Origin of the sequence: Alloalcanivorax gelatiniphagus, assembly GCF_005938655.1 — a bacterium.
Classification (GTDB): Bacteria; Pseudomonadota; Gammaproteobacteria; order Pseudomonadales; family Alcanivoracaceae; genus Alloalcanivorax; species Alloalcanivorax gelatiniphagus.
This window is the reverse complement of record NZ_VCQT01000044.1, coordinates 1-57,245: the sequence shown is the minus strand read 5'-3', so window position 1 is coordinate 57,245 and position 57,245 is coordinate 1. Positions and strand designations below refer to the sequence as shown.

Genomic DNA, 57,245 nt, shown 5'->3' with positions numbered 1-57,245 from the left:
CTGATCGAGCTGCGCGACATTCGTAAACGCTTCCCCGGCGGTGACGAGGATGTGGAGGTGCTGCACGGCATTTCGCTGACCATCGAAGCCGGCGAATGCGTGGCGATCATGGGCAGCTCCGGCTCCGGCAAATCCACCCTGATGCATCTGCTCGGCTGTCTGGACCGGGCGAGTGACGGCGAATACCGCTTCGCCGGCCAGGACGTCAACGCCATGGACCACCAGGAACTGGCCTGGCTGCGCCGGGAGATGTTCGGGTTCGTGTTCCAGAGCTATCACCTGATCGGCACCGCCAGTGCCTGGGAAAACGTGGCGTTGCCGGCGATCTACGCGGGTATGCATCGCGACGAGCGTAAGGCCCGCGCCCGCGCGCTGCTCACCGACCTGGGGCTGGGCGAGCGCCTGGACCATCGACCCAATCAGTTGTCCGGCGGGCAGCAGCAGCGGGTGTCCATTGCCCGGGCATTGATGAACGGCGGCCGCGTGATTCTCGCCGATGAGCCCACCGGCGCCCTCGACAGTCAGAGCGGCGAGGCCGTGATGGCGCACCTCACCGGGCTGGCCGACCAGGGCCACACGGTGATTCTGATTACCCACGATCGGGAAGTGGCCGCCCACGCCGACCGCATCATCGAGCTGCACGACGGCGAAATTGTCGCCGACACCCGCCACCGGCCCGCACGCGCCACCGCCGAGACGCCCACCGCGCTGGCGCCGCCGGCGGAATCCGGCCTGCCGGAGCCCGGCGAAATCCCCGAGGCGGTGACCATGGCGCTGCGCTCGCTGCGCGCCAACTGGCTGCGCACCCTGCTGACGCTGCTCGGCATCGTCATCGGCGTGGGCGCCGTGGTGGTGATGCTGGCCATCGGACAGGGCGCCAAGCAGGATGTGGTAGCGCGCATCGGCGACATGGGCACCAACCTGCTGGTGATCCGCCCGGACCGGGGCCAGCAGCGCACCGCTGACGGCGTGGTGGCGACCCTGGTGCCGGCCGACGCGGAAGCACTGGAAAGCCTGCCCAATGTGCGGGTGGCGGTGCCGGAGATTTCCGGGTCGGCCACCGCCCGCGCCCTGGGCCGCGATGTCAGCACCTCGGTGAAGGCGGTGTCCTCGGCGTATCCGACGCTGCGTGACTGGGAACGCTCCGCGGGCATCTTTTTCAACACCGACGACGAAGCCCGCTACGCGCCTGTGGCGGTGATCGGCGAAACCGTGCGGGCGAATCTGTTCCCGGACACCGACCCGTTGGGGCAGTTCGTGTTGCTCAACAGTATTCCGTTCCAGGTGATCGGTGTGATGAGCGAGCAGGGCGCCACCAATTGGGGCGACGACCAGGACGATGTGGTGTTCGTGCCGCTCTCCACCGGTACGCTGCGCCTGTTCGGCCAGAATTATCTGCGCTCGATTACCCTGGCGGTGGAAGACATGGCCGCCATCGACGCCACCGAGCAGGCGGCGGTGGACCTGCTGGTGGAGCGCCACGGCACCAAGGACGTGCGGGTGTTCAACATGGCGTCCCTGCTGGACATGATTTCCGACACCCAGAACACCCTCACCATGCTGCTCGGCTCGATCGCGGCGATTTCGCTGTTGGTGGGCGGCATCGGCGTGATGAACATCATGCTGGTGAGCGTCACCGAACGTATCCACGAAATCGGCATCCGCATGGCCACCGGTGCCCGCCAGCGCAATATTCTCCAGCAGTTCCTCACCGAGGCGGTGGTGGTCTCCGCCCTCGGCGGCATCATCGGCGTGCTCGGCGGCGTGGCGGTGGGCCTGCTGCTGAAGGTGTTCGGTCTGCCGATTCTGTTTTCCGCCACGGTGGCCGCGGCCGCCTTCCTGTGCGCCGCGGTGATCGGCCTGGTGTTCGGGTTCGCGCCGGCCCTGAAAGCGGCGCGACTGAATCCGGTGGAGGCGCTCAGCAATGAATAAACCCGGCCTCAAGTTTCAAGCCGCAAGCGGCAAGCGGGCGCTGGTCATGGTGGCGTTCTTCCTGCTGGCGTCCGGGTGCGCCATGCGCTCCGGATTGGAAACGCCGGAGCCGGTGGCGCCGGCCCGGTGGGAGAATCAAATCGCCGATAGCCGGGCGGCGGTGGCGAACCCGGCCTGGTGGCGGGATTTCGGCAACGATGAACTGAACCGGTTGGTGGACCGCGCGCTCGCCGACAACACCGATCTGCGCGCCGCCGCCGCCCGGGTGTTGCAGGCGGAAGGCCGGCTGCAGCAGGCCGGCGCGTCCCTGTTCCCCAGCCTGTCGTTGGGCGGCGGCGCCTCCACCTCCGGTATCTTCGGCGGCGGTGACGGCGCCGACCGCTACCAGCTCAACGCCAATGCCAGCTACGAGCTGGACCTGTGGGGGCGCCTGCGCAACACCCGGGCCATCGCCGAGGCCAACCTGGAGGCCAGCCGTTTTGACCGGGACACGGTGCGGCTCACGGTCCTGGCCAGCGTCGCCAGCACCTGGCTGCAATGGCGTTACCTGGAGGACCGGCTGGCCCTGGCGGAGGACAGCCTGGCCTTGTCCGAGCGGGTTTTGGAAGTGGTGGAGGCCAAGGTGCGCTACGGCGCCGTCTCCCCCCTGGACCTGGCCCAGCAACGCACCCTGGTGGCCAATCAGCGGGCGGCCCTGCCGGCGCTGCGCCAGCAGGCCCGGGAGACCCGCTACGCCCTGGCGGTGCTGGTGGGCGAGTCGCCCCAGGGCTTCGCGCTGGCCGGCGGCGGGTTGGCGGCCCTGAACCTGCCCGCCGTGCAGCCGGACCTGCCGGCGCGGGTGCTGGCGCAACGCCCGGACGTGGGCGCCGCCCTGGCCGGGGTGATGGCCGCCGACCACGGCGTGGCGGTGGCGAGGAGTGCCTGGTGGCCGTCGCTGAGCCTCACCGGTAGCAGCGGCTACGCCAGCGCCTCCCTGGGCGATCTGTTCGCCGGCAACGCCGCCTACAGCCTGGCCGCGTCGCTGAACCAGTTGCTGTTCGACGGTGGCCGCACCCGGGGTGAGAACACCGTGGCCCGGGCCGCCTGGGCGGAGCAGGTGGCCAACTACCAGGGCGTGCTGCTCACCGCGCTGTCCGAGGTGGACCAGAGCCTGGGCAACATCAATGCCCTGGACCGGCAGGGCGAGCACCGCCGGGAGGCCCTGGCCCAGGCCCGGCGCGCCTTTTCCATCGCCGAGGTCCGCTATCGTGAGGGCGACATCGAACTGACCTCGGTGCTGGACGCGCAAAGCAGTCTTAACGGCGCCCGGGAGAATGTGCTGGAGTTGCGTTACAACGCCCTGGTGGCGCGGGTCACCCTGTACCGGGTGCTGGGCCAGGGCCTGGCGGCGGTGGACACGCCCTGACCCGGCCGGCTCCGTTATACTGCCGCCATGTCGATACCGCTGGTTTACCATCCGTCCTACAGTTTTCCGTTCCCCGGGCGCCACCGGTTCCCGATGGAAAAGTTCCGACTGCTGCATGAGCATCTGACCGGCGCCGGCATCGCCACGCCCGCCAACCTGCACCGGCCGGGCCGGGCGCGACCGGCTCTGCTGGCCCGGGCCCACTGCCCGCACTATCTGGACCGGTTTCTGCACAACCGCCTGGAACAGAAGGAAGCCAAACGGCTGGGGCTGCCCTGGAGCGAGGCGCTGGCGCGGCGTACCTGCATTGCGCCCATGGGCACCCTGGTCACCGCCCGGCTGGCGCTGGCCCATGGCATCGCCTGCCACCTGGCCGGCGGCACCCACCACGCCCATTACGACTTCGGCTCCGGTTTCTGCGTGCTCAATGATCTGGCGGTCACCGCCCGGGTGCTGCTGGAGAGCGGCCGGGTGCGGCGGCTGCTGATCTTTGACTGCGATGTGCATCAGGGCGATGGCACCGCGGCCATGCTGGCCGATGAACCGCGCGCCTTTACCTGCTCGATCCATTGCGAGAAAAATTTCCCCACCCGCAAAATGCACAGTGACCTGGATGTGGGCCTGCCGGTGGGACTCGGCGACGACGACTACCTGGAGACGGTGACCGGCACGCTCAGCGATCTGCTGGAACGGGTACGCCCCGATCTGGTGCTGTACGATGCCGGCGTCGATGTGTACGCCGGCGATCCCCTCGGGCGTCTGTCCGTGAGCCTTGCCGGCCTGGCGGAGCGGGAGCGCCGGGTGCTGACGCTTTGCCGCGACCGTGACGTGCCGGTGGCCACCGTGATCGGCGGTGGTTATGACGACGACCGGCCGGCCCTGGCCCGCCGCCACGGGCTGGTGATCGAAGCGGCCCACGCCCTGTGGCGTTAGCCGCACTATTGGAGGTATTCGTGAAGAAAGCTTTGTTGATCATGGCCCATGGCAGCCGCGCCGAGGCCGCCAACCGGGAATTCGAGGCGTTGGTGGAAACCGTGGCCCAGGCGTCCCGGGACTATGTGGCGGTGCTGCCCTGTTTTCTGGAACTGGCCCGGCCTTCGCTGCAGGAAGCGCTGCAGCAGCTGGAGCATCAGCCGGTGGAGACGGTGTACGTCTACCCGCTGTTCTTCAACCAGGGCAAACACGTCGCCGTGGACATTCCCGAGCAGGTGCGCGAAGCCCGCCAGCGCCACCCGCACCTGAGCATCCAGCTGCTCGACTATTTCGGCAGCGCCGACGCCCTGCCGGCCCTGGTGGGCGAGCACATCGCGGGGCAGGTTCCGAGCTAAAACGTCTTCGCCACGATCACGCCGCCCCACAGCACGTTGCGGTCGGCGATGCCGTCGCGCACCTCGGAGGTGTGGCCGCGCAGCACATAGCTGAGCCGCCAGCCGTTATCGAAGGCGTGGGTATAGCCGAGCCAGGCTTCCAGAATCATATGATTCAGTTCATCGGAGTCGTAGGTGACTTCGCTGTCGCGGAACTGCCCCTGCAGAAAGGCGTTGTAGCCCCGCGCCACCACGGCGGCGCCGCCCCACAGATAGCTCTCGGTGGGGGCCGCGCCGCCGTTGTCACGGGCGGCGCCGTCGCCGTAGCTGGTCAGTTCCGGATTGAACCGCCACCAGGGATCGGCGATGCGCCCGCCGCGAAAGCTCAGGCTCCAGCGCGCCTCGGTGATATAGCCGGCGGAGGCCTGCAGGGTGCTTTTCAGCTCCAGGTTGTCGCTTACCTCGAAATACTTCTGGCGCGCCACCGTGTAGCGGGCGGTGGGTTCGCCGCCGTCGCTGACCTGGTGATCCCAGCCTTCCGCCCGCTCGCTGCCGATCACCTTGTGCACCGCGTTCTGACCGTTGCCGACAATGGCCAGCCCCAGGGCGCCCACCGTCAGGCTGCTGTACCAGGCCACGTTGTTTTGCCGGTCGACCTGGGTGCGTGACTGGGACAGGTAGATCAGGCTGGCGTAGGGCCGGTCGTTGTAAAGCGGCGCGGACTCTTCCTTGGCCTCCGGCGTGAAGCCGAACAGGCCGAACTCGATGCTGTGGCCGTCGATGTTCTCCGGTGCCCGACCGTCCACCCCGAACAGGCGGTCCAGACCGGTCAGCAGCGGATTCATGGAATACCAGGCGTCACGGGCCTCGCGGCCGGTGTAGGAGAAACTGAGCCCGTAGGTGTAGTCCTGGTCGCGGCCGGTGGGCACCAGGGCGTCGTTGTCGAACGCGAAGGACCAGCTCTCCCGCTCCGGCTCCTGGCGCGGTGTCCGCCGGGGCCGGCGCGGGGTGCGTTCGTCGCGGTCCAGCTGCGCCAGCTGCACGCCGTCGGCGGACCAGGTGGCGGAATCACCGGGCAGTGCCGGCGCGGTTTGCGCCAGGGCGCCGCCGGCGCTGAACAACAGGGCGGCGGTCAATCCCAGGCCGTACTTGTGAGGAGCACGCCGTGGTGTGGCGGCGTTGGCGGAGTCAGTGTCCATCGTTGTCCGTTCCACAGAAATCACGTTGCCGAATCCCGACCGCCGGATCCGGCGATCACCGCTATACGGCGCTACCCTAAGGGCGTGGCCGCGCGCGGCGGTAGGTCAAAGCTGGGCTTTTCTTGCCTGATTCTGTGTAACGTTGTTGTTGGTAGCCTTCCTGGCCCGCGGTCGGGTCCTTTCCTGGCGGCGTCGCTACCCGAGCGCGCCGCCAACCGGGTTACAGCATTAGCGATTCCGGAGCGGCGCGCGAGAGCCGGCATGTAAAAGCTTGTGCAAAGACGTGCGCCCGTGACGGCGTTGTCATGGAAGGCGGGAAGGCGCCGCCATCAGCGCGGCGCGTGGTAGGTGTGTATGCGATATCCGGGTTTGGAGAACACCCACTGCCAAAGCTGGGTGCTGCGCGCCCGGAAGGTGCCGGCGCACAGGTTCAGGTAGTAATGCCACATGCGGTAAAAGCGCTCGTCGTACTGGTCGCGCAGCTCGCTCCAGTGGGCCTGGAAGTTGGCGTCCCAGGCCTGCAGGGTGCGCGCGTAGTCGGGTCCGAAATTGTGCAGGTCCTCGACCACGAAGCGGTGCTCCGCATGGCGGGCGATCTGCTTGATGGAGGGCAGCTCGCCATTGGGGAAGATGTACTTGTTGATCCAGGCGTCGTGGCCGTTGCTGCTCTCATTGTTGCCAATGGTGTGCAGCAGCATCAGCCCCCGGTCCTTGAGCAGGCGCCGGCTGGTTTCCATGAAGGTGCGGTAATTGCGCCGGCCCACGTGCTCGAACATGCCCACCGACACCACCCGGTCGAATTGCCCGCTCACCGCCCGGTAATCCTTGAGCAGCACTTCCACCGGCAGATCCCGGCACCGTTGCCGGGCAAACCGGGCCTGCTCCGAGGACACGGTGACCCCCTGGGCGCGCACGCCGTAATGCCGGGCGGCGAATTCCAGCAGGCTGCCCCAGCCGCAGCCGATGTCCAGCAGGGTCATGCCCGGTTCCAGTTCCAGCTTGCGGCAGATCAGATCCAGCTTGGCCTCCTGGGCCTGGTGCAGGGTCTCCGCGTCTTTCCAGTAGCCGCAGCTGTAGGCCATGGTCGGGTCCAGCATTCTGGCGAACAGCTCGTTGCCCAGATCGTAATGCTGTTCCGCCACCTGCCCGGCGCGGCGCCGGCTCTGTCGATTGCGCAGGGTATGGCCGAGCAGTTGCAGGGCCAGCATCCATCGGCTTTTGCCCAGGTCGTCGCCGCCGGCGCGCAGGATACGGAAGATGAACTCGTCCAGGGCCTGGCAGTCCCACCAGCCGTCCATATAGGATTCGCCCAGCCCCAGGGAGCGCTGCGCGGCAATGCGTGAAAGAGTTTCGGGATGATGGATCTGAAGATCCCAGGGTCGCCGGCCGTTGATCTGCACATCGGCATTGGAAAGCACCGTGGCGATCAGGTCGTCGATGGCGCGCGACCCGGTACGGTGCGCGTCTTCCTGGCTGCGTGAGTCGAGCATACGGCATCTCCTGGGCAAAAGGTGAAGACGGTATGAAGCTGTCAGCATGGCCGGCATTGACGACCATTCTTTGACGCTCCGCTCACGGACGCAAGCGCCGAACCCTTGAAATGTTCGCGCAAGTTTTCCTGGTGGCTGGATTTTTACAATATTATTCAAGCGCTTGGCTTGTTTGGCGGCGAAGGTATGGATGCCTTCTATGGGCGCGATTCGCCACCTCTATTATTCCCGGTTTTCCTTTGGAGCACGGCATGGACTCTTTAACGCAGGCGGCGCTGGGTGGCGCCCTGGGGGGCGCGATACTGGGGCGGCGCTGGGGCCGTGGCGCGGTGCTGGCCGGGGCGGCCCTGGCCACCCTGCCGGATCTGGACGTGCTGATCGATTACGGTGACGCGGTGGCCAACTTTTCCGAGCATCGCGGCTTTAGCCATTCGCTGCTGGTGCTGACGCCGCTGGCCTTGCTGCTGGCGTTTCTGCTCAGCCGTTGGAAAACCTCGGTGAGTTTCGGACGCGCCCTGGCATTCACCGGCCTGGTGCTGATCACCCATCCGTTATTGGACGCCTTCACCACCTACGGCACCCAGCTGTGGTGGCCGCTGGGCCCGCCGGTGGCCTTGAACAGCATCTTTATTATCGACCCGCTTTATACCCTGCCGCTGCTGGTGGCGGTGGTGATCGCCCTGATCCGGCCGCCGGCCACCACCGCCCTGGTGGTGGGTCTCTCGCTGTCCAGCGCCTACTTGCTGTGGAGCCTGGCGGCGCAGCAATGGATGACGCACAGGGTGGCCCGCACCCTGGCGGATCAGGGCATCGAGGACGCGCCCATGATGGTGCAGCCGATGCCGTTCTCCACCTTCCTGTGGCGGGCCACGGTGATGGCGCCGTCGGCGCGTCTGGAGATCGTCACCGGGGTGTTCGATGGCGACGGGCCGCTCCATGTGGAGCGCTTTCCGCGCCGCCCGGAACTGGAGCAGGCGGCCGCCGGGCTGGCGGACGGCCAGCGGCTGATCTGGTTCACCGATGGCTTTCTCGATTACCGGCGCAACGGCGACCGGATGGTGGTCACCGATGTGCGCCTGGGGGTGCCCGGTGCCCACCCGTTCCAGTTCGTGATTGCCCAGCGGGCACCGGACGGCTGGGCGCCGATGGTCAGCACCCGTCTGCCCCGCCCGATGATCAATGAACAGGTGTGGCCGATGCTCTGGCGGCGCACCTTCGCCCTGGCGCCGGTGCTGTGCCTGCACAATCTGCAGCTGGGGGAGTCGCCGGCGGCCTGCGGGCAGCCCTGACGCGGAGCCGTCCGCCATTAGCGATCGGCTGCCGCCGGCCGAGGCCCCACGGTGCCCCGGCCGGTGTTCGGGGGTAAATTGACAGTAAGTCACAACTGCAGGAGGCTTATCCGGGGATTGGGGAAGAGACGTCACGGAAACCATGGCACATATCACGTTTTCCACCACGGATTATCCGCCGGCGGAGCGCCTTGAGGCCTCCCAGGATATCTATGCGGCCATGGCCAATATTGATGTCTCGCTGCCCCATGGCAAAGCCCCTGACATCGACACTCGCATCCGCCTGCTACCCGGCATTTCCATCGCACTGATAAAAACGTCGCCGCTTATCGTTAAGCGCCGTTCCCGGCATATTCAGGACGGCAACGATGACGTTGCCCTGTTGCTGAACCCAACCGGACGCGCCGCCTGGCGCTCCGAGCTGGGCGGCGTTGGCGAAGTGGAATGCAGCCCTGGTGCCGGCTGCTTTGGTTTCAATGATCGCCCGGGCACCATCGAGTTTCAGGGCAGCCGGACCTACATGCTCAATATCTGCTTCTCGCGCTCCCTGCTCGGGCCATTGGTTGGCGATATCGAACGTCCCGGCAAATCACCGCGGCTTGCCCAGGAGACATTCGCTCATCTGACCCGGTGCGCCATCGACCTGGTCCAGGCGCCGGAGCCGGAAGATGGCGATCTGCTTGCCGATACCAACAGGCTGCTGGATCTCGCCGCGCTCTCGGTGGGCGCGCCCCGCGATATTGAAATCACCGCGCGGCACCGGGGCCTCAAGCAGGCGCGCCTGCGGGCGGTCAAGGCGGACCTGCGCATCAGTGCCTGGCGCGGCGACACCTCCCTTGGCTGGCTGGCAAAACGGCACGGCGTATCGCCCGGGTACATTCGCGCCATGTTCGAGCAGGAAGGCCAGAGCTACACCGACTACGTACTGGAGCTGCGCCTGGAGCGGGTTTTCCAATGTCTCAAAAGCCCCGCCCATGGCCACAAGAAAGTCGCGGACATCATCTATGAGGCCGGCTTCAACAACCCGTCCTGGTTCTACCGCGCCTTCAAGCGCCGCTTTGGTCAGACGCCGGGGGAAGTCCGTGAACTGGCCAGTACCCGGCAACCCGCCGGGGCCTCCCTCTGAACACAAGTCCGCATCTGTCATCAACGTTGTGGCGCTGAGTGGAAGCCGGTGCCATAGCGGCTTGCTAAGCTCCTCGTCCTTGAACAATGCATAGCGACCTTGGGGGGGAGCTGGCACTGTGAAAGGCTGGTGGCAGTATCTCCAGCATGCAGGGCCCCTGCACTTTCCGCTGATGGTGGCGCCCCGCCGCAAGCGGCGGAAAGAGCAGGGGCACACTGCTCTCTCTTGAATCCAGACCATTGAGCGTCAGGCCATCACCGCCCACATCCCTGCTGACGCCAATACCCACCGCAACGGCATCATCAGTCCCAGCCGGCCAGCACCAGTTTGCCGATGGTGCCGCCGCCTTCGATGCGACGGTGGGCTTCCTTCAGGTTGGCGGCGTTGATCGGCCCCAGGGTTTCCGCCAGGGTGGTTTCCAGCACGCCGTCGTCCACCAGTTTCGCCGCCTGGCCGAGAATCTCGCCCTGGCGCTCCATGTCCACGCCGAACAGGGCGCGGGTGAACATGAACTCCCAGGCGAAGCGGGCGCTTTTCGGTTTCAGCGGGTTGGTGTCCAGCGGGCCACGGGCATCGACGATGGAAACGATGCCGCCCAGCGGCGCCACCAACTGGCAGACCTGGTTCCAGTAACCGTCCGGTTCCTGGGCCAGCAGAATGGCGTCCACCTGCTCGATGCCCAGTTCCTTGAGCGGCGCCACCAGGCCCTGGCGGTAGTCGATGGTGTGGTGGGCGCCCATGGCCCGGCACCAGTCCGCGGAGCGTTCCCGGCCGGCGGTGGCGATCACCGTCATGCCGAAGTGGCGGGCCGCCAGTTGCGCGGCGATGGAACCCACGCCGCCGGCGCCGCCGACGATCAGCAGGGTCTTGCCGTTGGCGTTGTGCGGGGTCAGACCGAGCTGGTCCTCCAGCGCTTCCCAGGCGGTCAGGGTGGTCAGCGGCAGCGCCGCCGCTTCCTGCAGGCCCAGGCTTTGCGGCGCCTTGGCGACGATGCGTTCGTCCACGCACTGGTATTGGGCGTTGGAGCCCTGGCGCTGCATGGCGCCGGCGTACCAGACCCGGTCGCCGGGCAGAAAACCGCGCACCTCGGAACCCACCGCCTCGACCCGGCCGGCGGCGTCAAAGCCCAGCACCTTATGGCCTTTGTCCGCCAGCGGCCGCTGGCGTACCTTGGTGTCCACCGGATTCACCGACACCGCTTCCACCGCCACCAGCAGGTCCCGGGGACCGGGTTGCGGCTGCTCCAGCTCGATGTCTTCCAGGGCGTGCACGTCCTCGATGGCGCGCGGTTGGTTGAAGCCAACTGCTTTCATGGGGCCTCCCGGGCTAATGTGCTTTGTGGGGGATTGTGGCACCGTAGGAGCGGCTTCAGCCGCGATCATCAACGCCGTTATCGCGGCTGAAGCCGCTCCTACGAACAACAAGGATAGCATCATGAACTTTGAAGAATACCGGCGCCACGATGGTTTGGGGTTGGCGGAGTTGGTGGCCAAGGGTGAGGTCACCGCCGGGGAGCTGCTGGAGGTGGCGATCCAGCGGGCGGAAGCGGTGAACCCCAAGCTGAACGGGCTGGTCATTCCGCTTTACGACGAGGCCCGGCGGCGCGCCGGCGAGTTCCTGGAGGGGCCCTTCGCCGGGGTGCCCATGCTGGTCAAGGACCTGTTCCAGGAGATCGGCGGGGCGCCGGCCTATTCCGGCAACAAGGCGCTCAAGGCGATGGATAACCGGGCGCCCCGGGATTCGGAGCTGGTGCGCCGCTGGAAGGCCGCCGGGCTGGTGCCGTTCGGGCGCACCAACACGCCGGAGTTCGGCTCCAAGGGCGTCACCGAGCCGGAATCCTTTGGCGCCACCCGTAACCCCTGGAACACGGACCATACGCCGGGCGGTTCCTCCGGCGGCTCGGCGGCGCTCACCGCCGCCGGCGTGGTGCCGTTCGCCGGTGCCAATGACGGTGGCGGCAGCATCCGTATTCCCGCCGCCTGCTGCGGCCTGTTCGGGCTCAAGCCCGGGCGCGGGCGCACCCCCTGGGGCCCGGAGATGGTGGAGGCCCTGCACGGCATTTCCGTGAACCACGTGGTGAGCCGCTCGGTGCGCGATTCCGCCGCCCTGCTGGACGCCACCCACGGCGACGAGCACGGCAGCCTGTTCCATATCGCGCCGCCGGAACGGTCCTACCTCAGCGAACTGGAGCGTGACCCGCGGCCGCTGAAAATCGGCTTCTCCCTGACCTCGCCCATCGGCACCCCGGTGGACCCGGAAGCGGTCAAGGCGGTGCAGGACACCGCCCGCCTGCTGGAAAGCCTGGGCCACCATGTGGAGGAGGCGGCGCCGTCCCTGGATATGATGGCCATGAGCATGGACTGGCTGGGCATCTGGTTCACCAAATGCGCCGGCGAGGTGGCACGGGTCAAGGAACTCACCGGTTGCGGTGACGAAGGCTTCGAGATGGACACCCTGGCCATGGCCGCCTTCGGCCACGCCACCCGCGCCGACGAGTACCTGGGCTTTTACCAGCGCGGCCAGCTTTATTCCCAGCAGCTGGCGGATTTCCACGACCGCTATGACCTCTGGCTCACCCCCACCCTGGCCATGCAGCCGGCGGCCATCGGTGCCTCCGCCACGCCGGCCTGGCAGCAAAACGCCCTCAAGGTGATTCTCAAACTGCGCGCCGGCAAGCTGGTGATGAAATCCGGCCTGGTGGAGCAGATGGCCCGGGAAAACATGAAGTACGTGCCCTTCACCCAGCTCGCCAACTTCACCGGCGTACCGGCCATGTCGGTGCCGCTGCACTGGTGCGACAGCGGCCTGCCCATGGGCGTGCATTTCGTCGGCACCCACGGCGACGAGGGCAAGCTGCTGGCCCTGGCTGGGCAGTTGGAGAAGGCCAAGCCTTGGTTTGATCGTATGCCGGAGGTTTAAAACCTGATCGCGACTAAAGTCGCTCCTACCGCCTCCATTGGACATACGGTGCGTTCGGAGCCGGTGTAGGAGCGACTTCAGTCGCGATCAAGCCTCTCGGACAACCCCCGATCCACAACCTCGACCCAATGCCGTACCGGCCCCCGCCCAGCCGCGCCCAGATGCATCTGACAGCCGATATTGGCGGTGGCGATGGCGTCCGGTTGGCCGCTTTCCAGGGCGTCGGGTTTGTTGTTCCGCAATAGCGCGGTTGGGGCGAGTTCATCGCGACTGAAGCGGAGTGCCGCCCAGTCGCTCCTACAGAGATATCCGACCACCCTGTAGGAGCGACTTCAGTCGCGATCAAGCGTCGCGGATAACCCCTGATCCACAACCTCGATCCAATGCCGTACCGGCCCCCGCCCAGCCGCGCCCAGATGCATCTGGCAGCCAATATTGGCGGTGGCGATGGCGTCCGGTTGGCCGCTTTCCAGGGCGTCGAGCTTGTTGTCGCGCAGTTGCCGGGCCATGGCCGGTTGGGTGATGGAGTAGGTCCCGGCGGAGCCGCAGCACAGGTGGCCGTCGGGTACCGGGGTGAGGTCGAAGCCCAGGCGGGTGAGCACGCCTTCGGTGACGCCGGCCAGGCGCTGGCCGTGTTGCAAGGTACAAGGGCATTGGAAGGCGAGCCGGCTTTCGGTGTGCACTGCCAGCGTGTCCAGATTCTCTTCGGCGAGAAACTCGCCCAGATCGCGGCTGTGCGCGCTGACCCGGCGTGCCTTGTCGGCGTAGGCCGGGTCGTCGGCGAGCACCTTGCCGTATTCCTTGATAAAGGCGCCGCAGCCGCTGGCGGTGGGGATGATCGCTTCCACGCCGTCGTCCAGGGCGGCGATCCAGGTGTCGATATTGCGTCTGGCCCGGTCCAGGCCGGTGGCCTGGCCGTCCAGATGATAGTCCACCGCGCCGCAGCAGCCGGCGCCGGACCATACTTCCGCGCCGATGCCGAGACGGTCCAGCACCCGGGCGGTGGCGGCGTTGGTGTTGGGTGACAGGGCCGGTTGCACGCAGCCGGCCAGCAGCGCCACCCGGCGTGGGTGGCCGCCGCCGGGCCAGTGGCCCGCCGGCGGCACCCGGGCGGGGATCTTCTCTTTCAGTGCCGTTGGCGCCAGCGGCCGGACCAGCCGCCCCAATCCCATCAGGGCGGCGAACAGTCGCGGGTGCGGCATCAGGGCGCGCAGGCCCCGACGCAGCAGCCGGTCCCGCGTGGAACGGGGCACCTGGCGCTCCAGTTCCGGCCGGGCGATGTCCAGCAGGGAGTGGTAGTCCACGCCGGAAGGGCAGGTGGTCTCGCAGGCCCGGCAGCTCAGGCAGGCGTCCAGGTGCTGCTGGGTGCCGTCGCCGGGCTCGTTGCCCTCCAGCATTTCCTTCATCAAATAGATGCGCCCGCGCGGGCCGTCCAGCTCGTCGCCGGTGAGCTGGTAGGTGGGGCAGGTGGCGTTGCAGAAGCCGCAATGCACGCAGCTGCGCAGGATCGATTCCGCTTCCTCGGCGCGGGGCAGTTGGCGGGCGGTGTCGCTGAGTCGGGTTTGCATGGCCGGCCTCCGGTTACAGGTCCGCGTACAACCGGCCCGGATTGAAAATCCGCTCCGGGTCCAGGCGGGCTTTCAGCGTCTGGTGATAGCGCAGCAGGGCCGCCGGCAGCGGGTGGAAGGGCGCGTCCTCCGCTTCCTCGCCGCCGAAGCGGGTGGCGGAGCCACCGGCGCTGGCGGCCAGCTGCCGCAGGGTGGCGGTGTCGGCGTCGCTTTTCAGCCAGCGCTGGGCGCCGCCCCAATCACTGAGCTGGGTGCCGGGCAGCTCCAGCACCGGCGCCGCCGGTGGCAGGGACAGCCGCCACAGGGGTTTGGCACCATCGAAGAACGGCAGCCGGTGGTCGCGCAGTTTGTCCCAGTAGTGGTTGTCCTCCAGGGGCTCGCCGCCGATCTCCGCAACCGCCGCGTGCACCGAGCCCTGGTTGCCTTCCAGCCGTATTCTCAGCAGGCCGCCGCCGTGGCAGGCGGCGCTCAGGGGCAGGCCGCGCCGGCGCCAGTCCAGCACCCGTTCCCGGGCCTGTTCGCCGGTCAGGCGCAGTTGCAGGGAGCGGCTGGCGCGGGGGCGGGGCAGCACCTTGAACGAGACTTCCGTGATCAGGCCCAGGCAGCCAAAGCTGCCGGCCATCAGCCGGGACAGGTCGTAGCCGGCCACGTTTTTCATTACCTCGCCGCCGAAGCGCAGGTGTTGGCCCTCGCCGGTAATCACCCGGGTGCCGAGCACGAAGTCCCGCACCGAACCGGCCCAGGGCCGGCGCGGCCCCGCCAGGCCGCTGGCCACCATGCCGCCGACGCTGGCGTCGCCGCCGAACAGGGGCGGCTCGAACGGCAGCATCTGGTCCTGCTCCGCCAGGGTGGCGATCAACTCGCTGACCAGCGTGCCGGCGCGGGCGGTGACCACCAGCTCACTGGGGTCGTAGTGCACCACGCCGCTGTGCTCCAGGGTATCCAGAATCTCGCCGTCCACCGGCCGGCCCAGATGGAACTTGCCGCCGGTGCCCCGGGGGCACAGCGGCCGGCGTTCGGCGCGGGCGGCGCGCACCCGCTCCAGCAGAGCCTCGGACTGATCGCCCATCAGAAACGCTCCAGGTCCGGGAACGGCAGTTCGCCCCGGTGAATGTGCATGGTGCCGAATTCCGCGCAACGGTTCAGGGTGGGAATGTTCTTGCCCGGGTTGAGCAGCCGCTGTGGATCGAAGGCGGCCTTCACCGCGTGGAAGCAGGTGATCTCGTCGGCGTCGAACTGGCTGCACATCTGGTTGATCTTCTCCCGGCCCACGCCGTGCTCGCCGGTGATGCTGCCGCCCACCGCCACGCACAGCTCCAGGATGCGCCCGCCCAGGGCCTCGGCCCGGTGCAGTTGGTCGCTGTCGTTGGCGTCGAACAGAATCAGCGGGTGCATGTTGCCGTCGCCGGCATGGAAGACATTGGCCACGCGCAGGTGGTATTCCCGGGACAGCGCCTCGATGCCGGCCAGCACCTTGGGCAGCTCCCGTTTCGGGATGGTGCCGTCCATGCAGTAGTAGTCCGGCGAGATGCGCCCCACCGCCGGGAAGGCCGCCTTGCGGCCGGCCCAGAAGCGTTGCCGTTCAGCGTCGTCCCGAGCCTGGCGGACCTCGGTGGCGCCGGCGTTTTCCATCACCGCGCGCACCCGCTGGCAGTCCTCGTCCACATCGCTTTCCACGCCGTCCAGTTCGCACAGCAGAATGGCTGCGGCGTCCCGGGGGTAGCCGGCGTGGGCGAAATCCTCGGCGGCGCACAGGGCCAGGTTGTCCATCATCTCCAGGCCGCCGGGGATGACGCCGGCGGCGATGATGTCGGCCACCGCCTGGCCGGCCTTCTCCACGTTGTCGAAACTGGCCAGCAGCACCTTGGCGCAGGGCGGCGCCGGCAGCAGCTTCACGGTGATCTCGGTGACGATGCCGAGCATGCCCTCCGAGCCGGTGAACAGCGCCATCAAATCAAAGCCCGGCGTGTCCAGGGCATCGCTGCCCAGGGTCAGGCATTCGCCGTCCACGGTGACGATGTCCAGCTTCAGCAGGTTGTGCACGGTGAGGCCGTATTTGAGGCAATGCACGCCGCCGGCGTTCTCCGCCACGTTGCCGCCAATGGAGCAGGCGATCTGCGACGAAGGGTCCGGCGCGTAGTAGAGGCCGTAGGGGGCGGCGGCCTGGGAAATGGCCAGGTTGCGCACCCCGGGCTGCACCCGGGCGGTGCCGGCCTGCGGGTCGATCTCGACAATGCGATTGAAGCGCGCCATCACCAGCAGGATGCCTTTCTCCAGCGGCATGGCGCCGCCGGACAGACCGGTGCCCGCGCCCCGGGCCACCACCGGCACGCCCTCGTCGCTGGCGATGCGCATCAGCCCCTGGACCTGCTCCAGGGTGTCCGGCAGGGCCACCAGCATGGGCACGGTGCGGTAGGCGGCCAGGCCGTCGCATTCATAGGGTGTCAGGTCTTCCCGCCGGTGCAGCAGGTGCAGATCGGGCAGATCCCGCCGCAGGCGGTCAAGCAGGGCCGTCTTGTCCACGTCGGGCAGGGGGCCGTCTAGCCGTTCGTCGTAATGCATGGTTCCGCCGGGCTGCTGTTATTGGAATGTCGCGGGTGCAAGGTCGCGGGGCCGGCGGTCAGTGTGCAACGGCCCCGGGGTGGCGGCAAGGGCGGCGCGACGTTGGTCGAAAGGCCCGCTGCCGGTGCTATGATGACCGCGTTTTTCGCAACGGGGACCACCGTGACCGCGCATATTCTGATCGTGGACGACGAACCGAGGGTGGCGGAGCCGCTGAGCTTCGCGCTGCAACGGGAGCACTTCCGGGTCACCCACGTGGAGCGCGGCGAGCAGGCGCTGGCGGTGCTGGGCGAGGACCCGCCGGCGCTGGTGGTGCTGGACGTGGGCCTGCCGGACATCAACGGTTTCGAGGTGCTCAAGCGGGTGCGCCGGGACAGCGAGGTGCCGGTGCTGTTTCTCACCGCCCGGGAGGACGAACTGGACCGCATCCTGGGCCTGGAACTGGGTGGCGACGACTATGTCACCAAGCCGTTCAGCCCCCGCGAGGTGGTGGCCCGGGTGCGCGCCATTCTCAAGCGCCAGGGCGCCGCTCCGGCGCAGGCCCCGGTGCGGGACTGGCGCGTGGACGGCGATGCCGCCCGGGCCTGGTTCCGCGAGCAGCCCCTGGCCCTGACGCTTTCCGAATACCGGATTCTGGAAGCCCTGGTGCGCCACCCGGGCCAGGTGTTCAGCCGTGCCCGGCTGCTGGATATCTGCGGCAGCGAGGAGGACAGCTTCGAGCGCGCCGTGGACACCCACATCAAAACCCTGCGCGCCAAGCTGCGGCCCCTGGGCGGTGACGGCTGGATCGTGACCCGGCGTGGCCTGGGCTATGTGCTGGAACGGCCATGAAACTGAGCCGCCAACTGCTGCTGATTTTCTTCCTGGTGATGGGGCTGGTGAGCTGGTTCACCATGGACCTGGTGCTGGGCGAGGCCAAGCCGCTGGTGCGCCAGTCCGCGGAGGAAACCCTGGTGGACGCCGCCAACTTGCTGGCGGAAATCATTGCCTCGGACGTGCGCGAACAGCGGCTCACCATCACCCCGGACTTGCGCGCCGCTTTGCAGCGCTACGCCGACCGCGCCCCCGCCGCCACCATCTGGGGGCTGAACAAGAACCGCACCGACACCCATGTGTACGTCACCGATGCCCGGGGCGTGGTGCGGTTCGATTCCCAGGGCGTCAACGAAGGCGAGGATTTCTCGCAATGGAACGATGTGCTGCTGACCCTGCAGGGGAAGTACGGCGCCCGCACCAGCCGCTCCGACCCCAACGATCCCACCTCCTCGGTGCTGTACGTGGCGGCGCCGGTGCGTCACGACGGCACCCTGATCGGCGTGGTCACCCTGGGCAAGCCCAGTGCCTCGATTCAGCCGTTCGTGGCCCAGGCGGAGGCGCGGCTGATCCGCTACGGCTGGATGGCGCTCAGCGTTTGCCTGCTGCTGGGCGTGGGTCTGGCCTGGTGGATCAGCCGCCGGGTCGGGCGCCTGCGCGCCTATGCCCTGGCGGTGGCGGAAGGGGGCCGGCCGGCGCCGCCGCGCTTCCGGGTGCGCGACGAAATCCACGACCTGGCGCGGGCGGTCACCGCCATGCGCCGCAAGCTGGAGGAACGGTCCCGTCTGGAAAACCACACCGCCATGCTCACCCATGAGATGAAGAGCCCGCTGGCGGCGATTCGCGGCGCTGGGGAAATCCTCGCCGAGGAAGTCAGCGACCCGGCCCTGCACCGGCTCACCGAAAATGTGGTGCACGAAAGTCAGCGGCTCAGCGACCTGCTGGACCGCATGCTGGCACTGGCCCGGCTGGAGAAACTGGAAAGCCTGCCGTCCCGCCGTGACCAGCCCCTGGCGCCGCTGCTGGACGAATGGCGCCGCAGCCGTCAGGTGCTGCTCGATGACAAGGAGCTGAAGGTGTCGCCGGAAGGCGAAGCGGTGCTGCACGTGGACCCGGACACCACCCGGCTGGCCCTGTTCAACCTGCTCGACAACGGGCTGCGCTTCGCCGAACCCGGCTCCACCCTGGTGGTGGCCGGCTGGCGTGACGGCGACAGCGGTGGCGTCCACGTGACCAACCAGGGCCCGCGCATTCCCGACTATGCTTTGGAGCGCGTCACCGAACGATTTTATTCCCTCCCCGCGCCCGGCGAAGAAAAAAGCTCCGGCCTGGGCCTGGCCATGGTCCGCGAAGTCGCCGAACTACACGGCGGCTGGCTGCGCGTCGAAAACCTGGACCACGGCGTCCGCGTCACGCTTTGCCTCAGCTGATTGCCGGCCTGTTGTGGGAGCGGCTGGGCGGCATTCCGCTTTAGCCGCGATCAAGGGCCGTGCCATCGGCATCGCGGCTGAAGCCGCTCCTACAATAACGATCGCGCACACGAAATCCCCACATTCCCCCCACGCCCGCCGGGCAAGCTGGGCGCTCCGAATCAAGGGAGACGACCATGGCCCAGAGCCCATTGAAAAAAATCCTTATCATCATCGGCCTGATGCTGGTGCTGGTGGTGCCGTTGTTGATGATCCAGGCGAAGATCAACGAACGCCAACAACGGGCGATGGTGGTGAGCGCGCAAATCAGCAACCAGTACGGCGGCGAACAGACCCTGTCCGGGCCGGTGATTCTGGTGCCCCAGGTGCGCCGCCACGAGGTGGTGTACACCGACAAGGAAACCGGCGAGTCCCGTTCACGAATAGAAACCCGCTACGAGCGCATCGCCCGGGTCCCGGATACCTTGACCATTGATGGGGAGCTGCGGACCGAAACTCTGTATCGCGGTATCTACGGCACCCCGGTGTACCGCAGCCAGCTCAACGTGGAGGCGGCTTTCCCGGCGGGCTGGGGCGAGCCCCAGTCGTCGGCTTTCCGTGATCAGCGCGCGGCGTTGCTGGTGTTGCGGGTGGAGGACCTGCGCGGCCTGGCGGAGCGGCCGCGCCTGAGCATCGGCGACCAGACCCTGACGCTGCTGGAACCCGGCGAGATTCCCGAATCCCTGGGTGGCAATGTGCTGGTGGCGAAGCTGCCGGACAATCTGCCGGGCCCCTTCACCGTGTCCGTGGAACTCAACCTTAACGGCAGCCGCTCGCTGGCGGCCCTGCCCCTGGCCAAGGAAACCAGCATGACGCTGCGCGGTGACTGGCCGCACCCGGGCTTCACCGGCCTGCTGTTGCCGGCGGAACGGCAAGTCGGCGACGACGGCTTCATGGGCCGCTGGTACACCAACAGCCTGGCGGCGGCCAGCGCCATCTCCTGCGCCGGCGACAACGCCCTGTGCCAGGACTATCAGAAAGCCCTGCGGGTGGACCTGGTGCAGCCGGTCACCGGCTTGCTGTCCAGCGAGCGGGCGCTTAAATACAGCTATCTGATCGTCGGCCTTACCTTTGCCGCTTTCTTTTTGTTCGAAGTGATGCGGCGCATGGCGGTGCATCCCATGCAATACCTGCTGGTGGGGCTGGCGCTGGCCATGTTCTATCTGCTGCTGGTGGCGTTGGGCGAGCATGTGGATTTCGCCTGGGCCTATGGCATCGGCGGATTGGCCTGTGTCGGTGTGATCGGTGTCTATCTGAGCGCGGTGTTGCGCTCGGCCAAGGCGGGGTGGGGGTTCGCCGGCGCCCAGGCGCTGGTGCTGGCGTTGATTTACGCCATCCTGAATGCCGAGGACTATGCGCTGCTGATGGGGTCGTCGCTGTTGTTCGTCACCCTGGCGGCGGTGATGGTGCTCACCCGTCACGTGGACTGGAGTGCCGCCCAGACCCGCGGGCAGTAGCGGCCTGGATAGCCATGGAAGATGCGGAAAACGTTAGGGAACAGGCCGGGGCGGGCGCCCCGGCCATTCTCGGCCATGGATCAGCGGTTGTCGCCGTCCATGTCCGCGCCCTGCATGGAATTCACTTTTTCCACTTCCACCAGGGTGCGGCCGTCGTCGTGCTCCACTTCACCGACTACGTCCAGACGGGTGCCCACCGGCAGTTGGCGGTCGCCGCTGAGATCGTTGTCCAGTTCGATCTCGATGGTGCCGGCGCTGTCCTTGAGCATGTAGTGCTCGTCTTCCAGCACCTGGGTCACCTCACCGGTCACGTGGACCATCTGGCCTTCCTCGATGCCCTGCTTGATGGCGGCGCTGTCGGCTTTGATGGCGTCGCCGGCATGGGCCACGGTGAAGGCACCCGCGAGGGCGGTGGCGATAATCAGCTTTTTCATGGCAATCCTCCTTGTTCGCTCAAAACGAATCACGAGTATGGCATTGGAATCGGGGCTGGTTTTGTAAAGGAGGATCAAAAGCTTTCGCGGCTGAAGCCGCTCCTACGGAATCGGCACGAGTAGGAGCGGCTTCAGCCGCGATCAGGCCCCCTCACCCTGGGGCAGCGGCGGCCACCAGTCCTGGAGGCTGCCGTCGGAGACGGCGGCCAGGTCGCCGAACTGCAGCAGCACGAATTCGCTTTGCGTGGGGCGGAAGAAAATCTGGTCGTTCACTTCCAGGGCGGTGCTGTCCGCGCCGTTGTACATCATCTGGTTGGTGCTGGCGCCGTACAGGCCGTTGGCCTCGATGCCCGGCGGCGACACCGGTTGTGCCTTCCAATAACCGCCGTAGATAAAATAGGTGCGCGCCCGGTTCGGGTCCCAGAGCGCCCAGGCGTCCCCCAACGGCAGCGGGCCGGGCAGCTGCAGCCCGTCCATGGCCTTGAGCACCGGCGCGGCGATAAAGGCGGCCGGCTCAAACTCCGCCAGGGTGTCCAGATCAAAATCCGTGGGCTTTACCAGCGCCGAACCGACGGCCAGTTCGTTGAGCGGCGTTTCGTCGCCGTGCAAAGCCACGGTGGGACTGCCGGCGCCATTGAAGGTGAGCCGTTGTTCCCGGTATTTCGGCTGTAACTGATAAAGGCGGTCGATAAAACTCTGATACACCGCCTGGCTTTTGCGCAGCGAATCCTGGCGGCTTTCCACCACCGCGGGCAGCTTGCCCACATGGGCGTCGTAGCCCATGAAACCGCTGAAGCCGAGCCGCTCCGGGTGTGCCTCGATCAGCGCCAGCAGCGGGTCGAGCTGCTCCGGCGTGGCCAGGCCGCCACGGTGCAGGCCCACATCCAGTTCGATATTGATCAGCAGGCGGCGCTGTCGCTTCTCCGCCAGGGCCAGGTATTCCCGCAGCCGCGCCTCGCTGTCGATCAGCCATTGCAGTTGCTGGTCCGGATCGAAGGCGGCCTGCGCCGGCAGTTCCTCATAGAAACGCTCGGCGGCGTTCACCGGCATGGGCTTGCCGAGCAGCAGATCGCAGCCCGGTTCCGCCGTGGCCAGGGCGGTAATGAACGGTTGATGGAAAACCATCACCCGGCGGGTGCCGGTCTGGGCCATCACCTCGCGGATCAGCGGCACGCTGGGCAGGGACTTGGCGACGATGCGGTAGTCGCGCCCGGGCGGCAGCAGGGCGGTGAGCCGCTGGCAGTTGGCGGCCAGCCGCTGGCGGTCGATCAACAGCACCGGCCGGCCCGGCCCGTGCTGGCGGAACAGGTCGTTGAGCGCCTGAAAATAGGGCGGGTGGGGCGCGCCCCGGTCACCGGGTTTGAGCCACCAGGCCAGCGCCAGGCCGCCGCCCAGGGCGATCAGAAAAGTGCGTCGTTTCATGGTTGTTATCCGTTATCGATGAACAAACGCTTGAGGTGATCATTGAGCAGGCGGCCCTGCGGGTCCAGTTCCCGGCGGATCGCCAGGAAGTCGTCGAAGCGCGGGTACAGCTCGCGCAGTTGCGCCGCGCCCAGGCCGTGCAGCTTGCCCCAGTGGGGCCGGCCCTGGCATCGCCGCAGCACCGGCTCGGCGACCTCGAATAAAGGCCGGTAGTCCTGCTTGTAATACTGATGCACGGAGATGGTGGCGCCGGGGCGCTGGCTGAACATGGACAGCATCGTGTCGTCGGCGGCCACGTAGCGGAATTCGATGGGGAAGAACGCATTGATGTCGTGCTCCCGGATCGCCTCGCACAGTTGGCGCAGGCAGGTCACGCCCTGTTCCGCCGGCACCGTGTATTCCATCTCGTTGAAGCGCACCGTGCGGCGGTTGGCGTAGATCTTGTGGGCCGGGCCCCAGCGGCGGCTTTCCTCGACGAAGAAGGTCACCAGTTTCTGTAGCGTGGAGGTGAGCCAGCCGGCGCGCATGGCCAGTTCGGAGACCATTTCCAGAAGGTCGTTGCTGTCGTCCTGGGCCAGATTGTCGTCCTGCCGCTCGGTGGGCGTCATGGTCTTGACGATGGCGGTGCCGCCCAGGGGGAAGGCGAAGAATTCGATATTGCGGAAGTTGTTCTTTTCCCGCTCCACGAAATCCATGGCTTCGTCCAGGGGCAGGGTCCAGGTGTGTTCCTCCAGCCGGTAGGCCGGGGCGGTGCGCAGGGACACCTCGGTGACCAGGCCCAGGGCGCCCACCGAGCAGCGGGCGGCGTCGAACAGCTCGCCGTCCGCCGCCGTCAGGCGGTGGCGCCGGCCGGCCATGTCCAGCAGGGTGAGCCCGGCCACCTGGGCGGACAGGCTGGGCAGTTCCAGGCCGGTGCCGTGGGTGCTGGTGGCGATGGCCCCGGCCAGGGACTGCAGGTTGATGTCCGGCTCGTTGACCAGGCTGTGGCCCTCGCCCCAGGCCTGGTCGCCGGCCTGGGCGATGCGGGTGCCGGCGCCGAAATGCAGCACGTCGCCATCGCGGCCGCGCAGGCCGGCCATCGCTTCCAGGGACACCAGGGTATCGTCGGTGGGCACCACGCCGCTGAACGAGTGGCTGCCGCCGAAGGCGCGCACCGTGCCGGTGGTGGCGGCCAGCAGTTTTTGCAGGGCATCCTCGGTGGCCGGGTAGGCCAGATTGCGGGGGCGGGCGCTCTGGTTGCCGGACCAGTTTTGCCACTGCCCGCCGGACCCGTCGTCGGTGGCCCGGGCCAGGGCGGGCAGGGCGCCGGCCCCGGCGGTGGCCGCCAGCGCCTTGAGAAAGCCGCGGCGGTCCAGGGAAAGATTAAAAGCCATGGTGGTTCCTGTTTGTTCTTATGGAACCATGGTACTAACCGGGCAGCCGGTGGCAATTGACTGAAGGGCCGGCGGCGCCGGCCCTGGGGGTGGAGGCTGCCGGTGGACGTTACAACCGATAAGCGGCCAGCCACTGCTCCAGCTGCGCCTGCGGCAGGGCGCCGGCCTGGCGGGCCAGTTCCCGGCCCTCGCGGAACACCATCAAGGTGGGGATGCTGCGGATGCCGAAGCGCCCGGCCAGGGCCGGCTCCGCCTCGGTGTCCAGCTTGGCGAAGCGCAGATCCGGCTCCATGCGAGCGGCGGCCTGGGCGAACACCGGCGCCATCATCTTGCACGGCCCGCACCAGCTGGCCCAGAAGTCCACCACCACGGGCATCTGGGAGCGCTCCACCACGGCGCTGAAATTGGCCGTGGTGAGGGTAATCGGGGCGCCCTCGAACAGCGGCCGTTTGCACTTGCCACAACGGGGGCCATGGGCGCGGCGGGCGGCGGGAATGCGGTTGATCGCTCCGCAGTGGGCGCAGCCCAGGGTCAGGGTGTCATCGTTCATGGCGCGGCTCCGGCAAGTGGGACGGTACTCAATATGATGGCGCCGCCCCGCCGTTCAAGCCAGGGCTCAGGGAAAGCGCACCCCGGTCAGGCTCTCGGACAGTTCCCACAGCCGCGCCCCCAGGGCGCCGTCCTGGGCGTAGCGCCGTGGCCGCGCCTCGGTGGGCGGCCCGAACGCTTCCATCAAGCGCGCCGGGCCGTAGTAGTTGCCGCCCCGGGCGTCCGGGCTGGTGGCGGCGTAGAGCGTGGGCCAGCTGCCCTTCTCCGCGCTCTGGGTGAACAGCGGCCAGGCCCAGCGGGCCAACCGGCCGATGCCCAGCGGGCTTTCCTCGGCGATGCCCGGGCCCGCCAGGTTGGTGCTGGCGACGCCCGGATGGCAGGCCAGCGAGCGGGTCTCGGCGCCGGCATCACGCAGCCGCCGCTCCAGCTCGATGGCGAACATCAGATTGGCCAGCTTGGCCTGGGCATAGGCTTTCTGGCGGCCGTACTCGCCGTCCAGATGGATGTTGTCGAAGTGAATGCGCCCGCCCCGGTGGGCGATGCTGCTGACGGTGACGATGCGGGACCCGGGCACCTCACGCAGGTGCGGCAGCAGATGGCCGGTAAAGGCGAAATGCCCCAGATGGTTGATGCCGAACTGGCGTTCGAAACCGTCCTCGGTGCGGCCTTCCTGCAGCCACATGATGCCGGCGTTATTGACCAGCAGATCGATTTGCTCGCAGCGCCCGGCGATGTCCTCGGCGGCCTGGCGCACGCTGGCCTGGCTGGCCAAGTCCAGATGCACCACCTCGGTCTGGCCGGGCAGGTCGCGGCGGGCGGCCTCCGCCTTCTCCAGATTGCGGCAGGCCATGATGATGCGCGCCCCACGGGCGGCAAGATGATGGGCGGCGCGCAGGCCGATGCCGCTGTTGGCACCGGTGATCACGGCCACCCGGCCGCTCTGGTCGGGAATGTTCGAAGGGTTCCAGCTCATGGGGGCGCTCCTTGTCGGCTCGGGTTGATCGCGGCCAAAGCCAGCCTTGTTGTAGGAGCGGCTCCAGCCGCGATCAACCCATCAGTCGATGCCGAGCTGATCCCAAAGAGCATCCACCCGGCGCTTGGTGTCGTCGTCCATGGTAATCGGACGGCCCCACTCACGACTGGTTTCGCCGGGCCATTTCGAGGTGGCGTCGAGCCCCATTTTCGAACCCAGTCCGGCCACCGGCGAAGCGAAATCCAGGTAATCGATGGGCGTGTTCTCCACCAGCACCGTGTCCCGGGCCGGGTCCATGCGAGTGGTGATCGCCCACATCACGTCCTTCCAATCGCGGCCGTTCACATCGTCGTCGCAGACAATCACGAACTTGGTGTACATAAACTGCCGCAGGAACGACCACACCCCCATCATCACGCGCTTGGCGTGGCCCGGGTACTGCTTCTTCATGGTCACCACCGCCATCCGGTAGGAGCAGCCCTCCGGCGGCAGATAGAAATCCACGATCTCCGGAAACTGCTTCTTCAGGATCGGCACGAAGATCTCGTTCATGGCCACGCCCAGCACCGCCGGCTCATCCGGCGGCCGGCCGGTGTAGGTGCTGTGGTAAATCGGATCGCGGCGGTGGGTAATGCGCTCCACGGTGAACACCGGGAAGCGCTCCACCTCGTTGTAGTAGCCGGTGTGGTCACCGAACGGCCCCTCGTCGGCCATCTCGCCGGGATGAATATGGCCCTCCAGCACGAACTCGGCGCTGGCCGGCACCTGCAGATCCGAACCCAGACACTTCACCAGCTCGGTCTTGCCGCCGCGCAGCAGACCGGCGAAAGCGTACTCGCTAAGGGTATCGGGCACCGGTGTCACCGCGCCAAGAATGGTGGCCGGATCGGCGCCCAGCGCCACCGCCACCGGGAAGGGCTCACCCGGGTGCTGCTGTTGCCACTCCTGGAAATCCAGCGCGCCGCCCCGATGGCTCAGCCAGCGCATGATCAGCTTGTTACGCCCGATCAACTGCTGCCGGTAAATGCCCAGATTCTGGCGCTCCTTATGCGGCCCCCGGGTGATCACCAACGGCCAGGTCACCAACGGCCCGGCGTCGCCGGGCCAGCAGGTCTGGATCGGCAAACGGGTCAGATCCACATCGTCGCCCTCGATCACCTGCTCCTGGCAGGGCCCGGAACCGCTCACCTTGGGGCTCATGCTCAGCACCTTGCGGAACACCGGCAGCTTCTCCCAGGCATCCCGGAAACCCTTCGGCGGCTCCGGCTCCTTCAGAAACGCCAACAGCTCCCCCAGCTCCCGCAACTCCGCCACCGAATCGCGCCCCATCCCCAACGCCACCCGCCGCTCCGTGCCGAACAGATTGCCCAACACCGGAATCGAATGGCCCTTCGGATTCTCGAACAACAACGCCGGCCCGCCCGCCTTCAGCGTCCGGTCGCAAATCTCGGTGATCTCCAGATGCGGGTCCACCTCGGCGGTGACGCGCTTCAACTCGCCCTGTTTCTCCAGTTGCTGGATAAAGTCGCGCAAATCGCGGTATTTCATGAAACGGAATCTCGCCGGCTACAAGGTGCGAGGCAGTATAACAGCCCACCCGCCCCGCACGATGCCATGCCCCCCAACCTCCCGCAGGCTCGCATGTAGGAGCGACGTCAGTCGCGATAACCGCAGTCGCGATAACCGCCGCCGGAGACCGCGACAGCAACGGAGTACCACCCGGTCGTCCCAGCCGCTGCCCACATGGACAGCATAGTCGATGCCGACAAACCAAAGGCTCACGGGACCGGGAGCGCCGCTGTGAAAGGTTTGTAACTTTATGAAATATCTGATTTATTCGGTTTTATATCAAAGCACGGAAGCCGGGATAGGACGCCGGCGCGTTCATTGGGTATTCGAGACGGCGTCCTAATACCCGTTAGCGCTCAATAGGGGAATGTCGCGCCATGAGAAATCTAATCGTTCCAATAATCTTAGCCACGTTATTCGTCGCTGGCTGCTCGGATGGCGGCTCTAGCCAATCATCAAGCGAGTCAGTTGCTGCGGAAGCGACCGCGTCAGCAAATGCAGCAGACGTTGCCGCTGCACCACAGCAGGAACGACCTGTAGTGAGCATTGGCTGGCTTCCCAGTGAGGCCTGCTCCTTCCTAGATCCGACACTTGTAACGCGTGGGTACAGGCACGACTTTGACGATGAGTACCATTGCTCCTCGCCGTACAAGGATATTGGTCAATCGGATATGCGGCTAGCCAACAACCTTGCGTACTACGTCACAGGCAGCGCGAATGTGGCGGACACGGTAAAGCTGGTGTTGAACTACAACCAGCCAGAAAACGCGTCTCTTGCGACGGAAAAGCTTATCGCAGCGTCAAAAGCTCTTTCATTCAAAGCTGCTGGTGGCGACCTCCCACCTGGCGTCCTTTCAGCACTTTCAGCGGGCCGCTCGACTAGCGAAGTCTCCGGAGAGTTCAAACACGAGGTAAAGCGAGATGACTGGCCAACTGGCCGCGGTTACGAGATTCACTACATTATCACCAAGTCGGTAGAGCGCTAACAATTCATTCAAGCCGGCGCCGCTTCGCGCGGCTTAATTCAGAGGTTATTTTGTCGATTCAAAGGCTTGAATGCTACGTAAAGCGATTAAACGCGCGATGTCTGGAACCACACATCCTAAGCGGCGGTGCTTTTTTCGCGCCGAAGCAGTTTCTGGCCGAAAGCGAGTAGGTATCACGCAGCACCTTGGCGACCAAGCTAGCGCCTGTCTGCTTCCGCGTCATGTGTGAGGTGAGTAATGTCCAAGCTGATAATTATATTTGGGTTGCTGATTGTTGCGTACACGGTGATTGCCAAGGTTTCAGGAATGCCGACCTTTTGCCGGTGAGTTGGTTTGGCGAACAGTCTGGTGGCAGTGAATACTACAGAATTGTCGGCTCAGAAGGTTGCGGGGCCTATTGGCTTTTCGCTCTCGTCGCGGGCATTGTTATTTCTGCCGCGGGTCTGGCCTTGAGGTTTATCAAATGAGCGGCGTAAAAGTAATACAGGGCTTCCTGAAAATGGAACAAGAAGCTGCAGTGGCCCAATTTCGCTGCGCTCAAATGGTTCGATTGGTTTGGCGCTATATGTAAATGCTGATGAAGTCTTACATCGAAAAAATTAGCGATGCTTTTTCATTGCAACCGTATCCGTTTTCGCAATCTTTTTGGCCTCGGACCTTTTTGGGGTGCTCGAGTTAAGCCGGGAGGTCGGTGGGTTGGTGCTGGTCGCTGTAGTTTCTATGCTGCCCGTATCACTCATTTTGTTTGCCGTGGTGAGCTGGTTTGGCGGGTCGAAGCGGCATTTTCATTACCTACAAGTTTCGGCAGTTCTAAACCTGGCAATGGCATTGATTGTCTACGTGGTGATGAATAGTGGCATATAGCCAAGCAGTAGATAACCGCCACCGGCTCGATGCCGGAGGGCTTGAGGCTCTGCGGGGCGGCCGACGCTACGCACCGACCGCGAGGGCTGTGGGCGTTAGGGATCAAGGATGATGAGAGTACGTATACTGGCTGCCTCGGTTTTTCTTATCAGCATGGTTTCCTGCTCTGTAGATGAGCCGTTTTATATTTACAATGCCACGGAGGGTGCTGTTGTTGTCGAAGTGGGCGGAGCTTCCCATTCGGTAGAGCGGAATGCGACACGGAAAATTCGCGGGCTTCATTATGAGGGCGCCACGATAACTTTTGGCGACGGCTCAAAAGTGAGCTATGAAAAATCACTAAAAGGACTGTTGGAAAATTGGTCCTCCCTCAGGAAAAGGTATATTTGTGATGGTTTCTGGTCGGCCGAGTTTCATTTGGTTATCACCAGAAGGCGTGTTCTTGAGCTTAGGTCGTGCTCTGAAGGAGGGGGCCCTATGGAATTGAGGCCAGATAGTGCTTAAAAAAGTCGCAGCGGGGCTCGCTAAAGACTGCCACGGAAATCCCAATCAGCAGACGATCCTGGCGTTAGGCATTACGTGAGAGCGGTAGCGAGGAAATGACGGAAGAGAAAAAACGAAAGAGTTCGGTGCGGAAGCGCGCGGATGAAATCAAGGGCGACCGCTGCAAAAACTTGATTGCCGTTATTGAAGACCCGAGCGATATCAGAAATATCGGAACGGTAATTCGCAACGTGAATGCCCTGGGTGTGGAGAAGGTGTACGTGATCGATCCCAGGTCAGCCCTTCCGGACGATTGGCAAGAAATGCGAAGAACGAAAGCGCTCAACCAGACATCCGTTTCGGCTATCAAATGGAGTTTCGTCAAGCGCTTTGGCAGCACCGAGGACTGCATTGCGCACCTGGAGAAAAATCGCTTTGTCTCGATCGTTACGTCTCCACACGTCAAGGGACGAAACAATGGCGTTCTCGATGAGATCGACTTTACGGAGTGGTACAAGCTGGCCGTTTGGTTTGGCAATGAGTCTCGGGGTATCAGTGATACCGCTATTGCGAACAGTATATTGTGCATCAGCATCCCCATGTTTGGGATGATCGAGAGCTTTAATCTTGCCACCACATCCGGCATCGTCCTTTATGAGGTGACCAAGCAGCGCCGTGAGTATCAGAGGAAGTATCGGAAAAGGAACAAGCGGGTTCCCGTGGATGATGCCTGACAGGTAGTTGCGGTACGTTCTGGCGCTGGCCTTAAACGCAAGACGCCCCGGCGGTGAGCCGGGGGGGGGGCTTGCGTTGCGCGGTTTTGTGAAAAGACCGCCGGTGTTACTTGCGCTCCATGGAATCGAAGAATTCGGCGTTGGTCTTGGTCTGCTTCACGCGGTCGATAGGGAATTCCACCGCACCGATCTCGTCCATGGGGTGGAGCTCCTTGCGCAGACCTTCGTCAGCTGCTAACTCGGGCCCACCCTGCCGGCTGCAAGGTGCGGGGCAGTATAACGGCCGGCTTGGCGGGCAAGTTGAAGGCGAGTCAGAATCAACCGGAAAAGAACCGGGCCAGTGTGAAGGTTGCCCTTGAGGCCGGGGAAGGGGCGGACAGTCGTGCCATGGCCAGGTTCATCAGCTAACCTGGGGCTGTTGTCGGGCGCCGTTCCCTGCGCTCCACTCCTCCAACACCGCCGCGGAGCCAGACTATGTGCTGGCAATTAGGATTTTCCAAATGAAATCAGTATTCGACAGCGTGCCTTCGGACTTTCGGCTTTTGGCGGTGCTCGTCACCATTATGGTGATTGCGGCGCTGGTGAACTGGGTGGTCATTGCGATCATCAACCGGCTGGAGTCGTCCAGGCTGACGACGGCATCCGTCGATAAGACCGCGCTCAATTTCGCCAAGCGCCTGATATCCGTGGTGATCTATGGTGTCGGCATTGGCGCCTGCCTGACGCACATTCCCGAGCTCAAGATTGTTGGCCATTCACTGCTGACGGGGGCGGGCATTCTCACCCTGGTTGGGGGGCTGGCCTCGCAGCAGGTGCTGGGGAATATCGTCAGCGGTTTCATGATCGTGTTCTTCCGTCCGTTCCGGATCGGCGACCGGATCACCGTCTCCGGCACTTACACGGGGACGGTGGAAGACATCACGCTTCGGGAAACCATCGTTCGGGATGCGGAGAACAATCGAATCATCATCCCGAATTCGCAGATCAGCAGCGATGTGGTGGTCAATGCCAACCACACGGACAGTAAGACCCGGAAGATCATTGAGGTGGGTGTGGGCTATTCCACCAACCTGGAGCAGGCGATGGCGATCATGCAGGACGAAATCGCCAAGCATCCGCAGCTTATTGATCAGCGCACGGAAGAAGAAATACGAGATAACGCGCCGGTTGTCGTGGTCCGGGTCACGGCGCTTGGCGATTCTTCCATTACGCTCAGGGCCTGGGCCTGGGCGGACAGCCCGGCGAACGGTTTCGTGTTGCAGTGCGACAGTTACGTGAACGTGAAGCGTCGGTTCGATGAGGCCGGCATTGAGATTCCCTTCCCGCAGCGGACGATCTCGTTCGCCGAAGGGGCGCGAATCGGCTTGCTCGCCGACGACCCGAATGACAGGAGTGCTGGTTAAGCGGATCATAACAATCGCAGGCCGGGGCGGTTGAGCCCGGCCTCAAACGCAAAACGCCCCGGTCATCACCGGGGCGTTTTGCGTTACGGGGTCCTGTGGAAAGACCGGCCGCAAACAGCCCGCCCGGCGGGCACGATGCCATGGTGCACAGGCTCTACCAGCTAATTGTAGGAGCGACTTCAGTCGCGATAAGCCCCACCAAAGATCGTGACAGAAGTGCAGTGCCGCCCGCTCGCCCCTGCTTCTGCCCAAATGGACAGTATGATCGGTACCGGCAAACAAAGTGGTCACGCGAACGGGGGCGGCCAACTAGTGAAAGGTTTGTAACTATATGAAACATCTGGTTTATTAGGTTTTATATCAAAAAACGCAAGCCGGGATATGACGCCGGCGCGTTCATTGGATATTCGAGACGGCGTCCTAATACCTGTTAGCCAGTCAGAGGAGGAAAGAGTGGCATCACAAATTACAAACTATAGAGTTTTTATAGCTAGCCCGGGCGGACTTGAATCAGAACGAAAAGTCTTTAGAGAACTTCTCTCATCTCATAACGAAGCTGATGCAATTGATAGAGGATGTCATTTTCAAACAATTGGCTGGGAAATCACCTTGGGAGGTATGGGTAGACCCCAGTCAAAAATAAATGAAGATTTAAAATCTTGTGATCTCTTTGTTTTGGTTCTGTGGGATCGTTGGGGAAGCCCGACTGGAGCTAAAGAAGGCTATACCTCGGGAACTCATGAAGAGTATATGGTGGCGCTCGACTGTCTGAAATCTGAAGAGCTTCCGATGCGAGATATAGTGGTGTTTTTTAAAGCCGTAGACCATAGAAGAATGAGTGATCCGGGCCCTCAATTATCGGCTGTTCTAGATTTTAAGAGGTCTCTCGAAAAGGAAAGAAATCTTTTGTTTGAAACTTTTGATACTCCAGAAGCATTTGGTGAGAAGCTAAGGCGACACGTGGCAAAGTGGACACGAGAACATAGCGGCGACACTTCTGTAGAAGATAAAGAGTTAGCTAATGACACAGAAATCCAAAGCATAGACCAATCAGATATATCATTCATAGAAGAATTAAAAAGCAGGAGTGGAGACACTGACGCAGAGAAGGAGTTGGCGAATGACGTAATAATAAAACGAGATATGCACTCTTTTGATAGGTATGGGCTTTTCTTAACCAAAGCCGAAAGGTATGAAGATGCAAAAACACTTTATCAGCAAATGCATGATCTCGCTGATGGCTCTGGAGATACTTCATGGGCATCAACTGCAATAGCAAGAATTGGTGGAATTTATAGGGCACAAGGTCGAAATGGTGAGGCATTATCAGCACTTCAAAATGCACTGCAACTTAAAGAGAGAGCTGGAGATAAAAAAGGCGAAGCTTCAGTTCATATTTGGATTGGAGATTTGACTGCAAGTCAGAGAAAGCCTGATGTAGCTATTGAACATTATAAATCGGCTTTATCTATTTGCCCAAATTACGATAATTCCCGAAAAGCTGATTTAAAATGGAAAGTTGCAAAATGTCATGCTGAATTGGGGAATATGGCAGATGCAAAAATAGTTTCAGATGAGGTCTTTGAAGAATACAAAAAAATGAATAACAAGAAAGGGATGCAATCAATAAAACACTGGCGGAAAGCTAGAAAGGTGGCTAACAAGTCAATGCAGCAGACCGCTAAAGCGGCAGCTGATTGAGGCGTTATTGGGTTTATAGGGTGGAGAAGTATGCAGATACGAAATTGCGCAATAGAAGATATTGAACAAGTGGCAGTGATATTTTGCGAGGCGTATGCCGCCCCGCCGTATAATGAAACTTGGGAGTTGGCCAACGCACACGCCTACTTACAGCGTTTTTTCGAGATTGATCCAGCGAACTGCTTTATTGCTGAGGAGAACGGCGAGGTAACAGGAGCGTTATTTTCGTTTTCGTACCCTTGGCATTCCGGCCGCCTCACCTGTATCCAGGAGCTATTCGTTTCCGAAGCATGCAGGAAGCAGGGTGTAGCCCGCGCGTTGATCCAAAGCCTGAAAAACGGTGGCGCTTGGTTAGTGGCCCACAAGGGTTCTGGCGCAGCCGATTTTTATCAGGGGATGGGGTTCCGTACAGATGGTCCATACGAGTTCCACTATGGTGCAATCACCTCATAAAGCCGCAAATCACTGGCGACAAAAAGCAGAGCGATGAAGGAGCGTCGTTTTTTGATGTCCGAGTGCATTTGTCATGTTAGGCATGGTATGCCTGAATGTGCTTCTGGACTTCTTTGTCCAGCTTATCGAAAAATGCTGCCAGTATGTCAATAAAATATGCTATAAATTCAGCATGAATGTTTACGCCTCTTCCTGCACTGCCAGATATGTGCTCTGCCTCGGAAACAAACTTATTAACTTTTGCGTGAGCGTCACTAGGAAGTACTCCACCATTATGGACAATGATATTTCTCACGAGGTTTACACCTTTTATGGCTGGAAGCTCCGCACCAAAGGATGCTAAATCAATATTTACTACCTTTGTTAAGAATAATAATGCCCTTTCTACTCCCTGCCCATGAATGTCTTTCAATTTAAGGTTGCTGCTAATGCTCTCATAAAATATGTGGCACAAAGAGTTTAGCTGATGCTCAAGAAAGTTAAAAACCGTTATAACCAATGATTCTCTATGTAAGGTGGGGTATTTTTGCTGATTGAGGTGAAGTTCCCATGAATAACTATCAATAATGTCGTCATGACTTTTTTCCGGATATTTTTCTAACAGTTCGGACAGTTCTTCCTGTAAAGTATCATCTTTCTCTTTCCATGAAGCCTCTGACAGCTGATTGAAGCTAGCAAGATCCACAAGCTCATTTTTTGCCAAATGGCAATGAATGCATAGGCCATTCCCAAAGAAATCCACCATATCAGAACCTTTCCCTTTATTGCCTAGCGCCCGGGCTCAGTGGCCGATTTGGAGGCCCCCGCGTCGGGAAACGGTCCGCTGCAGCCCGTTTTTAAAAGTCATTGCTCGCTAGCTTCGACAACAAATCCAGATTACCAATATCTGAAAACTGGTCAAAACCAATCCAAAGCCTTTGCCTTCCTGAGGCATAACAGTCAATTTTATACTCATCGAAAAAAAATTGAATGCCGTCTTTTTCCAAAATAAATTTAGAAAAATTTCTCTCTTCTGGCTCCGTACCTCTGATAACCCACTCTTCACTATACTGTCGATTTGATAATAGTCTGCTTCGAACCAATTCTGAAAGGTCATCTAGCGAAGAGTTGTCAGCTAGAAGGTCCTTGGGGGTTATAGGTTGAAACGGGCTGATCAAGAAGTTCTGGACGCGGGTGCTACGCCCACCATGTGCCGAGCCAGTCAAAAATCTATCTAGTGTGTATTCAAGACTAATAACCACATCATCATTACGAATGATTTGGTAACTGCCACTTAGGCTGCTGGGGGCCTTTAAAAAGCTATCGATTTCTGGGTCGTTTTCCTCCTTAACAGGCAGGAACGTTTCCTGATAATGCCTAAATTTCGCCAAAAGCTCATATCCCCAAGCCTCTATATTTTTTGAAACAATACGTTGTGCTATGCCTTCAAAGTCCGGAAAGTCAAACTGGAATGTGTAACCAGGCACCTCCGTGGTCTTTTCAAATATTCGCCTCCTAATCTCAACAATAGGGGCCTCAGAATTAGTTTGCATTCCTGGCCCACTACCTGCACTGAGTGCAGATTTATATTGAAGCAAGGCCTTACGATCAATCTCACCTTTATGGGCTCTGCGGTGGCAGATGGGACAAAGCGCAATCAGGTTTGAATACTCATGTTTTTGGCACGTTTCCCAGGGAACTATGTGGTGCACATCAAGCTCTGTTTCGCCGCATCGAGGAATAGCACAACGGTGGCCGGCTTCGACTAAAACGGCTCTCTTAACCTCGGCTGGGATTGCAGGTCTGCCCATGGTTTTCCTTGATTTTTAACCTCGTGGCTTAGCTGCGTACCGAAGCGCAGGCTTAGGTACGCCCGACAACAGCTAATTGTTAGGAATTACCATCTTTCACTCTCATGCTGATCAAATTCTTGGCTGTTCGCGTGGCCAAACCCGTCAATATCGGGGAATAAAGTCAGGTAACGGATATCAAATAATCCAGACAGCTCCTCAAGAGCAATGCTTTTGAAAGCCGGAGAGATGCCAATCGCTATATGTGTTTCTTTCTCTTCCTCAATGGCAAGACTGCCCATCTTGCAATCAACCACCGTACTGTATAAGAACTGTGCACCTTGCGCGGCAATTCTTTTGGATACAACCGGAGGTTGCCAAGTCTGTGGGTGCCTGAACTGCTCGAGCCCTTTAAAAATATCTTTGTATTGGCGCGTCTCGGGTTTGTTCTCGCCTCCGCCTAGATGGTCAGAGTGAACACCAAAAAGAAGGCCTTTTTCATCTGGTTCTGAAGCGCAGGCGAACCAGAGAGCCGCCATAATGTTCCTTGAACAGTCTATTAGCCTTGTTGCAGCGCCATGATGTTGAAGTTTCGCCAAGAGTTCGAAATCTGATAACTCCCGCCCCGATTCAAACCGATAGCCCTGATGAGTTGCATGCGTCAGTAAATACTCCTCATAGGACTGCATCCTAGATTCATTTACAGTTTGATTTTTTCTAATTAGTCTTCTGTATCCTGAGCTATGAATGGGCCAAACGATATTACTTTGACCTCTCCACAAGTGGACGTTTCTCCTGTCAGCAGAATGCTCCCTCGCCAAATCAAGGATTTCGGAAATTGAATTAGGCAGGGGTACAGAACCAAAAATTTTGGTATCACAGTATTCCATCGAAGATATTCCTAACAGTTTATCACCGACGTTTGTCATATATCCCCAGGCGTATATCCGTGCGCCGTTCCGATCAGGCGGCGCGTAAGGCCCCGGGTACCAACGCCTTGCATTCCCCACTGACTTTCCGGTCGGCGACCTTTGCGACAAGTGACTTTTATTTCTTTGTCTTATATCTCGCATGTCTGATGTGTGGGCCACTAGAATATCGCATATCTTTTAATGCATGGGCTACCCATTAGCTGCAAGGGCGCGGCGCTAAGCGCCGGTTGTCGTTGAGGTCGCCTTTTAAGGAATGGGGGTGACGGGGGCAGGGCGCCGGTCTTGCGGTTCACAGGAGTTGCAGTCCGGATGCCCAGAAGACCGGATTGAAGGCTCTGGTGTTTCTCTATCGGGGGTTTCTAGGTCAGTTGCTGGAGGGGCTGGATTTTAGCCATTCGCGGAGGTGCCAGAGGGTAGCGGTGGTGTTCAGGCATGAAGAGGCGTTGGGGCCTTCGGGGATCGCGACTGAAGTCGCTCCTACGGGGTGAATCCGGTGTTGTGGGGGGGGGGCAAAGAAAAGGGGCCGCGTGTGCGGCCCCTGGTGTTACTTGCGCTTCATGGAGTCGAAGAATTCGGCGTTGGTCTTGGTTTGCTTCATGCGGTCGATGAGGAATTCCACCGCGCCGATTTCGTCCATGGGGTGGAGTACCTTGCGGAGGATCCACATTTTCTGCAGCTCGTCTTCGCTGACCAGCCGTTCTTCGCGGCGGGTGCCGGAGCGTTTGATGTTCATGGCCGGGAACACGCGCTTCTCGGAGACCTTGCGGTCCAGGTGCAGTTCCATGTTGCCGGTGCCCTTGAACTCTTCGTAGATCACTTCGTCCATTTTGGAGCCGGTTTCCACCAGGGCGGTGGCGAGGATGGTCAGGCTGCCGCCTTCCTCGATGTTCCGGGCGGCGCCGAAGAAGCGCTTGGGTTTTTCCAGGGCGTGGGCGTCGACACCACCGGTGAGCACCTTGCCGGAGCTGGGCTGTACGGTGTTGTAGGCGCGTGCCAGACGGGTGATGGAGTCGAGCAGGATCACCACGTCTTGTTTGTGTTCCACCAGCCGCTTGGCCTTCTCGATCACCATTTCGGCCACTTGCACGTGGCGGGCCGGGGGTTCGTCGAAGGTGGAAGCCACCACTTCACCGCGCACCGTGCGTGACATCTCGGTCACTTCTTCGGGGCGTTCGTCGATCAGGAGGACGATCAGGTGGGCTTCGGGGTTGTTGCGGGCGATGGAGTGGGCGATGTTCTGGAGGAGCATGGTTTTACCGGCTTTCGGCGGGGCGACGATCAGGCCCCGTTGGCCTTTGCCGATGGGTGCCACCAGATCGATCACCCGGGAGGTGATGTCCTCGGTGGAGCCGTTGCCGATCTCCATGACGAAGCGTTCCGTGGGGAACAGCGGCGTCAGGTTTTCAAACAGAATTTTGTTTTTGGCGTTTTCCGGTTTGTCGGTGTTGATCTCGTTGACCTTGAGCATGGCGAAGTAGCGTTCGCCATCCTTGGGAGGCCGGATCTTGCCGGAAATGGTGTCACCGGTACGCAAGTTGAAGCGCCGGATCTGGCTGGGCGAGACGTAGATATCGTCCGGGCCGGCCAGGTAGGAGCCTTCCGCGGAGCGGAGAAAGCCGAACCCGTCCTGCAGGATCTCCAGAACCCCGTCACCGTAGATGTCGGAGCCGTTCTTGGCCGCCTTTTTGAGGATGGAGAAAATGACGTCCTGTTTGCGGGTTCGCGCCAGGTTCTCCAGGCCGAGTTCCTTGGCAATATCCAGCAGTTCGCCGATCGGCTTCTGTTTCAGTTCGGTAAGATTCATTGGAGTTTTACAGGGTGTCCAGAGATGAATTGACGGAATACACCATGGGAAGGTGTCTCGATGGTCCGGTTTTCGGGGTCGGGCGCTCTGTCCGGCGCCGTGCCCTTATTTTGGCTGAAATCGCCCGGGCCGGCCGGCCATTTAGGCGGCATGAGAGAGCCGGCTTGAGTATGGCCTGACGCAACGAACGGGAACGATTAAAGATGTGACCCTTGCGAACCTTCGCGCGGCGGGGACCGGATTTCCCGGATGCCGGCTGCGAGGGTTACCCCTGATCGAACATTGCCTCAACCGTTCAGGCTTTGCAAACCTGAAGGAAAACGAGACGGAAACACGGACGGATCAGGAATCCCTGCCAGAGGGAGCGAATACGCTGATTCGGGAATGTACCACCGGGTCGCGGGGCTGTCCAGCCCATGCGCACGACCGGGTTCACGGTGTGCGCGGGCTGGCAGTGATCCTGCTCCGGGCTGGATCAGAGCGTGCTGTCCAGGAAGGCGGTGAGCTGGGACTTGGACAACGCGCCCACTTTGGTGGCTTCCACATCGCCGTTCTTGAACACGGTCAGGGTGGGGATGCCACGCACGCCGTATTTTCTCGGCGTTTCCGGGTTGTCGTCGATGTTCAGCTTGGCGATGGTCAGCTTGTCCGCGTATTCACCGGAGAGATCCTCCAGAATCGGCGCTACCATCTTGCAGGGGCCGCACCAGGGCGCCCAATAGTCCACCAGAACCGGACCGTCGGCTTTCAGGACTTTCTCCTCGAAATCCGCATCGGTCACGTTGATAATCTCGCCGCTCATTGAATTCTCCTGCTAGGCTCGCGGGATGTCAGGGCGACGCCTCGTTGCCGAGGCGTCGTAGAGGGTGATTAATATCAGGGTCTGGAGCGCGGATTTCAAGCGCGCCGGGCAATGGGGTCGACAGGGGCCGCCTATCAGGCCCTCCGGCCGGGACCGCCGAGGAGGACGGTTTTGCGACAACCGGAACATCTGGCCGCCATTGATCTGGGGTCGAACAGCTTTCATATGGTGGTGGCCCGCCAGGCGCAGGGGGAAGTGCGCGTGCTGGAGAGCCTCTCGGAAAAAGTGCAGTTGGGGTTTGGCCTGGACCGGCACAACCGGCTGGACGATGCCGCCCAGCAGCGGGCCCTGGATTGCCTCGGCCGTTTTGCCGAGCGGATCACCGGCATCCCCCGTGGCAATGTGCGTGTAGTGGGTACTAACACACTGCGCATGGCCCGCAACGCCATGCAATTCATCGCCCGGGCCGAGGCCCTGCTGGGCCACGATATCGAGGTGGTGGCCGGCCGCGAGGAGGCCCGCCTGATCTACCTGGGGGTGGCCCACAGCCTGGCCGATGACGCCGGCAACCGGCTGGTGGTGGACATCGGCGGCGGCTCCACCGAGCTGATCATCGGCGAACGGTTCGAGGCGGTGGAGACCGAGTCCCTGCACATGGGCTGCGTCAGTTACGGGCAGCGCTTCTTCCCGGAGGGGCGCATCACCGAGGCGGCGTTTCGCAAGGCGGTCACCGCCGCCCGCCAGGAAGTGCTCTCCATCGACGCCAACTACCGGCGGCTGGGCTGGGCCCAGGCGGTGGGCGCGTCGGGCACCGTCAAGGCCATCGCCCAGGTGTGCGAGGAGAACGGCTGGAGCGGCGAGGGCGTGTCCCTGGAGGGGCTCGACAAGGCGCGCCGCAAGGCGATCAAGGCCGGCAGCGTGGACGCTCTGGACCTGAAGGGCCTGCGCGACGACCGCAAACCGATCTTCGCCTCCGGCCTGGCGATCCTGCTGGGCATCTTCGAGCAGCTGGGCCTGGAGCGGATGCAGTTCTCCAACGGTGCCCTGCGCGAAGGGCTGCTCTACGATCTGCTCGGCCGCTTCAGCCATGAGGACGTGCGCGAGCGCAGCATCCAGGCATTGATGAACCGCCACCATGTGGAGCGGGCCCAGGCGGAGCGGGTGTGGGCCACCGCCCGGAGCCTCTATGAACAGGTGGCGCCGGTCTGGCAACTGGAGGACGACGCGGCCCTGGACACCCTGCGCTGGGGGGCGCTGCTCCACGAAGTGGGGTTGGCGGTGTCGCACAGCCAGTTCCATAAGCACGGCGCCTATCTGGTGTCGAATTCCGACCTGCCCGGCTTCTCCCGCCAGGAGCAGCAGGGGGTGGCGCTGCTGGTGCGCGGCCATCGCCGCAAGCTGCCGCTGTCGGCACTGAACGATTGCCCCGAGGACGAGCAGCCGCGCTGGTTGCGGCTGTGCCTGATTCTGCGGTTGGCCTGCCGGCTGCACCATGCCCGCAACGACGGGCCGGTGCCGGCCCTCGGCCTGGCGGTGGACGGCCAGGCCCTGACCCTCTCATTCCCGGAAGGCTGGCTGGCGGAGCATCCGCTGACCCTGGCGGATCTGGAGCAGGAACAGGAGTACTTCCAGGCCGCGGATTACGCTCTCACGCTCCGGTAGGCGACCTTTGCAGGAGCGGCCGGGTCAGCCGCCGGTCAATTCTTCCAGCAGGACCTGCTGGGCCAGGAACGGCGTCTCGTCCTCCGCCGGCTGCAGCCGCGTGTAGGTGCCGTCCGGGTTCAACCGCCAGGCCTGGGCGTTATCGCGCAGATAATAATCCAGCCCCTCGCGGAGGATGCGCTGCTTGAGCAGCGGGTCGTTCACCGGGAAGCAGGTCTCCACCCGGTTGAACAGATTGCGGTCCATCCAGTCGGCGCTGGAGCAGTACAGCAGGTCCTCGCCGGCGTGATGGAAATGGTAGATGCGGGTGTGTTCCAGGAAACGGCCGATGATGGAGCGCACCCGGATGTTCTCCGACAGGCCCGGGATACCCGGGCGCAGGCAGCAGATGCCGCGCACTATCAGGTCGATCTGCACGCCCGCCTGGCTGGCCCGGTAGAGGGCCTGCATGATGCGCTCCTCGGTGAGCGAATTGAACTTGGCGATAATGCGCGCCGGCTTGCCGGCCTGGGCCTGCTCGGTTTCGAAATCGATCCAGTGGATCAGGCTCGGGTGCAGGGTGAACGGCGAGTGCTTCAGATGCTTGAGCCGGGCCGCCTTGCCCATGCCGGTCAGCTCCTGGAAGATTTTGTGCACGTCCTGGCACAGGCTCTTCTCCGCCGTCATCAGGCCGTAGTCTGTATAAATCCGGGTGGTCTTGGTGTGGTAATTGCCGGTGCCCAGGTGGGCGTACCGTTTGATGCCGTCGCCGTCCCGGCGCACCACCAGCAGCATCTTGGCGTGGGTTTTGTAGCCCACCACGCCGTACACCACCATGGCGCCGGCTTCCTGCAGGCGGCGCGCGCCTTCGATATTGGATTCTTCATCGAAACGGGCGCGCAGCTCCACCACCGCGGTCACTTCCTTGCCGTTGCGGGCGGCGGTTTCCAGATGATCGAGAATCTCGGAATTGATGCCGGTGCGGTACAGGGTTTGCTTGATGGCCAGCACCTTGGGGTCGCGGGCCGCCTCGGCGAGCAGATTGACCACCGGCGCGAAACTCTCGAACGGGTGGTGCAGCAGAATGTCGCCCTGGTCGATGGCGTCGAACACGCTGTCGTGTTTCTTCACGGCCGCCGGAATGCGCGGCGTGAAGGGCGCATAGTGCAGCCGGGGCCGGTTGACGCTGGTGAACATGCGCGCCAGGTTCACCGGGCCGTTCACCTCGTAGGCGTCCTGGGGGGTGAGCTCGAACTGTTCGAGCAGGTAGTCCACCAGATGGCGCGGGCAGTTGTCCGCCACTTCCAACCGTACCTCGTCGCCGTAGCGCCGTGACAGCAGCTCGCCCTTGAGCGCGCTGGCCAGATCCTCGGCGTCCTCGTCCACTTCCAGATCCGCGTTGCGGGTGACCCGGAACTGATAGCAGCCAGTGGCGCTCATGCCCGGGAACAGATCGCTCACATGGGCGTGGATCATGGACGACAGGAAGATGAAGTTGTCGTTGCCGTTCTCGCAGATGTGCTCCGGCAGCCGGATCAGGCGCGGCAGGGAGCGCGGCGCCGGCACGATGGCCAGGCCGGTGGAGCGGCCGAAGGCGTCCTTGCCGTCCAGCGGCACGATGAAATTCAGGCTCTTGTTCACCAGGCGCGGGAAGGGGTGGGCCGGGTCCAGCGCGATCGGCGTCAGCACCGGATAGACCTGCTCCCGGAAATACTTCTTCACCCACTCCGCCTGGCGCCGGGTCCAGTGCTCGCGGCGCAGGAAGTGCACCCCTTCCTCGGCCAGGGCCGGCAGCAGGATGTCCTGCAGGATGTGGTACTGGCGCTGCACCGCTTCATGGGTGATGCGGGCGATCTGGTCGAGAATCTCCTGGGCCAGCATGCCGTCCGGGCCGGGCTGCCCGGTGCCGGTTTCCAGCCGGTTCTTGAGCCCGGCCACCCGGATCTCGAAGAACTCGTCCATGTTGGACGAGAAAATCAGCAGGAAATTGAGCCGCTCCATCAACGGATGGTGCTCGTCCATGGCCTGTTCCAGCACCCGCAGGTTGAACTGCAGCAGGCTTAGCTCGCGGTTGATGTAGTAGTCGTGGTTGTCCAAGTCGATGGCGTGATGGTGGTTGGCGATGTCATTCATGGCGTGCTCCCGGCCCGGACGCGAAAGAGCCCCTATTCCATGACATTACTGTGACAGAGCAATGACAGGGTGCCGCCGGATTCAGATTACCGCAGTGGAAAGCCGCCGGGGAGGGGTTTCATGCTCGAGGACGATACGTATAATGCGAACCATTCGTATTTGCTGTAATGTCCGGAGTCATCCCATGCCCTTTTTCCCCAGCGACGGTCACCGCCGTGGTTCCGCCCGCCTGCCTCTGATTGTTCTCGCGGCCCTCGGTTGGACGCCGGAGCTGATCGCCCAGGAGGCCACCTCTACCCAGAAGACCTCCAGGCTGGCGCCGGTGGAAGTTTCCGACCAGGCACCGGCGCAAGAGCCCGCTTACATCCAGGCGGACAAGCCGGCCGCCACCGGCAAACTGGACGTGCCTGTGGCCCGTCAGCCGTTCGCCATCGAGGTGGTGGGCGAGTCCCTGATGCGGGATACCGGCGCCAAGAACATCCAGGACGCGCTGCTCTATTCCCCGGGTGTTTACAGTGGTGGTTTCGGCTTCGACACCCGGGTCGATTCCGCCAAGGTGCGCGGGCTGGACCCTTCGTTCTATGTGGACGGGCTGCGCTACCTGTACGGTTCCTACAATTCCGTTCGCCCCAATATCTACGCGCTGGAAAGCATCGAGGTTCTGAAGGGGCCGTCATCGGTGCTGTATGGCCAGGCGGAGCTGGGCGGCATCATCAATGGGGTGTCCAAGCTGCCCAAGCCCACCCGCCAGGGCGAGCTGTGGGCCCAGGTGGGCTCCTATGACCGCAAGCAGGTGGCGGCGGACATCACCGGGCCGCTGTCCGAGGACGGCAAGCTGCTGTACCGGCTGGTGGCCTTGAAGCGCGACAGCGGGACCCAGGTGGATCATGTGGACGACGACGGTTTTCTGTTCGCGCCCTCGATCACCTGGCTGCCCACCGACGACACCACCATCAGCCTGTTGATGAACAGCCAGGAGGATACCGGGGCCATTTCCGCGCAATTCCTGCCGGCCCAGGGCACGCTGCTGCCCGGCCCGCTGGGTGATATTGGCTCGGAGACGTTCGTCGGCGAACCGGACTGGGACCGTTATGATCGCCGCCGCAATGAGGTGACGCTGTTCGTGGATCACCGCCTGGACCAGCAATGGGGCCTGGTGTTTACCGGCCGCTATTCGAAGAGTGAGGCCGAGACCCGCGAACACTGGGCGGCGACCGGCGAGGCCCCGGCGGCGGACGGCACCATCAACCGGGTGATCTACATGGATGACAAGGGCACCGAGGTGAAGAACTTCGACCTGCGTCTTAAGGGTAACCTGCTGATGGGCCCCACCCGCCATCACCTGGCCATCGGCGTGGACCGTCAGGATGCGCTCTGGAAACAGGACAATACCTTCCGGGGCGCCGGCACCCCGATCAATGTCTATGACCCGGTCTACGGCAACGTCAACTACGGGGTCCTGGACCCGGAAGACAAGGACGATAATGAGCTCAAGCAGACCGGCGTCTACCTGATCGACCATGTGGAAATCGGCCGTGTGGCGGTGTCCGGGGCGGTGCGTTACGACGACACCACCAGCACCACCCTGGGGGTCAATGGCGTGGACACGGATAAGGACGATCACGCCACCACCGGCCGGCTCGGCCTGATGTACAACTTTGATTTCGGCCTTTCCCCTTACATCAGCTACTCCGAGTCCTTCAAGCCCAACCTGGGCGTGTCCAATGGCCGCACCCTGGACCCGACCACCGGCGAACAGCGCGAGGCGGGCATCAAATACCTGTCCGAGCCATTGGCGCTGTCGGTCACCGCCGCCTGGTTCGATATCGAGGAGACCAACCGCATTATCCCCGGTCAGGACGCCCAGCAACTGGACCAGACCGGCGCCACCGTGGACGGCTGGGAAATCGGCGTGAAGAAGCAATTCGGCAACCTGAGCCTGCTCGCCAATTACACCAAGCTTGACGCCAAGAAGGACAGCACCGGCGAGCGGCTGCCCTATGTGGCCGAGGAAGTGGCCTCCGGTTGGGGTAAGTACGAAATGGAAAACGGGCTGCGGTTCGGCGCCGGCGTGCGCTACCTGGGCTCCACGGTGGGCAATGACTACGGCAAAGGGGCGGACCCGAAGGTGCCCTCCGTGACCTTGTACGACGCCATGATCGGCTACTCCACCGGTCCTTGGGATTTCTCCATCACCGGCAAGAACCTGGCCGACAAGGAATACGTGTCCTGGTGCCGGGGCCAGAATGGCAACGTGATCTACGATTGCGGCTATGGCGAGCGCCGGGTGATCCTCGGCGACCTGCGTTACCGCTTCTAGGCCGCGTTTATTTCAAGAAAACACTATTTCAGGAACACATAGGTGAGACTGGCCTGCACCCGGGTGGCATAGCCGGTTTCACCTTGCTGATCCTGGTTACGCCCGCGCAGCACCTCAATGCCGGTGGTCAGGCGGTCGTTGTAGTCCCACACCAGATTGGCGGAGCCATAACGGCTGGCGCGGAATTCATCGCCGGCCAGCAGGGCGTTGCGTTCCAGGCGCAGGCTGCCCGCCACCCAGGTGGAGCGCAGCCGGTCCGACCAGGGATGGGTGACGCCCAGGTAGCCGCCGCTGGCGCGCAGCGGCTCCACATCGCCGTCGCCATCCACCACCGCGTCGTAACCGCTGTCGCTGACGTCGCTCAGGTAATGGGCGAAGCCTTCGCCGGTATAGCCGCCGAAGGACAGCGTCTGGCCGGCCAGTGCCACGGTGCCGGTGAGGCCGGCGGCGGCCACCAGCCGGCTGTCCGAACCGTCGCTCAGGCGGCGGCCCACCAGGGACAGCTTCAGGTGGCCCCGGTCGTTCTCGTTCTTGTAGGCCACCACCAGGTCCGGGGCACTGTTTTCGCCGTTGCCGCCGTAGAGTTCCGTGTCCGGGTCTTCCAGGGAGAACAGCAGGGCGTTGTGCTCGCCCAGGGGCTGGCGGTACAGCACGCCGGCCTGCAGCCGGTAGGCGCTGGCGCCGGGGCCCTCGTTGTCCAGGGTGTCCGGGAAGGCATCGATGTCCATGAAGTTGCTGAAGCCGTAGCCGGCGTAGAGCCGGCTTACCTGAAAATAGGCGTGGCGCAGCTGCAGCTCATAGCCGTCGCTGCTGCCGAACCAGTCCACTTCCAGGGCGCCCCGGGAGTCGCTGTCGTGGTCGAGGATTTCCACGCCGATGCGGCTTTGTTTGGCATGGAAACCGAAGTGGTCGTCGCCGCCACCGCCCCGGGTGGGAATGCTGGCGGTGACGAATTGGTCCCGGTTGCCGACGCCGTGGAAGTCGTAAATGCCGTCGAGTTTGATAAAGCCGTGGGCTTTGACTTCCACGCCGTCATTGCCGCCGGAGGTGGGCGGCCAGGCGGCGGACCCGGACCCGAGCCGGGAGATGGTGTCGGGCCGGCCCGCCGGGCTCAGACTGCTCTCCAGTTCACGATCATTGATTTGTTGCTTGAGCGCCTGGACCTGCTGTTCCAGGCGCTCCAGGCGTTGGTTCAGATCGCTGTCGTCGGCCCGGGCCAGCGGCGCGGCGGCGAACCCGGCGAAGGCGATCAGCACGCCCAGGCGAAGGCTATTGTTCATGGCTGGTTTCCTGCGGCGGGCTATCGATGGCGGGTTGCTGTGACTCGATCACCGCTTCCCGACCCCTGATTTGCAGGTTGTCGTGGCGGCCCACGGACAGCCAGAACATCAGCGCCAGCGCCACCAGCGTGACGGTGAGGGTGAGATAACGGACCCAGTGAGGTGAAACGCCGCCGGGGGTTTTGCGTGCCTCCTCGATGTCGTGCTGGCGGTTCAGTGCCAGGGCGTAGAACACCATGGTGGAGATCACGAAAATCAGCGACCAGCGGGTCTGTTCACCATCGGAACCGATCAACGCCAGCAGGCTGTAGGCCGCCGCGAACAGAATGATGATGGTGTACACGGTGTACTGCCGGTGGGGCATTTTCTTGTAGCCGAGTACTTTCAGGGCGATGGCCGAGTAGATGTAGGGCAGCAGGGTCATGATCACCGCCACCGAGGCGATCTTGCCGAATTGCTCGCTGGCGGTGGGGGACATGGTGGCCAGCACCTGCACGCTCATCAGCGCGGCCACCAGCACCAGCCCGGCGGAGGGCACGCCCTTGGCGTTGGTGCGCGCGAACAGATTGCCGAACAGCCCGTCGTCGGCGGCCGCTTTCGCCGATTGCCCGACCAGCAGTGTCCAGCCGGCCAGCGAGCCCAGGCAGCCCAGCGCGGCGCACACCGCCACGATGTTGGCGGCGGTGTCACCGAAGGCGATGCGCGCCGCATCGGCGAACGGTGCCGAGGAGCTGACCAGCTCATGGTTGGGGATCATGCCCATGATCACCGAGGAACTGAGGATATAGGCCACCGACGCCAAAATGACGCCGCCCACCGTGGCGATGGGAATGTTGCGGCGCGGATTCTTCACCACCGCCGCTGACACCGAGGCGCTTTCCACGCCAATAAAGGCCCACAGCGTAAAGGTGAGCGTTGACATGATGGCGCTGCCGGAGCTTTTTCCGGAGACGTTCCAGCCGGAAGTGAAGGTGTGGCCGTCGAACCAGAACCAGCCCAGCAGCGCCGTGGCCAGAATCGGGAACAACGCCAGCATGGTGGTCATCGACTGCACCCGGCCGACCATTTTCGGGCCGAGAATATTGAAGTAGGTGAACAGCCAGATCACCGCGATCTGCGCGATGGCGAAGATCAGCGGATTATGCAGGGCAGGGAAAAAACCGGACAGATAACCCAGGCCGGCGGTGGCCAGGGCCACGTTGCCGACCACGTTGGCCAGCCAGTAGATCAGGTTGGTCTGGTACCCCATGTAGTTGCCGAACGCCTTGCGGGCATAGGCATAGGGCCCGCCCGCGGCGGGGTCCAGAATCGCCAGTTTGGAGAACACCAGCGCCAGGGCCACGGCGCCGCTCAGGGTGATCAGCCAGCCCACCACGGCGATGCTGCCGACGCTGGCCAGGTTGGCGGGCAGCATGAAGATGCCGGAGCCCATCATATTGCCGGCCACCATCAGGGTGACCGGCAGCAAACCGATCTTGTTGTCTTCGGCTACGCTCATGGCCGCTCCCCCGCTCAGTGGTTTTTGAGGCAATAAAGGTGGTAGGTGCCGTCGATCACCTCGACGCCATGGTTGTCGTGCTCAAAGCCGGGGAAGCGGCGGTCGAACTCTTGCAGCGCGTTCAGGTAGCCGAGCACCGGGCCGTCCGCCGGGCCGGCGTTCTCGCCGGGCATCAGCAGGGGAATCCCCGGTGGATAGGGCACCACGCCGGTGGCCAGGGTGCGGCCGGCCAGGGCGGAAAGCGGCAATTGCTCCACCTGGCCCTGCACCAGTTTTTCGTAGGCCTGTACCGGTGACAGATCCGGGGTGGGCAGCACCGAAAAGCTCTCGCTCATCAGCGCGGTGGTGCGCAGCGCGGCCATGGCGTCGAACATGGACCAGGCCAGGCTGCGCAGCCCCTGATCCGGATTCAGACCATGGCGGGCAGCGAACCCGGGCATGCAACGATGCAGCGGCGTGTCGGCGTCGAAGTCCCGTTTGAAGGCCATCAGGGCGTTGATCAGCGTGCCCCACTTGCCCTTGGTGATGCCGATGGAAAACAGGAACAGGATGGTGAAGTCGGTGGTTTTCTCCACCACGATACCGCGCTCATCCAGATAGGCGCTGACCACCGCGGCGGGAATGCCGGAGGTTTTCAGCTTGCCGTCGAAGCCCATGCCCGGGGTGGTAATGGACACCTTCACCGGGTCGAGCATGCAGTAATCCGCCTCCAGATCCTTGAAGCCGTGCCAGCGTTCGCCGGGCTTCAGGGTCCAGCATTCCGGGCTGCCGGCGAGCAGCTCCAGCGGCGCTTCATGGAACGGGTAGCGCTCCTTGCTCATCGGGTCGGTGGCGGTTTCCGGCTGCCAGACGCCGAAGAACCACTCGCCTTTCTCGTCGTACTCCGTGTTCAGGCGCGCCATCACCTGGCGGAACGCCACCGCTTCGCGGATCGCGTCACCGGTGAGCCGTTCGCCGCCGGGGCCGTCCATCATGCCGGCGCTGACGTCGTTGGAGGCGATGATGCTGTACAGCGGCGAGGTGGACGCGTGCATCATGAAGGCTTCGTTGAACAGGCTGTGTTCAATCGGCCGCCGCCCGTCGCGGACATGGATCATGGAAGCCTGGGACAGGGCCGCCAGCAGCTTGTGGGTGGACTGGGTGGCGAACAGGGTGGGTTTGTCGTGGCGATCCTCGCCGGGCTCGCCGTGCATGGCAAAGCGTTCCCGGTAGATCGGGTTGAAGCGGGCATAGCCGTACCAGGCTTCGTCGAAATGCAGACGGTCCACGCTTTCGCCGAGCAGCTCTTCCACCCGGGACACCTTGTAGCAGAGGCCGTCGTAGGTGGAGTTGGTGATCACCGCGTGCACCGGATTGCTGTCCGCCAGCCCCTGACACAACGGGCTGGCGGCGATGGATTGGCGGATCGCCTCGGCGGTGAGCCGTTGCGGCGGGATCGGGCCGATCAGCCCGTAATGGTTGCGGCTCGGCACCAGATAGGAGGGCACCGCGCCGGACAGGGTCATCGCGTGTTCCACGGATTTGTGGCAGTTGCGGTCGCACAGCACCACCTGATCGCGGGTCGCCGACGCCATCAGAATCACCCGGTTGGAGGTGGAGGAGCCGTTGGTCACGTAGTAGGTCCGGTCGGCGCCGAACACCCGGGCGGCATAGCGTTCGCCGGCGCCGATGGGGCCGCTGTGATCGAGCAGGGAGCCCATCTCGCCCACCGAGATGGAAAGGTCCGAGCGCAGCATGTTTTCGCCGTAGAACTCGAAGAAGGCGCGCCCCACCGGCGCTTTCAGAAAGGCGGTGCCGCCGTGGTGGCCCGGGGTGTGCCAGGAGTACTCGTGGACCCGGGAGAAGCGTACCAGGGCGCCGAACATGGGCGGCAGCACGTTCTGTCGATAGCGTTCGATGGCCGCCAGGATGCGGCCGCCGATAAAGGACGGGGTGTCTTCCAGCAGCCAGATATAATCGCTGGCCATTTCCATGGCGCGCATGGGAATGGTCTTGGCCGTTTCCCGGCTGGCGAGCAGGAAGGCGGGCACCTCGGCGCTGCGTTCGCGCAGGCTCGACAATACCTCCAGGGCGCCATGTTGGGTAAGGGCGCCGGGCAGGCTCCAACTGGTGAGTACGCATTGAATGGCCGGTTCCGCCGAGAGCATGGCCACCGCGTCCTCGCTGGTGAGGGCGGTGACCACGGTCATGTCGCGGCGTTCCAGATCCTGGATCAGGGCGGCGATGGCGTGGCCGGCGGCGGTATCGGCGCGGCTATCCTGGCTGGCGATCAGTACCAGAATGCCGAGGGGTTGGCGTTCGAGAGCGGAGGGCATCGGCGGGCTCCTTGCGAGCGGCTGTCCATGGTCGGTGATGCCCCGAGGGGTCGGGGTTGGGGGGATTTTACAGGTGGGTCAATAAAGTTGCCTTGATGTGGGTCAGCAAAATCCGCCGACCGCACCCGGGCCGGCCGGGCCCGGGGCGAATAGCAGGGAAGGATGAGAACGGGAAAAGCGGAGGGTCAGTCGCGGTGGTTGAGCTTCAGCGCGGCGGCCTTGGCGAAGTAGGTGAGAATGCCGTCGGCGCCGGCACGCTTGAACGCCAGCAGGGATTCCATCATCACCTTGTCCTGGTCCAGCCAGCCGTTCTGGAAGGCGGCCATGTGCATGGCGTACTCGCCGCTCACCTGGTAGGCGTACACCGGCACCCGGAACTCGTCCTTCACCCGGCGCACCACGTCCAGGTAGGGCATGCCCGGTTTCACCATCACCACGTCGGCGCCCTCGGCCAGGTCCAGGCCGATCTCGTGCAACGCCTCGTCGGAGTTGCCCGGGTCCATCTGGTAGGTGGTCTTGTCCGCCTTGCCCAGGTTGCCGGCGGAGCCCACCGCGTCACGGAACGGGCCGTAATAGGCGGAGGCGTATTTGGCGGAGTAGGCCATGATGCGGGTGAGGATGTGGCCCTGTTCTTCCAGTGCCAGGCGGATGGCGCCGATGCGGCCGTCCATCATGTCCGAGGGCGCCACCATGTCGGCGCCGGCGTCGGCGTGGGACAGGGCCTGTTTGACCAGGGCTTCCACGGTGGCTTCGTTGATCACGTAGCCGTTGTCATCGAGGATGCCGTCCTGGCCATGGGTGGTGAACGGGTCCAGGGCCACGTCGGTGATCACACCCATCCCCGGTACCGCCGCCTTGATCGCGCGGGTGGCGCGCTGGGCCAGGCCTTCCGGGTTCCAGGCTTCGGCGGCGTCCAGGCTTTTCACCTCCGGCGGGGTCACCGGGAACAGCGCCATGGCGGGCACGCCCAGCTCGGCCAATTGCCGTGCCTCTTCCACCAGCAGGTCGATGCTCATGCGCTCCACCCCAGGCATGGACGGCACCGCCTCGGTGCGCTGCTCGCCGTCGAGCACGAATACCGGATAGATCAGATCGTCCACGGTGAGGGTGTTTTCCCGCATCAGGCGGCGGGAGAAGTCGTCCTTGCGCATGCGGCGCATACGCGTGGCCGGCCAGGGGGCGCGGTGGTAAGACATGGATCGAACCTCTCGGTAGGAAGGCATTGAAAATCGGGAAACGAAGTTTACCAAACTCGCCCCGGTGAGGAAAAAGAGATCGGGCCGGTAGTACATTGGCGGTATTCCGCCGAAGCGCTACGTTCAAGGCGACTATAATGGAGGTATCATGCGCAAATGGACAATAAATGTATGATCCTGCCCTCCCTGGGCATGGACTCGGACCTGGTGGAGAGACTGCGACCGGGGACGAACAACCTGGCCGGGCAATTGGACCGTTTGCATGGATAGGCGTTACGCCGAGCTGAGTCCGGCGGAGCAGGTGGAGCGGCGTCGTGAAGTGCTGAGTCATATCCACGATCATCCGGAGCTGCCCATCCATCGGGTCGTATCACTGCTGCGCGGCGGATTGCGCTTCACCTTGAGCGAATACAGCCGGCTTACCGGCGTGTCCGCGCGGGTACTATCCACCCGGAGCTCGGCCACCCGGAGCTCGGCCACCCGGGGCCCGGAGGAACGAACCGGAGAATAGCGCATGGGTCGTTGGCGACCGAAAGGCAAACCCGCTTCCAAGTACATTACCCCGGAGGGCTACCGGCGCCTCAATGAGGAGCTGCAGCGCCTTTGGAAGGAAGAGCGGCCGCCGATTACCAAATCGGTGCAGGAGGCCGCCGCCCAGGGCGACCGGTCCGAGAACGCGGAGTATATTTACGGCAAGAAGCAGCTTCGCGAGATCGACCGCCGCATCCGTTTTCTCAGTAAGCGGCTGGATGGCATGACGGTGGTGGACCGGCCGCCGGAGAATCCGGAGAAGGTGTTCTTCGGCGCCTGGGTGGAGTTGGAGGATGATGACGGCAAGCTGGAAACCTACCGGCTGGTGGGGCCGGACGAAGCCGAGGGCAGCGCCGGGCTGATCAGCATCGACGCGCCCCTGGCCCGGGCCCTGCTGGGCAAACGGGTGGACGACGAGGCGTGGGTACGAACCCCCGCCGGCGAGCGCTGTCTGTACATCAATCGCATCTGGTATGGACGCCCATGAGCAATAACCGAGTTTGGTTTTTTATTCGAAAATCCCTGTTGGGCGGGCTGCTGATCCTGCTGCCCATTTCCATTATCGCGTTCTTCTTCAAGTGGATTTACGACGCGGTGACCAGCCTGATCGCACCGTTCACCGGGCTGGTGGTGCGTGCCTTCGGGCTGCCCAAGTTCGCCGCCGACTGGGTGGTGGTGGCGGTGCTGGTGGTGTTCTGCTTCCTGGTCGGCACCCTGGTGGCCACCAAGCTGGGCGGCTGGATCTGGCAGCGGCTGGAAGAGCGGGGCATGGCCCGGGTGCCGGGGTATCGCACCGTCAAGGAAGTGATCACCCAGCTGTTCGGCGGCAGCCAGGACAGCCTGATGCGCGGCGAGGTGGCGCGGGTGTGGTTGTACGGGCGGCAGGTGTCGGTGACGGTGCTGGGCTTGATCACCTCCCGGCACGAGGACGGGGTGCTGTCGGTGTTCGTGCCCACCGGGCCCAACCCCACTTCGGGTTTCATTTACCACGTGGACGAGAACCTGGTGGAGCGGCGCCCGGATATCGGCGTGGAGCAGATGATGAAGACCGTGGTGGCCTGTGGTGCTGGCAGTGCGGCGTTGTTGAAGCATGGGGAGGCGGCGGAGGTGGGGGCTGATCGCGACTGAAGTCGCTCCTACAACGAGGCTCCCCGCTGTAGGAGCGACTTCAGTCGCGATCCCCCGCGATCCTGGGAATCAGACTTCAGCCTCCGCCGCCTCCAGCCTCTCCATGGCGTCCAACAGCGCCATCTCCAACTCTTCGTGCTGGCTCTTCAGTTCCCCCTGGCGGGCCAGCAGGCTTTGCAGCTCGTCCTTGCGGCCGGCGTCGGTGTAGAGGGTTTCGTCGCCCAGGGCGGTTTCCACTTCGGTGAGGGCCGCGCTTTCCCGGTCCAGGGCCTTCTCCAGCTTTTCCACTTCCTTCTTCAGCGGGCGCAACTGCTCGCGGCGCTTGGCCGCGTCCTGGCGGCGCTGGCGGGCGTCGTCGCGGCCGCCGGCGGGCTCCGTGCGGGCCGCCGCGTTGGCGTCCCGGCGGGACTGCTGCAGCCAGCGGGCGTAGTCATCCAGGTCGCCGTCGAAGGCACGCACGGTGCCCTCCGCCACCAGCTGGAATTCGTCCACGGTGGTTTCCAGCAGATGACGGTCGTGGGACACCAGCACCACGGCGCCCTCGAATTCCTGCAGGGCCAGGGTCAGCGCCTCGCGCATCTCCAGGTCCAGGTGGTTGGCCGGTTCGTCGAGCAGCAGCAGGGCCGGCTTCTGGTGAACGATCAGGGCCAGCGCCAGCCGCGCTTTCTCGCCACCGGAAAAGCGGCCCACCGGATCGAACACCGCGTCGCCATGGAAACCGAAGGAGCCCAGCTCATTGCGCACCTTCTGCTCGGTCCATTTGGGATGAGCGCGGTGGATCAGCTGATAGGGCGTGTCGTCGGCGGCCAGCCGGTCCACCTGCTGCTGGTGGAAATAGCCCACCGCCAGGTCCGGGTCCCGTTTCAGGTGGCCGTTCAGGGCGGCCAGCTCGCCGACCAGGGTGCGGATCAGGGTGGATTTGCCGGCGCCGTTGGGGCCCAGCAGGCCAATGCGCGACTCCGGCCGCAGGCTCAGGGTCACGTCGGCCAGAATCGGCGCGCCCGGGTAGCCGCAGGTGACCCCGTCCAGGTCGATCATCGGGTTGGGCAGCCGCTCGGGCGTGAGAAAGTGGAAGCTGAACTCGGAATCCACATGGGCGGGGCCGATACGTTCCAGCTTTTCCAGGGCCTTGACCCGGCTCTGCGCCTGCTTGGCCTTGGTGGCCTTGGCCTTGAAGCGGTCGATGAACTTCTGCAGGTGGGCGATCTGCAGCTGTTGTTTCTCATGCATCTTCTGCTGCAGGGAAAGCTGCTCGGCCCGCTGCCGCTCGAAGTCGGAATAGGTGCCGGTGTAGCGCTTCAGGCGGCGGTGCTCGATGTGCAGTATCTCGTTCACGGTGGCGTCCAGAAAGGCGCGGTCGTGGGAGATCAGCATCAGGGCGCCGGGGTGCTGGATCAGCCACTGCTGCAGCCACAGAATGGCGTCCAGATCCAGGTGGTTGGTGGGCTCGTCCAGCAGCATCAGGTCGGCGTCGCTGAGCAGCACCTGGGCCAGATTCAGGCGCATGCGCCAGCCGCCGGAGAAGGCGCTCACCGGTTGCCGCTGCTGGGCCTCGGAAAAGCCCAGCCCGGCCAGCAGGGTGGCGGCGCGGGCCGGTTGTTCCCAGGCGCGCAGGGCATCCAGCTCGGCATGGGCGGCGGCGATGCCGGTGTCGTCGCCGTCCGCCTGGGCCGTGGCCAGGGCGGCTTCGGCGTGGCGCAGGGGGCGGTGGCCGTCGAGCACATAGTCCAGCGCCGGCTGTTCCAGTGCCGGCACTTCCTGGGCCATCATGGCCAGGCGCCAGTCGGCGGGCCGTTGCAGTTGGCCGCCGTCCGCTTCCAGCTCACCGAGAATCAGCCGGAACAGGGAGCTTTTGCCGCTGCCGTTCTTGCCGACCAGGCCCACCCGGGCGCCTTTGTGCAGCACAAAGCCGGCGTCCTCCAGCAACAGGTCGGAGCCACGGCGCAGATTGATGTGTTCCAGGGAGAGCATAATCGGGTTTTACGACGGACAAGACCGGCGCAGTGTAGGCCAAGCGCCGGGTTAACAGAAGGGGACCAGTATGGACAACGACACCACCCTGTGGCGATTCGCGCTGCGCCTGTGGCGGGACAAGCGGGTGGAACGGGTCTGCCTGCGGCTGCAGGACGACCATGGTGTGCCGGTGGCGACCCTGCTGGTGGCCCTGTGGCTGGCCGCCGCCGGCCGCCGGCCGGACCCGGCCCTGGGCCGGCGTCTGAGCGCCCACGCCGAAGGCTTCGAGGAGCGCTACCTGCGGCCGCTGCGGGCGGTGCGCCGGCGGGCCGCCGAGGACGCCGGTGCCGGCGAGCTGAAACGGCAGATTCAGGAAGCGGAACTGGAGGGCGAGCGGCTGCTGCTTGAGCAGCTGGCCGGGATGGCCCGTACCGTGCCCGGCGAGGGCAGCGAGTCGGCGCTGGGCTGGCTGTTGCTGGTGGTGCCGGAGATGGGGCAATGCGAGGGCCTGCAGACCCTGCTGGAGCAGTTGGCGGCGATTAGCGAAAGCCGGGCAGCGAGCGAATAAGGTAGCGCTGTACTTCCAGCCACTCGCCGATCAGGCGCCAGTGGCGCTGGTCGTCCAGGTGCCGCTGGCCGGAGGGGTCGAGCATGCTGCCGCCGTCGGCCATGGATTGCACGTAGTGCTGGGTATCGCGCAGGGTCACCAGGTAGGGGATCTTGAGGCTGGCGAGAAACTGGCGCAGCGCCTCGTACATGCGGGTGCGGGTGCGCGCCCGGTTGGCGATCACCGCCAGCCGGCGAGGGCGCCGTTGGTAGCTGGGCGCCAGCATCACGTTCTGCACGAAGCGGGTGGTGGCGCGGATGTCGATGGGGCTGGGCAGCACCGGAATCAGCACTACCTGGGCCACGCGCAGCAGATGGTCCAGGGTGTGCCGGTCCATGCCCGCCGGTGAATCGATCACCACCACGTCCCGGGCCCGCTGCAGCTGATCCTGCAGGCGGCCCAGCGACACCGGCTCGTCCGCCGGCCAGCCCAGGGCCTCCACCCTGGGGTCCTGGCGCAGCCGCACCCACTGGGTGGCGGATTGCTGCGGGTCCAGGTCCAGTAATGTCACGTCCTGGCTGCTGAGGCTGAAATAGGCGGCCAGGTTGGTGGCCAGTGTGGTCTTGCCACAGCCCCCTTTGCTGTTGGCGATCAGAATTACCAGCCGCCGTGCGTCCTGGCGTGCCACCCGGCGCGCCGATGACGGCGCCAGGGTGGGGTCGCCATTGATGTTATCGGACATAGTCTGCTTCCCCTCCGAAGGCACTATAACCGGTTTGGCTGCTCATAATTAGTACAGACGTTGGGCCCCTGGCCGGCATCGCCACCGATACCGGAAACGTCAAGGCCCGGCATCGGGGGCGATTTCGTCAATCCTGGTTTTGACAGTGGCTCGCGGAAAGGCACAATGAACCCTCTTCGTCCGCCCGCAATCGACGAAGAGGGAACCAATCGGGGGAAAACGCGGTCATGCGTTAACCAGTAGCGTCGACCTGGATTACCGGCGCAGGGAAAATAAACGTAAGCCAATGGAGGCAGAATGAAGAAGATCGCAATCGTGCTGGCCGGCAGTATCCTGCTGGCGGCCTGTGGCGGAGACAACGAAGACAAGAGCAACGATGTCAAACTGGAGAGCGCCGACCAGAAAGCGTCCTATGCCCTTGGCTTCCGCAGCGCCGAACAGATGAGCGCCATGAACAACCTGGATCTGGATGCCATGATCGCCGGTCTTCGTGACGGCTTCGGTGACAATCCGGAATCCCGTCTCGCCGAAGGCGAGGACATGGACCAGCTGATCCGTGACTATCAGACCCGCATGATGGAAGCGCGTCAGAAGAAACAGGAAGAACTGGCCCAGACCAACCTGGAGGAGTCCAAGAAGTTCCTCGAGGAAAACGCCAAGAAAGACGGCGTGAAAACCACCGACAGCGGCCTCCAGTACGAAGTGCTGGAATCCGGTGAGGAAGGCGCCGAATCCCCGACCCTGGACGATACGGTGGAAGTGCACTACAAGGGCTCGCTGGTGGACGGCACCGTGTTCGACAGCTCCATCGAGCGTGACAAGCCGGCGGTATTCGGCCTCAAGCACATCATCCCGGGCTGGCAGGAAGCCCTGCCGATGATGAAAGTCGGCGACAAATGGAAGCTGTACCTGCCGCCGGAACTGGGTTACGGCGAGCAAGGCGCCGGTGGCGATATCGGCCCCAACCAGGTGCTGATCTTCGAAGTTCAGCTGCTGGACGTGAAGAACAAGGGCGACGACAAAGCCGCCAAGGGCGCTGACGCCGACAGCGAGTAAGCACTCGGTTCGTCACGCCCACAAAGAAGGCCACCTCCGGGTGGCTTTTTTTAGGTTCATCGCACTTTGGCGGGAAATCGATGCGAGGGGTCTCTATCCGGGACGCGGATCTGTGTGG

At 63.4% G+C, this 57,245-nt stretch carries 46 protein-coding genes (1 of these 46 running past the window's edge); 22 read left to right on the top strand and 24 right to left on the bottom strand.

The features are described from left to right. The 4 genes from FGS76_RS14410 to FGS76_RS14395 form a co-directional block, all read left to right on the top strand. Positions 1-1,932, top strand: the 3' portion of a protein-coding gene (locus tag FGS76_RS14410) for a MacB family efflux pump subunit (RefSeq protein WP_138773351.1). 27 nt of this gene lie to the left of the window's left edge; 1,932 of the gene's 1,959 nt are visible here — the last part of the coding sequence; the start codon falls outside the window, past its left edge; its stop codon occupies positions 1,930-1,932. Beyond that, the gene (locus tag FGS76_RS14405) at positions 1,925-3,337 is read left to right on the top strand and encodes an efflux transporter outer membrane subunit (RefSeq protein WP_138773350.1); all 1,413 of its coding nucleotides are present in this window, start codon (positions 1,925-1,927) and stop codon (positions 3,335-3,337) included. Before FGS76_RS14410 ends, FGS76_RS14405 begins: the two co-directional genes overlap by 8 nt. 93 nt (positions 3,338-3,430) lie before the next feature. Next, on the top strand, positions 3,431-4,270 hold the full coding sequence (locus FGS76_RS14400) for a histone deacetylase family protein (RefSeq protein WP_205717273.1): 840 nt from the start codon (positions 3,431-3,433) through the stop codon (positions 4,268-4,270). A gap of 20 nt (positions 4,271-4,290) precedes the next feature. Further along, positions 4,291-4,665 carry a sirohydrochlorin chelatase gene (locus FGS76_RS14395; protein WP_138773348.1) on the top strand — a complete coding sequence of 125 codons (375 nt, stop codon included), beginning with the start codon at positions 4,291-4,293 and terminating at the stop codon, positions 4,663-4,665. Here FGS76_RS14395 and FGS76_RS14390 read toward each other — a convergent pair. Next, a complete protein-coding gene (locus FGS76_RS14390) occupies positions 4,662-5,843 on the bottom strand; it encodes a lipid A deacylase LpxR family protein (RefSeq protein ID WP_138773347.1) in 1,182 nt (393 codons plus the stop codon). The genes FGS76_RS14395 and FGS76_RS14390 overlap by 4 nt on opposite strands. A gap of 329 nt (positions 5,844-6,172) precedes the next feature. Beyond that, on the bottom strand, positions 6,173-7,333 hold the full coding sequence (gene cfa, locus FGS76_RS14385) for a cyclopropane fatty acyl phospholipid synthase (RefSeq protein ID WP_138773346.1): 1,161 nt from the start codon (positions 7,331-7,333) through the stop codon (positions 6,173-6,175). A gap of 251 nt (positions 7,334-7,584) precedes the next feature. Here cfa and FGS76_RS14380 point away from each other — a divergent pair, with 251 nt between their 5' ends. Both FGS76_RS14380 and FGS76_RS14375 read left to right on the top strand, forming a co-directional pair. Continuing rightward, positions 7,585-8,622: a metal-dependent hydrolase gene (locus FGS76_RS14380; RefSeq protein ID WP_138773345.1), complete on the top strand. Its 1,038-nt coding sequence runs from the start codon at positions 7,585-7,587 to the stop codon at positions 8,620-8,622. A 220-nt stretch (positions 8,623-8,842) separates the two neighbouring features. Continuing rightward, positions 8,843-9,748 carry a helix-turn-helix transcriptional regulator gene (locus FGS76_RS14375; protein WP_170214483.1) on the top strand — a complete coding sequence of 302 codons (906 nt, stop codon included), beginning with the start codon at positions 8,843-8,845 and terminating at the stop codon, positions 9,746-9,748. A 302-nt stretch (positions 9,749-10,050) separates the two neighbouring features. On the opposite strand, the gene FGS76_RS14370 is transcribed toward FGS76_RS14375, so the two are convergent. Continuing rightward, positions 10,051-11,061 carry a zinc-binding alcohol dehydrogenase family protein gene (locus FGS76_RS14370; protein ID WP_138773343.1) on the bottom strand — a complete coding sequence of 337 codons (1,011 nt, stop codon included), beginning with the start codon at positions 11,059-11,061 and terminating at the stop codon, positions 10,051-10,053. Positions 11,062-11,182: 121 nt separating this feature from the next. On the opposite strand from FGS76_RS14370, the gene FGS76_RS14365 reads away from it, so the two are divergent. After that, positions 11,183-12,667: an amidase gene (locus tag FGS76_RS14365; RefSeq protein ID WP_138773342.1), complete on the top strand. Its 1,485-nt coding sequence runs from the start codon at positions 11,183-11,185 to the stop codon at positions 12,665-12,667. 332 nt (positions 12,668-12,999) lie between these two features. Here FGS76_RS14365 and glcF read toward each other — a convergent pair whose 3' ends face one another. The 3 genes from glcF to glcD are packed head-to-tail and all read right to left on the bottom strand — an operon-like array spanning position 13,000 to position 16,797. Then, on the bottom strand, positions 13,000-14,235 hold the full coding sequence (glcF, locus tag FGS76_RS14360) for a glycolate oxidase subunit GlcF (RefSeq protein ID WP_138773341.1): 1,236 nt from the start codon (positions 14,233-14,235) through the stop codon (positions 13,000-13,002). Positions 14,236-14,248: 13 nt separating this feature from the next. Further along, the gene (gene glcE / locus FGS76_RS14355) at positions 14,249-15,304 is read right to left on the bottom strand and encodes a glycolate oxidase subunit GlcE (RefSeq protein ID WP_138773340.1); all 1,056 of its coding nucleotides are present in this window, start codon (positions 15,302-15,304) and stop codon (positions 14,249-14,251) included. After that, a complete protein-coding gene (gene glcD / locus FGS76_RS14350; protein WP_138773339.1) occupies positions 15,304-16,797 on the bottom strand; it encodes a glycolate oxidase subunit GlcD in 1,494 nt (497 codons plus the stop codon). Before glcD ends, glcE begins: the two co-directional genes overlap by 1 nt. A gap of 162 nt (positions 16,798-16,959) precedes the next feature. On the opposite strand from glcD, the gene creB reads away from it, so the two are divergent. From creB to creD, 3 genes are all read left to right on the top strand, one after another. Continuing rightward, positions 16,960-17,628: a two-component system response regulator CreB gene (gene creB, locus FGS76_RS14345; protein ID WP_240692550.1), complete on the top strand. Its 669-nt coding sequence runs from the start codon at positions 16,960-16,962 to the stop codon at positions 17,626-17,628. Then, positions 17,625-19,040, top strand: coding sequence for a two-component system sensor histidine kinase CreC (creC, locus tag FGS76_RS14340; protein ID WP_138773337.1), 1,416 nt, complete (start codon positions 17,625-17,627; stop codon positions 19,038-19,040). Before creB ends, creC begins: the two co-directional genes overlap by 4 nt. Before the next feature lie 176 nt (positions 19,041-19,216). Next, the gene (gene creD, locus FGS76_RS14335; RefSeq protein WP_138773336.1) at positions 19,217-20,536 is read left to right on the top strand and encodes a cell envelope integrity protein CreD; all 1,320 of its coding nucleotides are present in this window, start codon (positions 19,217-19,219) and stop codon (positions 20,534-20,536) included. Between the two features lie 80 nt (positions 20,537-20,616). Here creD and FGS76_RS14330 read toward each other — a convergent pair whose 3' ends face one another. The 6 genes from FGS76_RS14330 to ubiD all read right to left on the bottom strand — a co-directional run bounded on the left by FGS76_RS14330 (position 20,617) and on the right by ubiD (position 26,835). Continuing rightward, positions 20,617-20,970, bottom strand: coding sequence for a NirD/YgiW/YdeI family stress tolerance protein (locus FGS76_RS14330; RefSeq protein WP_138773335.1), 354 nt, complete (start codon positions 20,968-20,970; stop codon positions 20,617-20,619). Between the two features lie 141 nt (positions 20,971-21,111). Continuing rightward, on the bottom strand, positions 21,112-22,392 hold the full coding sequence (locus FGS76_RS14325; RefSeq protein ID WP_138773334.1) for an alanine racemase: 1,281 nt from the start codon (positions 22,390-22,392) through the stop codon (positions 21,112-21,114). 5 nt (positions 22,393-22,397) lie between these two features. Then, on the bottom strand, positions 22,398-23,765 hold the full coding sequence (locus FGS76_RS14320; protein WP_138773333.1) for a D-arabinono-1,4-lactone oxidase: 1,368 nt from the start codon (positions 23,763-23,765) through the stop codon (positions 22,398-22,400). A gap of 109 nt (positions 23,766-23,874) precedes the next feature. Further along, complete coding sequence (gene trxC / locus FGS76_RS14315; RefSeq protein ID WP_138773332.1) at positions 23,875-24,315, bottom strand: thioredoxin TrxC; 441 nt, start codon at positions 24,313-24,315, stop codon at positions 23,875-23,877. A 66-nt stretch (positions 24,316-24,381) separates the two neighbouring features. Further along, entirely contained in the window at positions 24,382-25,287 is a 906-nt protein-coding gene (locus FGS76_RS14310) for an oxidoreductase (RefSeq protein WP_138773331.1), read from the bottom strand. A gap of 81 nt (positions 25,288-25,368) precedes the next feature. Then, the gene (gene ubiD, locus FGS76_RS14305; protein WP_138773330.1) at positions 25,369-26,835 is read right to left on the bottom strand and encodes a 4-hydroxy-3-polyprenylbenzoate decarboxylase; all 1,467 of its coding nucleotides are present in this window, start codon (positions 26,833-26,835) and stop codon (positions 25,369-25,371) included. A 398-nt stretch (positions 26,836-27,233) separates the two neighbouring features. On the opposite strand from ubiD, the gene FGS76_RS14300 reads away from it, so the two are divergent. The 5 genes from FGS76_RS14300 (at position 27,234) to FGS76_RS14275 (ending at position 33,480) form a co-directional block, all read left to right on the top strand. Next, entirely contained in the window at positions 27,234-27,842 is a 609-nt protein-coding gene (locus FGS76_RS14300) for a hypothetical protein (protein ID WP_138773329.1), read from the top strand. 1,463 nt (positions 27,843-29,305) lie between these two features. Then, entirely contained in the window at positions 29,306-29,923 is a 618-nt protein-coding gene (locus FGS76_RS14295) for a TrmH family RNA methyltransferase (protein ID WP_138773328.1), read from the top strand. Positions 29,924-30,423: 500 nt separating this feature from the next. Continuing rightward, entirely contained in the window at positions 30,424-31,326 is a 903-nt protein-coding gene (locus FGS76_RS14285; protein ID WP_138773327.1) for a mechanosensitive ion channel family protein, read from the top strand. A 453-nt stretch (positions 31,327-31,779) separates the two neighbouring features. Continuing rightward, a complete protein-coding gene (locus tag FGS76_RS14280) occupies positions 31,780-33,027 on the top strand; it encodes a tetratricopeptide repeat protein (protein WP_170214482.1) in 1,248 nt (415 codons plus the stop codon). A 30-nt stretch (positions 33,028-33,057) separates the two neighbouring features. Next, positions 33,058-33,480: a GNAT family N-acetyltransferase gene (locus FGS76_RS14275; protein ID WP_138773325.1), complete on the top strand. Its 423-nt coding sequence runs from the start codon at positions 33,058-33,060 to the stop codon at positions 33,478-33,480. A gap of 76 nt (positions 33,481-33,556) precedes the next feature. Here FGS76_RS14275 and FGS76_RS14270 read toward each other — a convergent pair whose 3' ends face one another. The 5 genes from FGS76_RS14270 to trxA form a co-directional block, all read right to left on the bottom strand. Beyond that, positions 33,557-34,225 carry a hypothetical protein gene (locus FGS76_RS14270; RefSeq protein ID WP_138773324.1) on the bottom strand — a complete coding sequence of 223 codons (669 nt, stop codon included), beginning with the start codon at positions 34,223-34,225 and terminating at the stop codon, positions 33,557-33,559. Positions 34,226-34,316: 91 nt separating this feature from the next. Next, positions 34,317-35,270, bottom strand: coding sequence for an HNH endonuclease (locus tag FGS76_RS14265; protein WP_138773323.1), 954 nt, complete (start codon positions 35,268-35,270; stop codon positions 34,317-34,319). An 86-nt stretch (positions 35,271-35,356) separates the two neighbouring features. Continuing rightward, a complete protein-coding gene (locus FGS76_RS14260; RefSeq protein WP_138773322.1) occupies positions 35,357-36,139 on the bottom strand; it encodes an FRG domain-containing protein in 783 nt (260 codons plus the stop codon). A 586-nt stretch (positions 36,140-36,725) separates the two neighbouring features. Beyond that, positions 36,726-37,985 carry a transcription termination factor Rho gene (rho, locus tag FGS76_RS14255; protein ID WP_138773321.1) on the bottom strand — a complete coding sequence of 420 codons (1,260 nt, stop codon included), beginning with the start codon at positions 37,983-37,985 and terminating at the stop codon, positions 36,726-36,728. Between the two features lie 475 nt (positions 37,986-38,460). After that, the gene (gene trxA, locus FGS76_RS14250) at positions 38,461-38,787 is read right to left on the bottom strand and encodes a thioredoxin TrxA (protein ID WP_138773320.1); all 327 of its coding nucleotides are present in this window, start codon (positions 38,785-38,787) and stop codon (positions 38,461-38,463) included. 171 nt (positions 38,788-38,958) lie between these two features. Between trxA and ppx the strand changes: the two genes are divergently transcribed. Further along, entirely contained in the window at positions 38,959-40,449 is a 1,491-nt protein-coding gene (gene ppx, locus FGS76_RS14245; RefSeq protein ID WP_138773319.1) for an exopolyphosphatase, read from the top strand. Positions 40,450-40,473: 24 nt separating this feature from the next. Here the strand turns inward: ppx and ppk1 are convergent, their stop codons facing one another. Next, complete coding sequence (ppk1, locus tag FGS76_RS14240; protein ID WP_138773318.1) at positions 40,474-42,561, bottom strand: polyphosphate kinase 1; 2,088 nt, start codon at positions 42,559-42,561, stop codon at positions 40,474-40,476. Positions 42,562-42,745: 184 nt separating this feature from the next. Here ppk1 and FGS76_RS14235 point away from each other — a divergent pair, with 184 nt between their 5' ends. Then, a complete protein-coding gene (locus tag FGS76_RS14235) occupies positions 42,746-44,881 on the top strand; it encodes a TonB-dependent siderophore receptor (protein ID WP_138773317.1) in 2,136 nt (711 codons plus the stop codon). A 23-nt stretch (positions 44,882-44,904) separates the two neighbouring features. On the opposite strand, the gene FGS76_RS14230 is transcribed toward FGS76_RS14235, so the two are convergent. The 4 genes from FGS76_RS14230 to hemB form a co-directional block, all read right to left on the bottom strand. Further along, complete coding sequence (locus tag FGS76_RS14230) at positions 44,905-46,161, bottom strand: DcaP family trimeric outer membrane transporter (RefSeq protein ID WP_138773316.1); 1,257 nt, start codon at positions 46,159-46,161, stop codon at positions 44,905-44,907. Then, complete coding sequence (gene adiC, locus FGS76_RS14225) at positions 46,151-47,659, bottom strand: arginine/agmatine antiporter (RefSeq protein ID WP_138773315.1); 1,509 nt, start codon at positions 47,657-47,659, stop codon at positions 46,151-46,153. The genes FGS76_RS14230 and adiC overlap by 11 nt, the downstream gene beginning before the upstream one ends. A 14-nt stretch (positions 47,660-47,673) precedes the next feature. Continuing rightward, positions 47,674-49,974 carry an Orn/Lys/Arg family decarboxylase gene (locus tag FGS76_RS14220; protein WP_138773314.1) on the bottom strand — a complete coding sequence of 767 codons (2,301 nt, stop codon included), beginning with the start codon at positions 49,972-49,974 and terminating at the stop codon, positions 47,674-47,676. A 185-nt stretch (positions 49,975-50,159) separates the two neighbouring features. Further along, positions 50,160-51,170: a porphobilinogen synthase gene (gene hemB / locus FGS76_RS14215; RefSeq protein ID WP_138773313.1), complete on the bottom strand. Its 1,011-nt coding sequence runs from the start codon at positions 51,168-51,170 to the stop codon at positions 50,160-50,162. A 262-nt stretch (positions 51,171-51,432) separates the two neighbouring features. On the opposite strand from hemB, the gene FGS76_RS14210 reads away from it, so the two are divergent. From FGS76_RS14210 to FGS76_RS14200, 3 genes are read left to right on the top strand one after another with little or no spacing between them, the layout of a single operon-like run. Further along, entirely contained in the window at positions 51,433-51,681 is a 249-nt protein-coding gene (locus tag FGS76_RS14210; RefSeq protein ID WP_138773312.1) for a transcriptional regulator, read from the top strand. A gap of 3 nt (positions 51,682-51,684) precedes the next feature. After that, positions 51,685-52,188 (top strand): transcription elongation factor GreB, encoded by a 504-nt coding sequence (gene greB / locus FGS76_RS14205; RefSeq protein WP_138773311.1) that lies wholly within the window; start codon positions 51,685-51,687, stop codon positions 52,186-52,188. Further along, positions 52,185-52,829 (top strand): DUF502 domain-containing protein, encoded by a 645-nt coding sequence (locus tag FGS76_RS14200; RefSeq protein WP_138773310.1) that lies wholly within the window; start codon positions 52,185-52,187, stop codon positions 52,827-52,829. The genes greB and FGS76_RS14200 overlap by 4 nt, the downstream gene beginning before the upstream one ends. Positions 52,830-52,898: 69 nt before the next feature. Here the strand turns inward: FGS76_RS14200 and FGS76_RS14195 are convergent, their stop codons facing one another. Further along, complete coding sequence (locus FGS76_RS14195; protein WP_138773309.1) at positions 52,899-54,800, bottom strand: ATP-binding cassette domain-containing protein; 1,902 nt, start codon at positions 54,798-54,800, stop codon at positions 52,899-52,901. Positions 54,801-54,870: 70 nt separating this feature from the next. Here FGS76_RS14195 and FGS76_RS14190 point away from each other — a divergent pair, with 70 nt between their 5' ends. Further along, the gene (locus tag FGS76_RS14190; RefSeq protein ID WP_138773308.1) at positions 54,871-55,350 is read left to right on the top strand and encodes a TIGR02444 family protein; all 480 of its coding nucleotides are present in this window, start codon (positions 54,871-54,873) and stop codon (positions 55,348-55,350) included. Here FGS76_RS14190 and FGS76_RS14185 read toward each other — a convergent pair. Further along, on the bottom strand, positions 55,322-56,071 hold the full coding sequence (locus FGS76_RS14185) for a ParA family protein (RefSeq protein ID WP_138773307.1): 750 nt from the start codon (positions 56,069-56,071) through the stop codon (positions 55,322-55,324). The genes FGS76_RS14190 and FGS76_RS14185 overlap by 29 nt on opposite strands. Before the next feature lie 297 nt (positions 56,072-56,368). Between FGS76_RS14185 and FGS76_RS14180 the strand changes: the two genes are divergently transcribed. Then, entirely contained in the window at positions 56,369-57,127 is a 759-nt protein-coding gene (locus FGS76_RS14180; RefSeq protein ID WP_138773306.1) for a BamJ family beta-barrel-assembly machinery protein, read from the top strand. Positions 57,128-57,245 lie beyond the last annotated feature (118 nt).

Coding starts and splice junctions, on each gene's coding strand:
- FGS76_RS14295 (WP_138773328.1), top strand. CDS start 29,306: ATGACGGAAGAGAAAAAACGAAAGAGTTCGGTGCGGAAGCGCGCGGAT.
- FGS76_RS14195 (WP_138773309.1), bottom strand. CDS start 54,800: ATGCTCTCCCTGGAACACATCAATCTGCGCCGTGGCTCCGACCTGTTG.
- FGS76_RS14400 (WP_205717273.1), top strand. CDS start 3,431: ATGGAAAAGTTCCGACTGCTGCATGAGCATCTGACCGGCGCCGGCATC.
- cfa (WP_138773346.1), bottom strand. CDS start 7,333: ATGCTCGACTCACGCAGCCAGGAAGACGCGCACCGTACCGGGTCGCGC.
- FGS76_RS14375 (WP_170214483.1), top strand. CDS start 8,843: ATGGCCAATATTGATGTCTCGCTGCCCCATGGCAAAGCCCCTGACATC.
- FGS76_RS14285 (WP_138773327.1), top strand. CDS start 30,424: ATGAAATCAGTATTCGACAGCGTGCCTTCGGACTTTCGGCTTTTGGCG.
- FGS76_RS14405 (WP_138773350.1), top strand. CDS start 1,925: ATGAATAAACCCGGCCTCAAGTTTCAAGCCGCAAGCGGCAAGCGGGCG.
- FGS76_RS14320 (WP_138773333.1), bottom strand. CDS start 23,765: ATGGCTTTTAATCTTTCCCTGGACCGCCGCGGCTTTCTCAAGGCGCTG.
- FGS76_RS14230 (WP_138773316.1), bottom strand. CDS start 46,161: ATGAACAATAGCCTTCGCCTGGGCGTGCTGATCGCCTTCGCCGGGTTC.
- FGS76_RS14200 (WP_138773310.1), top strand. CDS start 52,185: ATGAGCAATAACCGAGTTTGGTTTTTTATTCGAAAATCCCTGTTGGGC.
- glcE (WP_138773340.1), bottom strand. CDS start 15,304: ATGGGCGATCAGTCCGAGGCTCTGCTGGAGCGGGTGCGCGCCGCCCGC.
- creD (WP_138773336.1), top strand. CDS start 19,217: ATGGCCCAGAGCCCATTGAAAAAAATCCTTATCATCATCGGCCTGATG.
- adiC (WP_138773315.1), bottom strand. CDS start 47,659: ATGAGCGTAGCCGAAGACAACAAGATCGGTTTGCTGCCGGTCACCCTG.
- FGS76_RS14220 (WP_138773314.1), bottom strand. CDS start 49,974: ATGCCCTCCGCTCTCGAACGCCAACCCCTCGGCATTCTGGTACTGATC.
- FGS76_RS14330 (WP_138773335.1), bottom strand. CDS start 20,970: ATGAAAAAGCTGATTATCGCCACCGCCCTCGCGGGTGCCTTCACCGTG.
- FGS76_RS14235 (WP_138773317.1), top strand. CDS start 42,746: ATGCCCTTTTTCCCCAGCGACGGTCACCGCCGTGGTTCCGCCCGCCTG.
- FGS76_RS14190 (WP_138773308.1), top strand. CDS start 54,871: ATGGACAACGACACCACCCTGTGGCGATTCGCGCTGCGCCTGTGGCGG.
- FGS76_RS14325 (WP_138773334.1), bottom strand. CDS start 22,392: ATGAAACGACGCACTTTTCTGATCGCCCTGGGCGGCGGCCTGGCGCTG.
- ubiD (WP_138773330.1), bottom strand. CDS start 26,835: ATGAAATACCGCGATTTGCGCGACTTTATCCAGCAACTGGAGAAACAG.
- FGS76_RS14380 (WP_138773345.1), top strand. CDS start 7,585: ATGGACTCTTTAACGCAGGCGGCGCTGGGTGGCGCCCTGGGGGGCGCG.
- trxC (WP_138773332.1), bottom strand. CDS start 24,315: ATGAACGATGACACCCTGACCCTGGGCTGCGCCCACTGCGGAGCGATC.
- trxA (WP_138773320.1), bottom strand. CDS start 38,787: ATGAGCGGCGAGATTATCAACGTGACCGATGCGGATTTCGAGGAGAAA.
- FGS76_RS14265 (WP_138773323.1), bottom strand. CDS start 35,270: ATGGGCAGACCTGCAATCCCAGCCGAGGTTAAGAGAGCCGTTTTAGTC.
- creC (WP_138773337.1), top strand. CDS start 17,625: ATGAAACTGAGCCGCCAACTGCTGCTGATTTTCTTCCTGGTGATGGGG.
- glcF (WP_138773341.1), bottom strand. CDS start 14,235: ATGCAAACCCGACTCAGCGACACCGCCCGCCAACTGCCCCGCGCCGAG.
- FGS76_RS14275 (WP_138773325.1), top strand. CDS start 33,058: ATGCAGATACGAAATTGCGCAATAGAAGATATTGAACAAGTGGCAGTG.
- rho (WP_138773321.1), bottom strand. CDS start 37,985: ATGAATCTTACCGAACTGAAACAGAAGCCGATCGGCGAACTGCTGGAT.
- glcD (WP_138773339.1), bottom strand. CDS start 16,797: ATGCATTACGACGAACGGCTAGACGGCCCCCTGCCCGACGTGGACAAG.
- FGS76_RS14390 (WP_138773347.1), bottom strand. CDS start 5,843: ATGGACACTGACTCCGCCAACGCCGCCACACCACGGCGTGCTCCTCAC.
- FGS76_RS14365 (WP_138773342.1), top strand. CDS start 11,183: ATGAACTTTGAAGAATACCGGCGCCACGATGGTTTGGGGTTGGCGGAG.
- greB (WP_138773311.1), top strand. CDS start 51,685: ATGGGTCGTTGGCGACCGAAAGGCAAACCCGCTTCCAAGTACATTACC.
- FGS76_RS14270 (WP_138773324.1), bottom strand. CDS start 34,225: ATGGTGGATTTCTTTGGGAATGGCCTATGCATTCATTGCCATTTGGCA.
- FGS76_RS14185 (WP_138773307.1), bottom strand. CDS start 56,071: ATGTCCGATAACATCAATGGCGACCCCACCCTGGCGCCGTCATCGGCG.
- ppk1 (WP_138773318.1), bottom strand. CDS start 42,561: ATGAATGACATCGCCAACCACCATCACGCCATCGACTTGGACAACCAC.
- FGS76_RS14210 (WP_138773312.1), top strand. CDS start 51,433: ATGGATAGGCGTTACGCCGAGCTGAGTCCGGCGGAGCAGGTGGAGCGG.
- FGS76_RS14300 (WP_138773329.1), top strand. CDS start 27,234: ATGAGAAATCTAATCGTTCCAATAATCTTAGCCACGTTATTCGTCGCT.
- FGS76_RS14370 (WP_138773343.1), bottom strand. CDS start 11,061: ATGAAAGCAGTTGGCTTCAACCAACCGCGCGCCATCGAGGACGTGCAC.
- FGS76_RS14310 (WP_138773331.1), bottom strand. CDS start 25,287: ATGAGCTGGAACCCTTCGAACATTCCCGACCAGAGCGGCCGGGTGGCC.
- FGS76_RS14180 (WP_138773306.1), top strand. CDS start 56,369: ATGAAGAAGATCGCAATCGTGCTGGCCGGCAGTATCCTGCTGGCGGCC.
- FGS76_RS14260 (WP_138773322.1), bottom strand. CDS start 36,139: ATGGAATACTGTGATACCAAAATTTTTGGTTCTGTACCCCTGCCTAAT.
- hemB (WP_138773313.1), bottom strand. CDS start 51,170: ATGTCTTACCACCGCGCCCCCTGGCCGGCCACGCGTATGCGCCGCATG.